Source organism: Massilia sp. ZL223 (genome assembly GCF_018119395.1).
Classification (GTDB): Bacteria; Pseudomonadota; Gammaproteobacteria; order Burkholderiales; family Burkholderiaceae_D; genus Telluria.
This window is the reverse complement of the sequence record NZ_JAGPWD010000044.1, coordinates 1-46,281: the sequence shown is the minus strand read 5'-3', so window position 1 is coordinate 46,281 and position 46,281 is coordinate 1. Positions and strand designations below refer to the sequence as shown.

At 65.8% G+C, this 46,281-nt stretch carries 40 protein-coding genes, 2 tRNA genes and 2 pseudogenes; 34 read left to right on the top strand and 10 right to left on the bottom strand.

Features of this window, described 5'->3' with window-relative positions:
• From KBW95_RS21450 to KBW95_RS21440, 3 genes and pseudogenes are all read right to left on the bottom strand, one after another.
• Positions 1-617 (bottom strand): annotated as a pseudogene (locus KBW95_RS21450) (TIGR04348 family glycosyltransferase); the annotation flags it as partial.
• 103 nt (positions 618-720) lie between these two features.
• Positions 721-2,376: a DEAD/DEAH box helicase gene (locus KBW95_RS21445; protein ID WP_211529302.1), complete on the bottom strand. Its 1,656-nt coding sequence runs from the start codon at positions 2,374-2,376 to the stop codon at positions 721-723.
• 371 nt (positions 2,377-2,747) lie between these two features.
• Complete coding sequence (locus KBW95_RS21440; protein WP_229429933.1) at positions 2,748-4,091, bottom strand: transglycosylase SLT domain-containing protein; 1,344 nt, start codon at positions 4,089-4,091, stop codon at positions 2,748-2,750.
• A 369-nt stretch (positions 4,092-4,460) separates the two neighbouring features.
• Here KBW95_RS21440 and KBW95_RS21435 point away from each other — a divergent pair, with 369 nt between their 5' ends.
• Together KBW95_RS21435 and KBW95_RS21430 are read left to right on the top strand one after the other, a co-directional pair.
• Entirely contained in the window at positions 4,461-5,030 is a 570-nt protein-coding gene (locus KBW95_RS21435) for a DUF1415 domain-containing protein (protein ID WP_211525427.1), read from the top strand.
• On the top strand, positions 5,011-5,223 hold the full coding sequence (locus tag KBW95_RS21430; RefSeq protein WP_211525426.1) for a DUF1289 domain-containing protein: 213 nt from the start codon (positions 5,011-5,013) through the stop codon (positions 5,221-5,223). Before KBW95_RS21435 ends, KBW95_RS21430 begins: the two co-directional genes overlap by 20 nt.
• Before the next feature lie 4 nt (positions 5,224-5,227).
• Here KBW95_RS21430 and KBW95_RS21425 read toward each other — a convergent pair whose 3' ends face one another.
• The gene (locus KBW95_RS21425) at positions 5,228-5,740 is read right to left on the bottom strand and encodes a DUF1993 family protein (protein WP_211529301.1); all 513 of its coding nucleotides are present in this window, start codon (positions 5,738-5,740) and stop codon (positions 5,228-5,230) included.
• 205 nt (positions 5,741-5,945) lie between these two features.
• Between KBW95_RS21425 and KBW95_RS21420 the strand changes: the two genes are divergently transcribed.
• Entirely contained in the window at positions 5,946-9,116 is a 3,171-nt protein-coding gene (locus KBW95_RS21420; RefSeq protein WP_211529300.1) for an EAL domain-containing protein, read from the top strand.
• Positions 9,073-11,394, top strand: coding sequence for a molybdopterin cofactor-binding domain-containing protein (locus KBW95_RS21415; RefSeq protein WP_211529299.1), 2,322 nt, complete (start codon positions 9,073-9,075; stop codon positions 11,392-11,394). Before KBW95_RS21420 ends, KBW95_RS21415 begins: the two co-directional genes overlap by 44 nt.
• A gap of 104 nt (positions 11,395-11,498) precedes the next feature.
• On the opposite strand, the gene KBW95_RS21410 is transcribed toward KBW95_RS21415, so the two are convergent.
• Positions 11,499-11,915, bottom strand: coding sequence for a thioredoxin family protein (locus KBW95_RS21410; RefSeq protein ID WP_211525422.1), 417 nt, complete (start codon positions 11,913-11,915; stop codon positions 11,499-11,501).
• 107 nt (positions 11,916-12,022) lie between these two features.
• On the opposite strand from KBW95_RS21410, the gene tsaB reads away from it, so the two are divergent.
• The 4 genes from tsaB to KBW95_RS21390 are packed head-to-tail and all read left to right on the top strand — an operon-like array spanning position 12,023 to position 15,003.
• Positions 12,023-12,742: a tRNA (adenosine(37)-N6)-threonylcarbamoyltransferase complex dimerization subunit type 1 TsaB gene (tsaB, locus tag KBW95_RS21405; protein ID WP_211529298.1), complete on the top strand. Its 720-nt coding sequence runs from the start codon at positions 12,023-12,025 to the stop codon at positions 12,740-12,742.
• A complete protein-coding gene (gene rimI / locus KBW95_RS21400) occupies positions 12,739-13,209 on the top strand; it encodes a ribosomal protein S18-alanine N-acetyltransferase (RefSeq protein ID WP_211529297.1) in 471 nt (156 codons plus the stop codon). Before tsaB ends, rimI begins: the two co-directional genes overlap by 4 nt.
• Positions 13,206-14,063, top strand: coding sequence for a uracil-DNA glycosylase family protein (locus KBW95_RS21395; protein WP_211525419.1), 858 nt, complete (start codon positions 13,206-13,208; stop codon positions 14,061-14,063). Before rimI ends, KBW95_RS21395 begins: the two co-directional genes overlap by 4 nt.
• The gene (locus tag KBW95_RS21390) at positions 14,047-15,003 is read left to right on the top strand and encodes a DUF1853 family protein (RefSeq protein ID WP_211529296.1); all 957 of its coding nucleotides are present in this window, start codon (positions 14,047-14,049) and stop codon (positions 15,001-15,003) included. The genes KBW95_RS21395 and KBW95_RS21390 overlap by 17 nt, the downstream gene beginning before the upstream one ends.
• A 15-nt stretch (positions 15,004-15,018) precedes the next feature.
• On the opposite strand, the gene KBW95_RS21385 is transcribed toward KBW95_RS21390, so the two are convergent.
• Complete coding sequence (locus KBW95_RS21385; RefSeq protein WP_211529295.1) at positions 15,019-15,687, bottom strand: hypothetical protein; 669 nt, start codon at positions 15,685-15,687, stop codon at positions 15,019-15,021.
• Between the two features lie 27 nt (positions 15,688-15,714).
• The gene (lplT, locus tag KBW95_RS21380) at positions 15,715-16,977 is read right to left on the bottom strand and encodes a lysophospholipid transporter LplT (protein WP_211525416.1); all 1,263 of its coding nucleotides are present in this window, start codon (positions 16,975-16,977) and stop codon (positions 15,715-15,717) included.
• Between the two features lie 137 nt (positions 16,978-17,114).
• On the opposite strand from lplT, the gene alr reads away from it, so the two are divergent.
• From alr to KBW95_RS21300, 16 genes are all read left to right on the top strand, one after another.
• A complete protein-coding gene (alr, locus tag KBW95_RS21375; protein WP_211525415.1) occupies positions 17,115-18,221 on the top strand; it encodes an alanine racemase in 1,107 nt (368 codons plus the stop codon).
• Positions 18,214-19,590, top strand: coding sequence for a DNA repair protein RadA (gene radA, locus KBW95_RS21370; protein ID WP_211525414.1), 1,377 nt, complete (start codon positions 18,214-18,216; stop codon positions 19,588-19,590). Before alr ends, radA begins: the two co-directional genes overlap by 8 nt.
• 62 nt (positions 19,591-19,652) lie before the next feature.
• Entirely contained in the window at positions 19,653-19,973 is a 321-nt protein-coding gene (locus KBW95_RS21365; RefSeq protein ID WP_211525413.1) for a PilZ domain-containing protein, read from the top strand.
• Positions 19,974-20,463: 490 nt separating this feature from the next.
• Positions 20,464-21,501 carry a phosphate ABC transporter substrate-binding protein PstS gene (gene pstS, locus KBW95_RS21360; protein ID WP_211525412.1) on the top strand — a complete coding sequence of 346 codons (1,038 nt, stop codon included), beginning with the start codon at positions 20,464-20,466 and terminating at the stop codon, positions 21,499-21,501.
• Between the two features lie 162 nt (positions 21,502-21,663).
• Positions 21,664-22,596, top strand: coding sequence for a phosphate ABC transporter permease subunit PstC (gene pstC, locus KBW95_RS21355; protein WP_373888839.1), 933 nt, complete (start codon positions 21,664-21,666; stop codon positions 22,594-22,596).
• Positions 22,596-23,456 (top strand): phosphate ABC transporter permease PstA, encoded by an 861-nt coding sequence (gene pstA / locus KBW95_RS21350; RefSeq protein WP_211525410.1) that lies wholly within the window; start codon positions 22,596-22,598, stop codon positions 23,454-23,456. Before pstC ends, pstA begins: the two co-directional genes overlap by 1 nt.
• Positions 23,457-23,474: 18 nt before the next feature.
• Positions 23,475-24,269, top strand: a complete 795-nt coding sequence (pstB, locus tag KBW95_RS21345) for a phosphate ABC transporter ATP-binding protein PstB (protein ID WP_229429931.1) — start codon at positions 23,475-23,477, stop codon at positions 24,267-24,269.
• A gap of 48 nt (positions 24,270-24,317) precedes the next feature.
• A complete protein-coding gene (gene phoU / locus KBW95_RS21340; protein ID WP_211525409.1) occupies positions 24,318-25,019 on the top strand; it encodes a phosphate signaling complex protein PhoU in 702 nt (233 codons plus the stop codon).
• A gap of 2 nt (positions 25,020-25,021) precedes the next feature.
• Entirely contained in the window at positions 25,022-25,708 is a 687-nt protein-coding gene (locus tag KBW95_RS21335) for a response regulator (protein ID WP_211525465.1), read from the top strand.
• Positions 25,709-25,929: 221 nt separating this feature from the next.
• Positions 25,930-27,222 carry a phosphate regulon sensor histidine kinase PhoR gene (phoR, locus tag KBW95_RS21330; RefSeq protein ID WP_211525408.1) on the top strand — a complete coding sequence of 431 codons (1,293 nt, stop codon included), beginning with the start codon at positions 25,930-25,932 and terminating at the stop codon, positions 27,220-27,222.
• A gap of 442 nt (positions 27,223-27,664) precedes the next feature.
• Positions 27,665-28,582, top strand: coding sequence for a patatin-like phospholipase family protein (locus KBW95_RS21325; RefSeq protein ID WP_211525407.1), 918 nt, complete (start codon positions 27,665-27,667; stop codon positions 28,580-28,582).
• Between the two features lie 14 nt (positions 28,583-28,596).
• Positions 28,597-29,004 (top strand): heme-binding protein, encoded by a 408-nt coding sequence (locus KBW95_RS21320; RefSeq protein WP_211525406.1) that lies wholly within the window; start codon positions 28,597-28,599, stop codon positions 29,002-29,004.
• A 329-nt stretch (positions 29,005-29,333) separates the two neighbouring features.
• Positions 29,334-30,524 carry a glutamine-hydrolyzing carbamoyl-phosphate synthase small subunit gene (carA, locus tag KBW95_RS21315; RefSeq protein ID WP_211525405.1) on the top strand — a complete coding sequence of 397 codons (1,191 nt, stop codon included), beginning with the start codon at positions 29,334-29,336 and terminating at the stop codon, positions 30,522-30,524.
• Positions 30,517-33,747, top strand: coding sequence for a carbamoyl-phosphate synthase large subunit (carB, locus tag KBW95_RS21310; protein WP_211529294.1), 3,231 nt, complete (start codon positions 30,517-30,519; stop codon positions 33,745-33,747). The genes carA and carB overlap by 8 nt, the downstream gene beginning before the upstream one ends.
• Positions 33,748-33,868: 121 nt before the next feature.
• A complete protein-coding gene (gene greA, locus KBW95_RS21305; protein ID WP_211525403.1) occupies positions 33,869-34,342 on the top strand; it encodes a transcription elongation factor GreA in 474 nt (157 codons plus the stop codon).
• Positions 34,342-34,827, top strand: a complete 486-nt coding sequence (locus tag KBW95_RS21300; protein ID WP_211529293.1) for a DUF4149 domain-containing protein — start codon at positions 34,342-34,344, stop codon at positions 34,825-34,827. The genes greA and KBW95_RS21300 overlap by 1 nt, the downstream gene beginning before the upstream one ends.
• Before the next feature lie 235 nt (positions 34,828-35,062).
• On the opposite strand, the gene yhbY is transcribed toward KBW95_RS21300, so the two are convergent.
• Positions 35,063-35,533, bottom strand: a complete 471-nt coding sequence (gene yhbY / locus KBW95_RS21295; protein WP_211525401.1) for a ribosome assembly RNA-binding protein YhbY — start codon at positions 35,531-35,533, stop codon at positions 35,063-35,065.
• A 42-nt stretch (positions 35,534-35,575) separates the two neighbouring features.
• Between yhbY and KBW95_RS21290 the strand changes: the two genes are divergently transcribed.
• The 6 genes from KBW95_RS21290 to KBW95_RS21265 all read left to right on the top strand — a co-directional run bounded on the left by KBW95_RS21290 (position 35,576) and on the right by KBW95_RS21265 (position 40,994).
• Positions 35,576-36,256 (top strand): RlmE family RNA methyltransferase, encoded by a 681-nt coding sequence (locus tag KBW95_RS21290; RefSeq protein WP_211529292.1) that lies wholly within the window; start codon positions 35,576-35,578, stop codon positions 36,254-36,256.
• 189 nt (positions 36,257-36,445) lie between these two features.
• On the top strand, positions 36,446-38,332 hold the full coding sequence (ftsH, locus tag KBW95_RS21285) for an ATP-dependent zinc metalloprotease FtsH (protein ID WP_211525399.1): 1,887 nt from the start codon (positions 36,446-36,448) through the stop codon (positions 38,330-38,332).
• 71 nt (positions 38,333-38,403) lie between these two features.
• Positions 38,404-39,252 (top strand): dihydropteroate synthase, encoded by an 849-nt coding sequence (gene folP / locus KBW95_RS21280; RefSeq protein ID WP_211529291.1) that lies wholly within the window; start codon positions 38,404-38,406, stop codon positions 39,250-39,252.
• Positions 39,253-39,276: 24 nt separating this feature from the next.
• Positions 39,277-40,617 carry a phosphoglucosamine mutase gene (glmM, locus tag KBW95_RS21275; protein WP_211525397.1) on the top strand — a complete coding sequence of 447 codons (1,341 nt, stop codon included), beginning with the start codon at positions 39,277-39,279 and terminating at the stop codon, positions 40,615-40,617.
• 89 nt (positions 40,618-40,706) lie between these two features.
• Positions 40,707-40,783, top strand: a tRNA-Pro gene (locus KBW95_RS21270).
• 134 nt (positions 40,784-40,917) lie between these two features.
• A tRNA-Arg gene (locus tag KBW95_RS21265) sits at positions 40,918-40,994 on the top strand.
• A gap of 33 nt (positions 40,995-41,027) precedes the next feature.
• Here the strand turns inward: KBW95_RS21265 and KBW95_RS21260 are convergent.
• Positions 41,028-42,014, bottom strand: coding sequence for a TerC family protein (locus KBW95_RS21260; RefSeq protein ID WP_211525396.1), 987 nt, complete (start codon positions 42,012-42,014; stop codon positions 41,028-41,030).
• Between the two features lie 18 nt (positions 42,015-42,032).
• Complete coding sequence (locus tag KBW95_RS21255; protein ID WP_211525395.1) at positions 42,033-42,449, bottom strand: TerB family tellurite resistance protein; 417 nt, start codon at positions 42,447-42,449, stop codon at positions 42,033-42,035.
• 109 nt (positions 42,450-42,558) lie between these two features.
• On the opposite strand from KBW95_RS21255, the gene KBW95_RS21250 reads away from it, so the two are divergent.
• The 4 genes and pseudogenes from KBW95_RS21250 to KBW95_RS21235 form a co-directional block, all read left to right on the top strand.
• Positions 42,559-43,458, top strand: a complete 900-nt coding sequence (locus KBW95_RS21250) for a LysR family transcriptional regulator (RefSeq protein WP_211525394.1) — start codon at positions 42,559-42,561, stop codon at positions 43,456-43,458.
• A gap of 36 nt (positions 43,459-43,494) precedes the next feature.
• A complete protein-coding gene (locus KBW95_RS21245; protein ID WP_229429929.1) occupies positions 43,495-43,905 on the top strand; it encodes a DUF5710 domain-containing protein in 411 nt (136 codons plus the stop codon).
• Positions 43,906-43,993: 88 nt separating this feature from the next.
• The gene (locus tag KBW95_RS21240; RefSeq protein ID WP_229429928.1) at positions 43,994-44,989 is read left to right on the top strand and encodes an MBL fold metallo-hydrolase; all 996 of its coding nucleotides are present in this window, start codon (positions 43,994-43,996) and stop codon (positions 44,987-44,989) included.
• 190 nt (positions 44,990-45,179) lie between these two features.
• Positions 45,180-46,281 (top strand): annotated as a pseudogene (locus tag KBW95_RS21235) (hypothetical protein); the annotation flags it as partial.

Genomic DNA, 46,281 nt, shown 5'->3' with positions numbered 1-46,281 from the left:
GGCAGGGGGCCGAGCCAGCGGTAGCGCGGGCGAGGCTGCATTGCCGCCTCGCCCAGCGCCGGGTCGAGTGCGCCGCCGATGTGCAGCAGGCGCGCCGCCGGGTGGCTGAGGTGCCCGGCGGCGCGGATGAAGGTCAGCGGGTCTTTTTCGTCGCGCAGGTGGCCGATCATGCACACGTCGATATAGCGGCGTCGTGCCGGCGGGTGCCAGGGACGCAGGGCTGGCGCCGACTGGTAGATGACGTGGGTCCGGGTGCGCAGCGCGGCGGGGAGCTGGTTGACGGCGTCGTCTTGCAGGACGACCAGTGCGGTGGCGCGCTGCAGCGAGGCCTGGGCCTCCTGCGACTCGTGGATGTCGCGGTACACGTCGGTGCCGGTCAGGACCAGGAGCGCGGGCTTGTCCGGGTGCTTGTCGGTGAACGCCGCCAATGCCGCAGCAGAGCGGCGGGCGTGCAACGCGATCAGCAGGTCGGGGGCGGGATCGCCAGGTTGCCAGGTGTCGGTCACCTCGACTTCATGGACACTGCGCAAGAAACGCGCCCAGCGGCTGGCCGTTTGCCAATTGCCGTTGTTTGCCCGCGCCAGGGCGGGGCTGACGATGAGGATGCGCTTTCTCAATGCTCGTGTCTCCGTGTCGGAACCCAAGTTTATAAGAGCAGCCAGAAATAAAAAACGGCCACCCGCAGGCAGCCGTTCTTCACTACAGGCTTTTCAGCCCAGCTTATTCACCAAACGAACGACGCGAGCCGTCCATCGAGCGCGGGTGCGAGCCCTTGTAGCCGCCTTCGCGGCGCTGGCCGTCGCGCTGGCCGCCGAAGCGGTTGCCCTCACGCGGAGCAGGGGCGGCAGCGCCGGCCGGGCGGCGCTGGTCGCCGTAGCGCGGCGCGCCTTCGCGCGGAGCGCGTTCCGCGTACTGCGGACGCTCGCCCTGGCCTTCACGCGGACCACGGTCGGCGTAGCGGCTTTCGTACTGCGGACGCTCGTAGCCGCCGGTGCGCGGAGCGCGGTCGTACTGCGGACGCTCGGCCTGGCCTTCACGCGGCGCGCGGTCGTACTGCGGACGCTCGTAGCCGCCCTGGCGCGGACCCGAAGGCTTGCCGAAGCTGCGCTGGCCCGGCTTGCCGTTGCGGCCGTCGCCCGGCTTCCAGCCCGGACGGGCGGTCGGGGTGGCGCGCTTCGGCTCGAAGCCTTCCACCACGTCGACCGGGATCGGCTGCTTGGTGAAACGCTCGATGCGGCGCACGTTCATGCTTTCGGCGTGGTTCACCAGCGAGATCGCGATGCCGTTGCGGCCGGCGCGGCCGGTACGGCCGATACGGTGCACGTAGTCCTCGGGGAACTTCGGCAGGTCGTAGTTCACCACGTGGGTGATGTTAGGCACGTCGATGCCGCGAGCGGCGACGTCGGTCGCCACCAGCACCTTGATGCTGCCGCGGCGCAGGCTGTCCAGGGTGCGGTTGCGCGCGCCCTGGTGCATGTCGCCGTGCAGGGCGGCGGCAGCGAAGCCGCCGATGTTCAGGCGGTCGGCGATCATGTCGGCGTCGCGCTTGGTCGCGGTGAACACCACGGCCTGGTCCAGCGTCTCGTCGCGCAGCAGGTGGTCGAGCAGGCGGTTCTTGTGCGACAGGTCGTCGACGAAGTGCACCTTCTGCACGATGTTCTCGTGGCGCTTGGTGGCGCTGGCGATCTGGATCACCAGCGGATCGTTGGTGATGCGGCGCGCCATGTTGCCCACCACGCCGTCCAGGGTCGCCGAGAACAGCATGGTCTGGCGGGTCGACGGGGTGGCTTCGACGATCTTCTCGATGTCTTCGATGAAGCCCATGTCCAGCATGCGGTCGGCTTCGTCCAGCACCAGGATCTTCAGTTCCGAGAAGTCGATCTTGCCCGACTCCATGTGGTCGATCAGGCGGCCTGGGGTCGCGACCAGGATCTCAGGATTCTTGGACAACAGCTGCATCTGCTTCGGATACGGCATGCCGCCCAGGATCGACACGGCGCGGATGCGGCGCATGTCGGTGGTGTATTGCTCGGTCGCGTTGGTGACCTGCAGGGCCAGCTCGCGGGTCGGGGTCAGGACCAGCATCTTCGGCTGGGCCGGTTTAAAACGGACGCGCTCGCCGCGCGCTCGGGCCGACTGCGCTTCTTGCGCAGGAGTGCGGCTCATCGGGGCGGACTCGATGCCGGCCAGCTGGTGCAGGGCCGGCAGCATGAATGCCGCGGTCTTGCCCGAGCCGGTCTGCGAAGAGACGAGCATGTCGCGGCCAGCGATGCCGGCAGGGATCGCCTGCTCCTGCACCGGGGTCGGAGCGGTATAGCCGGCAGCGGTAACTGCCTTGACGAGGGACGCGTGTAAGCCTAGTGCTTCAAAACTCATTGTATTCTTTACTCTTTCGGATAATTCATGCGCATTCGCGGCACAAACACTGCGAACGCAAAATAGCAACGCGAACCGACAAACGAAATGACTCAGAATGAAAGAAATTTCGGCACAAAAGCTTTGCGCCGGGACGGTGTCTGACAACGACACGCAGGGCGGGAGGGCTTTATGGGAGGCGCTCGAAAGAGCCGCCTGGGTTTGCGTAGCTGCTAAAAGTGCTGCTGCTGTGGGCTGTCGCCGGCGACGATGGTCGCGGATTTTTGCAGCGCACAAACCGTACTATACAGGAGTTTCGCAAAGCGTGCACGCACACGGCATAGCCGTGTGCACCTTGTGCCTTGCGGAAACGACTGGAAAGCGCTGCCGGATCAGCGGCGCTTGCGGGTCGAGCTGGTGTTGCGCGACTTCTTGGTGCTGGAGACGCCGGCCTTGGCCTTGAAGCGCTGGGCCTTGCCGGCCTTGGCGCGCTTGACGGCGCTGCGCTCGGCCTCGAAAGCGACCACGGCGTTGTCGATGATGTTCTCGGCGATGTCGGTGTGGGCCATGGCCGAGGTCTTCGGCACCAGGATGGTCGAGCCGGCCTTGAGGCGGGTGCGGTCCGGGATGTTGTTGGCCTGGCGGATCACTTCCGGCGTGGTGCCGAACTTCGAGGCCAGCGATGCGATGCTTTCCTTGGCGCTGGTGATCTTGTGGGTGGTCCAGGACGACAGCGCCTTGCCGAACGAGGCCAGGTTGACGTGGAACTTCTCCGCGTTTTCCTTCGGCAGCAGGATCTTGGTCTTTTCGCCGCCGGTGATGACCGGCTTCTTGAACTGCGGGTTCAGGGCCTTGAATTCGTCGACCGACATCTCGGCCAGCTGGGCGGCGACGGCCAGGTCGATGTCGCTGGTCTTGTCGATCGCGGTGAAGTAGGGCTGGTTCTCGATCGCCGGCAGGGTCACGTTGAACTGGTTCGGGGCGGCGACGATGTTCTTCACCGCCTGCAGCTTGGGCACGTAGTTGCGGGTCTCGGCCGGCATCAGCTCGGCCAGGCTTTCGAAATCGGTCGGCTTGCCCAGCGCCTGGTTCTTCTTGATGGCGCGCTGAACATTGCCTTCGCCCCAGTTATACGCCGCCAGGGCCAGGTGCCAGTCGCCGAACATGGTGTACAGGCGCTGCAGGTAGGTCAGGGCCGCATCGGTCGAGGCGACCACGCCGCGGCGCTCGTCCTTGAACATGTTCTGCTTGAGGTCGTAGTCCTTGCCGGTGCCCGGCATGAACTGCCAGATGCCGACTGCGTTGGCGGTCGACAGGGCCTGCGGATTGAAGGCGGATTCGATTACCGGCAGCAGGGCCAGCTCGGTCGGCATGCCGCGCTTTTCCAGTTCCTGCACCACGTGGTACAGGTAGAGCGAGGCGCGGCCGGAGATGCGCGCCAGGTAGTCCGGGCGGCTGCTGTACCACTGGGCGTGGCGGTTGACCAGGGTGTTGTCGACGTCCGGAATCGCGTAGCCGCTGCGGATGCGCGCCCACAGGTCGGTTTCGCGGTACTCGTCGGCCTTGAAGTCGGTCTTGGCGGGGGCCAGTGCCTGCGGCAGAGCCGGACGGGCGTTTGCGGCGGCTGCCGCCAGCGAGGCGGGAGCGGACGGCGTGTCCATCGCGTGGGTCAGCGGTGCTGCGGCCAGGAGGCCCAGCGCGGCCAGCGCGAGGGTGGAGCGGGTCGTGTCGTGCATAGCGAGTCCAGTGTTGCGTTCAGGAACTAATCACATGGTTCAAGGGGCCAGTGTACGAATGAAGCGCTGAGCCAGTCAAGAAATAATCGGCCTCGGTTACAAAAAACTTTACTCAAGTCATTTTTGCAAGTTGGCATCATGAAAACTGAAGATGCCGGGAGTATCACACTTTTTGCCGCTAATTAAGGGCTGGGACGCCGGCATTTTCCGGATACCCGGCGGGGTATGTTTCCCTTGGGTGGTGGAGCGGTGCACCGGCCTGAGCCTTGTTGGAACCTTAGCCTTGCCAGCCTGTCAACCTATGAGGCCGCGCAAAGAGTGCGTACAATCCGGTCTTCGCAGAATGCTTTTTCTTATCGAGATTCCATCATGAGTACCCCCAACCTGAATGTGGACGATGACGCCGTCATCGCCGCGACTCGCCGCTGGCTGGAGCGGGCCGTCATCGGCCTGAACCTGTGCCCCTTCGCCAAATCGGTCTACGTCAAGGAGCAGGTGCGCTATGTCGTCTCGAACGCCACCACCCCGGAGGCGCTGCTCGAGACCCTGATGGACGAGCTGCAGCACCTGTCGGACACCGATCCGGAGCAGGTCGACACGACCCTGCTGATCCATCCCTTCGTGCTGAACGATTTCGAGGATTACAACGAATTCCTGGACGTGGCCGACGCCGCCGTCGAGGACATGCAGCTCGAGGGCGAGCTGCAGGTGGCAAGCTTCCACCCGCAGTACCAGTTCGCCGACACCGACGTGAACGACATCGCGAACTACACCAACCGCGCGCCGTATCCGATCCTGCACCTGCTGCGCGAGGACAGCATCGCGCGCGCCGTGGAAGCCTTCCCGGACGCCGCCGAGATCTTCGAGAAGAATATCGACACCATGGAACAGCTCGGCCATGAAGGCTGGGACAAGCTCGATGTCGGCCCCGCGCGCTGACCAGGCGGGCGGAGCGCCCGCGCGTCCGGATACGCCCTGCGTGGCGGTCTGCTCGACCACCTTCGACGAAGTCTGCCGCGGCTGCGGCCGCACGGTCGCCGAAGTGGCGAACTGGGTCGCGATGAGCGCCGAGGACAAGGAAAGGGTGTGGGTGCGGATCCTGTCCCAGGGCTACCCGCGCCGCAACACCTGATTGATTACTCGTACTCGCCGATAAAGTCTTTTTTACCGATCGGCACCCCGTTATGGCGCAGGATCGCGTAGGCGGTCGTCACGTGGAAGAAGAAGTTCGGCAGCGCGAAGCGGGTCACATAGGCTTCGCCGCTCGGGAAGTGGCGCGCCCGTTCGCCGGCGCCGTGGGTGATGGCGCGCTGGGCGCCCGCGTCGACTTCCGCCTGCGCCACGCTGTCGACGAAGCCCAGGGTCTTGGTGATGCGCTGCTGCAGTTCGGAGAAGCTCTGTTCGTTGTCGTCGTAGCGCGGCACCTCGACCCCGGCCAGGCGCGCGGTGGTGCCCTTGGCAAAGTCGGCGGCGATCTGCACCTGGCGCACCAGCGGGAACATGTCCGGGAACAGGCGCGCCTGCAGCAGGGCGGCGGGCTCGATCTTGTTGTCCTGCGCGTGCCGTTCCGCCTTTTCCAGCACATCGGCCAGAGCGCCGAGGATCTGGCGGAACACCGGCACGGTGGCCGTATACATGGTCATGCTCATGCGTCTCTCCTTGAAAAGAATTCAATCATAGCAATTCCTGTCGCGCGGCGCAGACACCAGCGCGGCCGCAGGTGCATGCCGTCTGCATATTTAGTGACGCATGGCAAGCTTCTGTGCATAATCTGACAATGGCATTGCAAGTGCAATACCGCTGCGTCCGTCGGGCGCCCGGCTCTTCGGCGCCGCCACGTTCCATGTCCCGCTCATGTCCAAGTCCCGCATCGATCTCCGCGCCTTGCCGTCCCGCCTGATGCGGCTGTACGGCCGTTCCCTGTATGGGGCGCTGCTGCTGGTGGTGTTCGCCAGCCTGGCGGTGCCGGCCGCGGTGGGCGGCTATCTGCTGCTCGGCGTGAAGGAGCGCGAGGAGACCATCGCCTCCCTCAACGAAGCCGTGGAGCGCAAGGCCGAGGTGCTGGCCCTCGGCATGCAGGAATCGCTGTGGGACATGAACGTCGAGGCGGCGCGCTCGCTGGCCGATTCCTTCATGCGCGACCCGGCGGTGGTGCGGGTCGAGGTGCGCGGCCTGTCCGACGCCGACTTCATCGACGTGCACGCCCAGGGCGATCCGCTCGGACGCCTCTACCGCGCCGAGCGCGGCATCGTGGTGCGCGGCCAGCAGATCGGCCGCGTGGCCATCGAGATGGACGATTACCGCAGCCAGCAGGAGCTGAGCGCCAAGCAGCGCAACTACGCGCTGGTGCTGGCGCTGCAGGTGGGCGTGTCGCTGCTCCTGATCGCGCTGCTGCTCAAGCGCCGCCTGCTGTCGCCGCTGCGCACCCTGACCGGGTTTTCCGACCGCCTCGCGCGCGGCGACTTCGAGACCCCGCTGGCGCTGTCGGCCGGCGACGAACTGGGGCGCCTGGGCAACCAGATGGAGCGCATGCGCATGGCGATCCGCGACCTGTTCGCCGACATCGGCCGCCGCGAAGAACAGTTCCGCACCATCGTCACCCAGGTGCCGGGCGCGGTTTTCCGCGTGCGTCCGGGCGGACCGATCGATTTCGTCAGCGACGCCATCGAAGCCATTTCGGGCTATCCGGCCGAGCGCTTCATGCTGGCCACCACCGACAACTGGGAAGACATCATCCATCCCGAGGACCGGCGCATGCACCGCCAGCTGGTCAAGGATGCGGTGCTCGCCGGCCGCGCCTACGAGATCGAATACCGTATCCTCGATGCCGGCGGCATCGAGCGCTGGGTGCTGGAAAACGGCCAGCCTTTCGGGCGGCCGGACGGCGAGGCGTTCCGCGTGGACGGGATCATTTCCGATATCAGCGAGCGCAAGCACAACGAGATGCGCATCGAGGCCCTGCTGACCGAGCAGGGCGCGATCCTGGACAATGTGATGTTCGGCGTGCTGTTCGTGCGCCAGCGCCGCATCGTGTCGGCCAACCGCCGCTGCGAAGAGCTGTTCGGCTACGGCGACGGCGAGCTGGCCGGCGGTTCGACGGCGCTGCTGTTCGCCGGGGAGGCTGATTATGCGCGCGCCCTGAGCGAACACCACGAAGCCATGCGCCAGGGCGCGGACCATGGCGAGGAGCGCCAGTTCCAGCGCCGCGACGGCAGCACCTTCTGGTGCCTGGTGAGCGGCTGCGCGCTCGATCCGGCGCGCCCGGACGAGGGCAGCATCTGGGTGTTCGCCGACATCACCGAGCGCAAGCAGGCCGAGGAAAAGCTGCGCCTGTCCGCCACCGTGCTGGAACACATCGCGGACGGCGTCATGGTGCTCGACGTGGATGGCAGGATCGCCGCCACCAACCCCGCCTTTACCCAGATTACGGGGTATACCGAAGCGGAAGCCCTGGGGCGGCATTCGAACCTGACCCATGGCGCCTGCAGGGACGAGCAGTTCTGCCGCGACCTTTGGCGCGACCTGGCCGAGACCGGTTTCTGGCGCGGCGAACTGTGGGATACGCGCAAGAACGGCGAGGTCTACCTGGAATGGCTCACGGTGTCCGCGGTGCGCGACGACCACGATGCGGTGACCCATTATGTATGCGTGTTCAGCGATATCACCAAGGTCAAGGAATCGCAGGAAAAGCTCGACCACCTGGCCCACCACGACCCGCTGACCGCGCTGCCCAACCGCCTGCTGGTGCACGACCGCCTGCAGCACGCCATGGCCCGCGCGTCGCGCGACGGCGAGCAGCTGGCGGTGCTGTTCATCGACCTGGACCGCTTCAAGAACGTCAACGACACGCTCGGCCACCATGTGGGCGACGAACTGCTCAAGCAGGTGGCGAGCCAGCTGGCCGGCTGCCTGCGCGAAGGCGACACCCTGGCGCGCCTGGGCGGCGACGAGTTCCTGGTGCTGCTGGAAGGCGTGGACGGCGCGCTGGGCGCGGCCAAGGTGGCGGAAAAGCTGATGCGCATGTTCGAGCGTTCGTTCACGGTCTCGGGCTACGAGCTGTTCGTCACCGGCAGCGTCGGCATCAGCCTGTTCCCTCAGGACGCCGCCGACCTGAATATGCTGATCCGTAACGCCGACGTCGCCATGTACCAGGCCAAGGCGCGCGGGCGCAACGGCTATGCCTTCTACGCGCCGACCATGAGCGGCGAGGGCGTCGAGCGCCTGCGCCTGGAAGCCCTGCTGCGCCGCGCGGTGGACAAGAACGAGATCTTCCTGACTTACCAGCCGCAGGTGGAAATCGACAGCGGCCGCCTGATCGGCGTCGAGGCCCTGGTGCGCTGGCAAAGCCCGGAACTGGGCCTGGTGACCCCGGACCGCTTCATCCCGCTGGCCGAGGACACCGGCTTCATCGCCCACCTTGGGCAGTGGGTGCTGGCCGAAGCCTGCCGCCAGATGGTGGCCTGGGATGCGAAAGGCCTGCGCGTGCCCAAGATGGCGGTCAACCTGTCGGTGCGCCAGTTCGAGCGCGGCGGCATGGCCGGCATCGTGGCCGGCGTGCTTGCCGACACCGGCCTGGAGGCCGCCCGCCTGCAGCTCGAAGTGACCGAGTCGGTGATCATGAACACCGGCGACGCGCTCCAGTTCATCAACGACCTGCATGCGGTCGGCGTGGGGCTGGCGATCGACGACTTCGGCACCGGCTATTCTTCGCTGGCCTACCTGAAGCAGATGCCGGTGCAGACGCTCAAGATCGACCGTTCATTCATCAAGGATATTTCGACCGACGCCAACGACGAAGCCATCGCAATTGCTATCATTCAGCTCGGCAAGAGCCTGAACCTGTCCGTAATCGCCGAAGGCGTGGAGCGCGAGGAGCAGGCCGCCTTCCTCCTGCGCCACGGCTGCAACCGGGCGCAGGGCTACCTGTACAGCAAGCCGGTACCCGCGCACGAGGTGCTGGCACGATGGGGACACGATCGCAATGAGGAATTTGAAGTTGGTGCCGCCTCCGGCGCCGCAGACTGACCCGGCCTTACCCGCGCGGCGCGGCCGCCGGCGCTTTTTGATCGGCGGCGTGCTGGCGACCGGCGCGCTGCTGGTCGGCTGGGGCGTGCAGCCCCCGCGCCAGCGCCTGCACACGGCCGATCCGCTGCCGGTGACCGATGGCGCGGTGGCGCTCAACGGCTGGGTCGCGATCGCGCCGGACGGCACGGTGTCGGTGGTGGTGCCGCGCAGCGAAATGGGGCAGGGCGTGCACACCGCGCTGCCGATGCTGCTGGCCGAGGAGCTCGATGTGCCGCTGGCCGCCGTGCGCGTGGCCAGGGCCCCGATCGACAAGATCTTCGCCAACGTCGCCGTGATGCGCGAGAACCTGCCTTTCCATCCGGACGACGAGGGCGGCGTTAGCCAGGGCGCGAACTGGCTGCTGGCCAAGGTCGGGCGCGAGCTGGGCATCATGTTCACCGGCGGATCAAGCAGCGTGCGCGACGCCTGGACGCCGATGCGCGAAGCGGGCGCCGTGGCGCGCGCCATGCTGCTGCGCGCCGCCGCCGCACAATGGAAGGCGGACCTGGCCGACTGCCGCACCGAAGACGGTTTCGTGATCCATGCGGACGGCCGCCGCGCCGGCTATGGCTCGCTTGCCGCGCGGGCGGCCGAGCTGGGCGCCGAGGTCGATCCGGAAGACGTGCGCCTGAAGGAGCCGGGCGCCTTCCGCCTGATCGGCAAGCCGGTGCCGCGCGTGGACAGCCGCATCAAGACCGATGGAAGCGCGCGCTTCGGCATCGACGCGCGCCCGCCCGGGATGGTGTACGCGGCGCTCAAGATGTCGCCCGTGGTGGGCGGCAAGGTGGGCGGTTTCGATGCCGCGCAGATCAAGGGCATGCCCGGCGTGATCGCGGTGACCGATTTCTCGTCGGCGCTGGGCGAGCGCACCGGCGCTGGCGCCGGCGTGGCCGTGGTGGCGTCCAACTGGTGGCAGGCGCGCCAGGCGGTGAATGCGCTGACGGTGAACTGGCACGAGGGCGAGCATGCCGCGTTGTCGAGCGAGGGCGTGTTCGAGCAGCTGGCGCGCGCCCTCGACGAGGAGAGCGGCTACGTGTACCACGACAGCGGCGCCCAGGAGGTGAAGACCGCCCGGCGCATCGATGCCGAGTACCGCGCGCCTTACCTGGCGCACGCCACGATGGAGCCGATCAACTGCACCGCCCAGGTGGCGGACGGCAAGGTCAGGCTGTGGGCCTCGACCCAGGTGCCGAGCATCGCGGTCGACGTGGCCGCGCGCGTGGCCGGCGTGGGGCGCGAGCAGGTCCAAATCGAGGTCATGCTGCTGGGCGGCGGCTTCGGCCGGCGCCTGGAAGTGGACATGGTGGCCCAGGCGGTGGCGGTGGCCGCCGCCCCGGCCGTGCGCGGCCAGCCGGTGCAGCTGATCTGGACCCGCGAGGACGACACCACCCACGACGTCTATCGGCCGGCGGCGCTGGCGCGCTTCCGCGCCCACCTCGACGCCGAAGGGAACATCGTCGCCTGGAACAACAAATCGGCCAGCGCTGCCATCGGCCACCAGTACTTCCCGCGCAACCTGGGCTTGCCCGCCGTGGGGCCGGACAAGACCACGGCCGAGGGGGAATTCGACCAGCAGTATGCGATCGAGAACCTGCGCGTGGAGCACGTGACCGTCGACAGCGCGGTGCCGATCGGCTACTGGCGCTCGGTCGGGCATTCGCACAACGCCTTCTTCAAGGAGAGCTTCCTGGAGGAGCTGGCGCATGAAGCCCGCCAGGACAGCGTGGCTTACCGGCGCGCGCTGCTGGCGGGTCAACCCGCCGCGCTCGCGGTGCTGGACGCGGCGGTGAAGCAGGCCGGCGAGCCGGCGCCAGGCCGCGCGCATGGCGTGGCGCTGCACCGCTCTTTCGGCACCACGGTGGCCCAGGTGGCCGAGGTGTCGGTCGAGGGCAAGGATATCCGCGTGCACCGCGTGGTGTGCGCGATCGACTGCGGGATCGTGGTCAACCCGAACATCGTGGCCCAGCAGGTGGAATCGGCGGTGGTGTTCGGGCTGTCGGCGGCGCTGGGCGGCGAAATCACCCTGCGCGACGGGCGCGTGCAGCAGTCGAACTTCGGCGATTACCCGGTGGTCCGGATGGACCGGGCGCCGCATGTCGAGACCATCATCATGCCGAGCGCGGCGCATCCGGAAGGCGTGGGCGAACCGGCCGTGCCGCCGGTGGCGCCGGCCGTGGCGGCGGCGCTGTTCAAGCTGACGGGGCAGCGGCTGAGAAGTTTGCCGCTACGGCTGGCGTAGGGTGGACGGCTCTGCCGTCCACGCGGTGATAGTTGGCAGCTAGGTCATCGAGCCTGGAATCGGAGCCGTTAGCGATCACCGCGTGGGCGGCGGAGCCGCCCACCCTACGTCAGCAAGTTCCGCAGGTTGCAGTCCCGCTGCCACCCGCGCCGCTCCTCGCTCGACTGGGCCAGCCTTGCCAGTTCGTCATCGCTGAGTTCCGCCTGCGCCTGCACCAGGCGGTCGGCCACGGCGCCGTCCGGCAGCATGGTGCCGAAGAAGGCCACCGTATCGCCGTGCTGGAGCAGCAGGGTGGGGAAGTTTTCCACGTCCAGGTCGCCGACCAGGTCGGCCTGGTCTTCGATGTCGATCCAGACGAAATGCTTGTCGGGGTGGCGCGCGGCCACCTGCTCGAAGGTGGCGCGGTAGGACGAGCAGGTGCCGCACCAGGCCGCGCACAGGCAGGCGACCGTCCAGCCGTCGCCGTCGAGGGCGGCGGCGATGGTGTCGCGGGTGGTGGAATCGAGGGTCAGGCTATGCATGAGCGGCATTCTAACGCGAGTCGGCGGGTGCGTCGCAAGTGCGTCGCAATCGCGCCGCGGACCGGCCCCGCCATGGTTGCCGCGCGGCCGAGCGGTTAAAATACGGCATGCCTAACATCCTCGCTATCGAAACCTCGTCCGAGCTCGCCTCTTGCGCCCTGCTGGCCGGGGACAACGTGTTCGTGCGCGCCTCCTCGGGCGTGCGCACCCATTCGCAATCGGTCCTGCCGATGGTCCAGGAACTCCTGCAGGAATCCGGCCTCGCGCTGGCGCAGCTCGATGCGGTCGCCTTCGGCGCCGGTCCCGGCTCCTTCACCGGCGTGCGCACCGCCTGCGGCGTCGCCCAGGGCCTCGCCTATGGCGCCGGCCTGCCGGTGCTGCCCATGGTAACCCTGGAAGCGATGGCCGAGGCCTGCCGCGCCCGCAGCGGCGCGCACGAGGTGCTGGCCGTGCTGGATGCGCGCATGGGCGAGGTGTACTGGGCGCAGTACCGTCATGAAAACGGCGCCTGGCGCGAAGTCGCCGCGCCCGCGCTGAGCGCGCCGCAGGACGTGGCGCCGGTGGCGGCCGCGGGACTGCAAGCCTGCGGCAACGGATTCTCGGCCTATCCTGAGGCCTTCGCGGACCAGCCCTATGCGGCCGGTGCGCTGGCGGACATCGTGCCGCATGCCCGGGAACTGGCCGTGCTGGCCCCCGGCGCGCTGGCGAGCGGGCAGGGCGTGCCCGCCGCCCAGGCCCAGCCGATCTACCTGCGCAACAAGGTGGCCTATACCAGCGCCGAGCGCCAGGCCATCAACGCCGCCAAGGCCGCCGGGAACGACAAATGACCGGGATGCCAGCATTTTCCCAATTGGCCTATGCGCCGATGACGGCCGGTGACGTGGACGAGGTGTGGGCGCTCGAGCAGAGCGTTTTTCCCTATCCCTGGAGCCGCGCCAACTTCGCCGAGTCGCTCAGCAGCGGCTACGACGCCTGGACCGTGCGCGACCCGGCGGGCGCGCTGGCCGCCTACTATTTATTGATGTACGTGGTCGATGAAGCCCACCTGCTCGATGTGGCGGTGTCCGGCGCCCGCCAGCGCCAGGGACTGGGCCGCCACCTGCTGGACCGGATCGCCGCGCGCGCCCGCGACCAGGGCATGGCCTCGGTGCTGCTGGAAGTGCGCCCGTCCAACGAACGCGCGCTGGAGGTCTACCGCCGCCACGGCTACGCCGAAATCGGCCGCCGCAAGGGCTATTATCCCGCCGGACCGGGCGGACGCGAGGATGCCATCGTGATGAGGCTCGAGTTATGAAGAAGATCAGCGAACGCGACGCCGTATTCCTGACGGAGATGGGAATCGGCCCGCTGTGGCAGCTGCGCAGCGCGCCCGAGGCTGTTGACGTGCCGGAAGCGGAAGAGGCGTCGGTCGTGGCCGAGCTGGCGGAACCGCCTGCCGAGACACCGGCAGAAACGCCCGCCGAAGCTGCGCCCGCGCCGGTCGCCAAACCGGCGCCTGCCCCCGCCGGAGACGCATTCGAAGCGGCGTGGGACGATGCCGCGGTGCCGGAAGAAACGGTCACCGACATCGCCCGCATGGACTGGGCCGCGCTGCGCCTGGCGGTGGCCAACTGCCGCCGCTGCGGCGCCTGCAGCGAAGGCCGCAAGCCGATGTTCGGTTCCGGCCCGCGCCAGGCGCGCTGGATGGTGGTGGCCGGCACGCCGGGCGCCCAGGACGAGCAGGCTGGCCAGCCGGTCAGCGGCGATGCCGGCAAGCTGCTGGAGAACATGCTGCACGCCGTCGGCCTGTCGCGCGAGCGCGATGCCTATGTCACGCCGCTGGTGAAGTGCCGCCCGGTCAGCCCCAAGGGCGGCGACCGCGCGCCGACGCTTGAGGAAGTGGAAGCCTGCCGCCCCTACCTGGAGCGCGAACTCGCATTGAGCGGCGCATCGACCGTGCTCACCCTGGGCCAGGTCGCGGCCAACGGCCTGCTCGGCCGTCCGCTGAGCGAACCGCTGGCGGGCGCGCGCGGCGCCGTGCACCGGCTGGGTGAGGTTCCGCTGGTGGCGACCCTGCATCCGGGCGAACTGCTGCGGCGCGGCCAGGACAAGGCGCTCGCATGGGCCGATTTGTGCCGGGCGAGGGCGCTCGATGCCGGCGGCCGCTGAGAGCTACCAGGAATCCTTCCATCGCCGCTGGGGCCACCTGCGGCGCGCCCGGGTCCGGGCGCTTGCCTGGCTGCTCGACGCGCCCGACCTGCTCGACATTCACGATCCGGCCTGGATTGGGCGTGTCGCCACCCTCGGCCCGGTGGCGCCCGAAGTCGCGGCCTGGCTGGCGCGGGTCGACCACGACCCTTCGGAGCTCGACGCCGCCCTTGGCGCGAAAATGTACACCCGTCTTGGCCTGTATGCCGAAAAGCTGATGGCCTTCTACTTCGAGCAGCAGGGCCGGCTGGTGGCGCATGGCCTGCAGGTGCGGGCCAGCCGCAACGACACCATCGGTGAATTCGACTTCCTGCTGGACGCCGGCCCGGACGCGGTCGAGCACATCGAGTTCGCCACCAAGTTCTACCTGCTGGACGGGGCCGGCGGCCAGGAATTCGACGCCCTGGTCGGCCCCAACCTGGCCGACAGCCTGGGCAAGAAGATGCGCAAGGTGTTCGACCGCCAGCTGACCCTGGGCGCGCACCCGGCCGCGCAGGAAGTGCTGCCGCGCCCCGTGACGCAGGCGCGCGCGCTGGTCAAGGGCTGGCTGTTCTATCCGCGCGGGAGCTGGCCGCTGATGCAAGGCATCGCGGCCGGCCATTGCCGCGGTTTCTGGTGCGCACTCGATGAACTCGACGAGATCGAAGGCGACGACTTCCTGATCCTGCCGCGACTGCAATGGCTCGCGCCGTTCCGCGCCGCGTCGGCGGTGTGGATGCTGAGCCGCGGCCAGCTGTTCCAGGAGCTGTCCTACCAGTTCGAGAACGCCAGCAAGCCGGTGCTGGTGTCGGTGGTGCGCCAGCGTCCCGGCTGCATCGAGGAGGTCGAGCGCGGGTTCATCGTGCCCAACGACTGGCGCGAGCGCGCCAGCGAAGTGAGGATGGTGAAGCCGGTCGGGTAGGACGCGCTAGGCCGATCAGCGCTTCAGGGACCTGCCGCCTTTGATGAAGGCGGCGATCTTTTCATGCTCCACGAGCAGGGCTTCAGGATTGCTTTCATCGAATTCGTGGAAACCGAACACTTCCACGCTGCCGTCCGGCGCCTTGGCCGACTGCAGCATGTTCTTCAAGGCGGCGCCATTGTCGGGCACCACAAACGGGATCGCCACCATCTTGTAGCCCTTCAGCTCCAGGTCGTGGGAGCGCAGCATCTTCTGGGGCCAGTTGACGTGATTGCCGAAGGCCTGGTTCATCCATGCGGGAGCGACCCACGCGTATCCTGGACCCTTGCCCAGGGACGTCAGCAGACTCTTGTTGGTCATCGCAATCGAGGCGAACATGGCGATCCACGCCGTGGTGCCTTTGGCATTGATGAGATACTGAGGTTCGATTGCCGCGCCCGTATAAATCGCGGAGCGGGCATTGACCGAAGACAGCAGGCCGCTCATCAGCTCCTGCGACAGGTCGATGTCGCTGGGCTTCTTGTTAGTGACGGCGACGAAGTACATCCACTTCCATGCCGTCGCGGACGCGAAATTCGTCGCCGGGGCACGTTCTCCCTGAGGATTGGCGTTCTTCACATCGGCAGCATTGCCGATACAAGCCAGGAACATCGCGGCGAAGAGCAAAGCGAAACGTTTGGTCATGGGGTGTCCCGTCGCGAGTGGGTGAACTTAGTGCTTGCCCTCGCCAATCAGCCCGAGCGAATCGTGCTCGCGCTGGTTGAGCGCATGGCGGCGCTGAATCAGGAACATGATGCCCGCCACCGACAGGCCGAACACCACGATGATGACGTCCAGGTCCAGGTTCAGGGTGATCATGATCGCGTAGGCCGCGAGCATGGTCAGGATCGACAGGTTCTCGTTGAAGTTCTGCACCGCGATCGAGTGGCCCGCGCTCATCAGGACGTGGCCGCGGTGCTGCAGCAGCGCGTTCATTGGCACCACGAAGAAGCCCGACAGGAAACCGATCAGGGCCAGCAGTGGGTAGGCCAGGTTCACCGAGGTCACGAAGATCATGCTGGTCACGACCAGGCCCATGATGATCCCGAGCGGGATCACGGTCAGCGATTTGCGCAGCGGGATCATGCGCGCCGCCATCACGGCGCCCAGGGCGACGCCAATGGCCACCACGCCGATCAGGTTGGTCGCTTTATCCAGCGGCATGTGCAGCGAACGCTCGGCCCACTTCAGCACGATGAATTGCAGGGTCGCGCCGGCGCCCCAGAACAGGGTGGTCACGGCCAGCGAGATCTGGCCCAGCTTGTCGCGCCACAGGGTGGCCGAGCAGTTGGCGAAATCGACGATCAGCTTGGCCGGATTGCGTTCCTGGTGCTCGTAGCGGGCGCCGGTGTCCGGAATGCGCAGGTTGAACAGGGCGGCCAGCACATAGATGCCGACCACGACCGCCATCGCGGCTTCGGCGCCCGTATCGATCCCGGTGGCCATGCCCGGCAGGTCGAAGCCGAGCAGGAAGGCGCCGCCGCGTTCGCTCACCAGGGTGCCGCCGAGGACGGTGCCGAGGATGATGGACATCACGGTCAGGCCCTCGATCCAGCCGTTGGCCGGTACGAGCTTTTCAGGCGGCAGGAGTTCGGTCAGGATCCCGTACTTGGCGGGGGAATACACGGCCGCGCCGAAGCCGACGACGGCATAGGCGAGCAGCGGATGGACGGTGAAGAACATCAGCGCGCAGCCGGCGATCTTGATCAGGTTCGCGATGAACATCACGCGGCCCTTGGGCAGCGAATCGGCGAACGCGCCCACGAAGGCGGCCAGCAGCACATAGAACAGAACGAATGACAGCTTCAGCAGCGGGGTCAGCGAAGCCGGGGCGTTCATCGACGTCAGCAGACTGATAGCAACAAACAAAAGCGCATTGTCTGCCAGCGACGAGAAAAACTGCGCCGCCATGATGGTATAAAAACCACGGTTCATTCGAAAAGTCTAAAATCTTGTCCGAGTTGCTTTATACCATGAAAGGTCTCCGTTCCAAAGAAACAAAAGTTGGCTGGCGCACGGCTCAGCCTGGGCTAAGGTAAAATAGACCCTTTCGCGAAGACACCATTTTCACCATGCCACGTCCGCTTTGCGCCACCATCCACCTCGACTCCATGCAGCACAACCTGAACCGTGCGCGCAGCTGCGCGCCGCTGGCCAAGCTGTGGGCGGTGGTCAAGGCCAACGCCTACGGGCATGGCCTGGAACGCGGCATGCGCGGCTTCGCCCAGGCCGACGGCCTGGCCCTGGTCGAGACCGAGAGCGCGGTGCGCCTGCGCGAGAGCGGCTGGATCAAGCCGATCCTGCTTCTCGAGGGCATTTTCGACGCCTCCGACGTGCCGCTGCTGGCCGAGCACAATATTAATAGTGCGGTGCACTGCATCGAGCAGATCAAGATGCTGGAGTACACCCAGCTGTACCGCCCGATCGACGTCCACCTGAAGATGAACACGGGGATGAACCGCCTGGGCTTCCGCCCGGAGGATTATGCGGCGGCCTACAAGCGCCTGCGCGCCATCCCCGGCATCCGCAACATCACCCACATGACCCACTTCGCCAATGCGGACGAACTGGAGCATCCGCTGCTGGCCATCGGCGAGCAGGTCCGGCGCTTCCGCGCAGGCGCGGACGGCTTGCCGGGCGAGCGCAGCCTGTCGAATTCTGGCGGGGTGCTGCACCAGCCCCAGCTGGCGGACGAACTCTCCAGCGACTGGGTCCGCCCAGGCATCATGCTCTACGGCGGCACGCCGGGCGGACGCAGCGCCCAGGACTACGGGCTGCGCCCGACCATGACCCTGCGCTCGGAGATCATCGGCATCCAGCAGCTCCAGCCCGGCGACACGGTGGGCTACGGCAGCCGCTTCGTGGCCGAGAAGGCCATGACGATCGGCGTGGTCGCCTGCGGCTACGCGGACGGCTACCCGCGCCATGCGCCGCACGGCACCCCGGTAGTGGTGGACGGCGTGCGCACCACGCTGGTGGGACGGGTGTCGATGGACATGATGACGGTCGACCTGACGCCCATCGCCAATGCGCGCGTGGGCAGCAAGGTCACCCTGTGGGGCGACGGGCTGCCGATCGACGAGGTGGCGCAGGCCGCCGGCACCATCGGCTACGAGCTGATGTGCGCCCTGGCGCAGCGCGTGCGCGTCACTGAAGGAAGAATGGGAACAGATGGCTAAGGCAAAGACGAATTACACCTGCAGCGAGTGCGGCGCGATCGCCAGCCGCTGGACCGGCCAGTGCGGCGATTGCAAGGCCTGGAACACGATGGTCGAGACGGTGGTGGAAGGCCCCGGCCTGAACCGCATGTCGCAGACCCAGCATAAATCCCTGGCGCAGACCGCGCCGGTGCTGTCCCTCGCGGATATCGAGGCGATCGACGTGCCGCGCTTCGGGACCGGCATCGAGGAATTCGACCGCGTGCTGGGCGGCGGCCTGGTGGCCGGCGGCGTGGTGCTGATCGGCGGCGATCCCGGCATCGGCAAGTCGACCCTGCTGCTGCAGGCGCTGTCGAACCTGGCCGCGACCCGCAACACTTTATATGTGAGCGGCGAGGAATCCGGCGCCCAGATCGCGCTGCGCGCGCGCCGCCTGGCGGTCGACGCCAAGGACCTCAAATTGCAGGCCGAGATCCAGCTCGAGAAGATCCTCGGCACCCTGGCCGACCTCAAGCCGGAAGTGGCGGTGATCGACTCGATCCAGACGCTGTACTCCGACGCGCTGACCTCGGCGCCGGGTTCGGTGGCCCAGGTGCGCGAATGCGCGGCCCAGCTTACCCGCGTGGCCAAGCAGACCGGCATCACCATCATCCTGGTGGGCCACGTCACGAAAGAGGGCGCGCTGGCCGGCCCGCGCGTGCTTGAGCACATCGTCGACACCGTGCTGTACTTCGAAGGCGACACCCAGTCCAGCTTCCGCCTGGTGCGGGCGATCAAGAACCGCTTCGGCGCCGTCAACGAGCTGGGCGTGTTCGCGATGACCGAGAAGGGCCTGAAGGGCGTCTCGAACCCCTCGGCGCTGTTCCTGTCGCAGCACGACAGCCAGGTGCCGGGCTCTTGCGTGATGGTAACCCAGGAGGGCACGCGCCCGCTGCTGGTCGAGATCCAGGCCCTGGTCGACGCCAGCCACCTGCCGAATGCGCGCCGCCTGTCGGTGGGCCTGGAACAGAACCGCCTGGCGATGCTGCTGGCGGTGCTGCACCGCCATGCCGGCATCGCCGCCTTCGACCAGGACGTGTTCATCAACGCGGTGGGCGGGGTCAAGATCACCGAGCCGGCGGCCGACCTGGCCGTGCTGCTGGCGATTAACTCGTCGATGCGCAACAAGCCGCTGCCGCGCGGCCTGGTGGTATTCGGCGAAGTCGGCCTGGCCGGCGAGATCCGCCCGGCGCCGCGCGGGCAGGAGCGCCTGCGCGAGGCGGCCAAGCTGGGCTTTTCGGTGGCCGTCATCCCCAAGGCCAACGCGCCCAAGCAGAAGGTGGAAGGCATGACGATCGTGGCCGTCGAGCGCATCGACGAAGCGTTCACGAAATTGCGGGAACTGGACTGACCGGCTTCATGCTCGTCCGTTTTTTCCTATAATGCTGCCTGACTCATCTCTTCCGGAACAGTATGTTTGGAGATCAAAGGAAATCCGCCCGCAAGGTCCTGAAAACCAAGGCCATGGTTGCCATGGAAGGCGATGCGCCCATCCTGGGGCGCACCTCGGACGTGGGGGGCAATGGCGTCAGCGTCGGCGTGCCGAATCCGCTGCTCGTCGGGCAGACGGGACAGGTGAGTTTCGACATCCTGGTGGACGGCAAGTTCGTTACCATCAGCGCCCGCGCCAAGGTGATGTATTGCATTATCAGCAATAACGAATTCAAGGTTGGCTTCCAGTTCCTGAATCTGGAACTGGCGGCGATGACCTCGCTGGCGCGCTTCATGCGCTGAGCCCCTCTCCCTGAAACGACCAACGGCGAGCGCCTGAGGCCTCGCCGTTGTCGTTTGCAGCCCGCTGAGCGGGCTGATCCACTATGCTTTATTCGTGATAGTGGTCGTACAGGCCGTCCGAGCCGCTGCGTGCTGCTTCGATAGCCTGGAGGGCTATGATACCGACGAGCCCGGACAAAATACCAAATACCAGTATATTAAACATAACAGCCGAACACCTTTCGGCATCCCCTCCTTATCAAGCAACTGCGGATTACCCGATTTCAGCTTAGCACTGTGTGCAGGAATTACAAGGATTGGTGCCGCAGTTCATGTCATATTTCAGCGGGAAATTTTTGCTGGACAAGCGCTCCTCCATAGGGGAAACAGCCGCTTGCCCGGCTGTCATCTTCGTGTCACATTGGCGAAAGATGTCATGAAGTTGTCATATTCGGCCGGTAGACTGCGCAGCAGTTCACCGGGGTTTCCCCTTACTTCAAGAGGATCTGATATGCGCATGAAGCATCTGTTCGTTTCCATCGCCGTTGCCGCCGCCTCGCTGGCTTCCAGCGTCCAGGCCGCCAACATCACCGGCGCCGGCGCGACTTTCCCGTACCCGATCTACGCGAAATGGGCCACCATGTACAAGGCCGCCTCCGGTAACGGCCTGAACTACCAGTCGGTCGGCTCGGGCGCCGGCATCAAGCAGATCAAGGCCAAGACCGTCGACTTCGGCGCCTCGGACATGCCGCTGCCGGCCAATGAACTCAACGCCGCCGGCCTGTTCCAGTTCCCGGCCGTGATGGGCGGCGTGGTGCCGGTCGTGAACCTGCCGGGCGTCGCCCCGGGCCAGCTCAAGCTCACCGGCGCCGTCGTCGGCGATATCTTCCTGGGCAAGATCACCAAGTGGAACGCGCCGCAGATCGCCGCGCTGAACCCGGGCGTCAAGCTCCCTGGCGACGACATCACCGTCGTGCACCGCGCCGACAGCTCGGGCACGTCCTTCCTGTGGACCGACTACCTGAGCAAGACCAATCCGGAATGGAAGGCCAAGGTCGGCGCCGGCACCACCGTCAAGTGGGCGGTGGGCGTGGGCGGCAAGGGCAACGAAGGCGTGGCCGCCAACGTGCAGCGCATCAAGGGCGGCATCGGCTACGTCGAGTGGGCCTACGCCAAGAAGAACCGCATGTCGCACACCCAGCTGCAGAACGCCGACGGCGCTTTCCTCCAGCCTGACGACTCCGCCTTCGCCGCGGCCGCCGCCAGCGCCGACTGGGCCAAGGCCCCGGGCTTCGCCGTGGTGCTGACCAACCAGCCGGGCAAGGCCAGCTGGCCCGTCACCGGCGCCTCCTACATCCTGGTGCACAAGGCCCAGGCTGACGCCGCCAAAGGCAAGGAAGTGCTGAAGTTCTTCGACTGGGCCTACAAGAACGGCGACGCCGCCGCGGCCGAGCTGGACTACGTGCCGATGCCGGACGCCGTCACCAAGCTGGTGCAGGACGCCTGGCGTGCCAACGTCAAGGACGCGGCCGGCAAGGCGCTCTGGTAATCATCTTCGCAGCGCAGGGGCCGGCCTTCCAGCCGGCCTTTCGCTCACCAGCAATATTGATAAAAACATATGAGCGTTCACTCCCCAGCCGTCCTGCGCGACCTGCCTGATCAGGCGTCCAGCGAAGCCGAGGCGCGCCAGGCGGCCGCGCTGCGCAGCACCATGCGCAAGCAGCGCATCCAGGACTTCTTCTTCCATAAAATCACGCTGCTGTTCGCGTTCTCGGTGCTGCTGGTGCTGGTCGGGATCATTGTCTCGCTGGCGATCGGCGCGGCCCCGGCCTTCAAGGAATTCGGCGCCGCTTTCGTCACCCGCGTCGAGTGGGATCCGGTGGGCGACCAGTTCGGCGCCCTGATCGCGATCTGGGGCACCCTGGCCACCTCCTTCATCGCGCTGGCGATCGCCTTCCCGATCAGCTTCGGCATCGCCCTGTTCCTGACCGAGATCTGCCCGGCGTGGCTGCGCCGCCCGATGGGCACCGCGGTCGAGCTGCTGGCCGGCGTGCCTTCGATCATCTACGGCATGTGGGGCCTGTTCGTGTTCGCGCCGCTGTTCGCCGACCACGTGCAACCGCTGCTGAAGGAAACCATCGGCCAGGTGCCGGTGATCGGCCAGCTGTTCCAGGGCCCGACCATGGGCATCGGCATCCTGACCGCCGGCATCATCCTGGCCGTGATGATCATTCCCTTCATCTCCTCGGTGATGCGCGACGTGTTCGAGATCGTCCCGACCGTGCTCAAGGAATCGGCCTACGGCCTGGGCTGCACCAAGTGGGAAGTGGTGCGCAAGGTGGTGCTGCCTTACACCCGCAACGGGGTGGTCGGCGGCGTCATGCTGGGCCTGGGGCGCGCCCTCGGCGAGACCATGGCTGTCACCTTCGTGATCGGCAATGCCCACGACCTGTCCTGGTCGCTGTTCGCGGCCGGTAACTCGATTTCCTCGACCCTGGCCAACGAATTCGCCGAGGCGGCAAGCACCTTGCACTCGTCCTCGCTGTTCGCCCTGGCACTGATCCTGTTCGCGATCACCTTCATCGTCCTGTCGGCTGCCAAGCTGATGCTGGTCGGTATGTCGCGCAAGGAAGGCGCTAAATAATGCAAACCATCGCCAAGAACCCCGTCTACCGCAAGCGCCTGCTGGCGCACCGCGTCGGCATCGTCCTGTCCGTGATCGCCATGGCGATCGGCCTCGGCTTCCTGTTCTGGATCCTGGCCACGCTCCTGATCAACGGCTTCGGCGCCGTCTCCAGCCTGCTGTTCACGGCCGATACGCCGGCCCCGGGCAGCGAAGGCGGCGGCCTGCGCAACGCCATCATGGGCAGCCTGATGATGGTCGGCCTGTCGACCCTGGTCTCGACCCCGATCGGCATCCTGGCCGGCATCTACCTGGCCGAGTACGGCGACAACAACAAGTTCGCCAGCGTGACCCGCTTCGTCACCGACATCATGCTGTCGGCGCCGTCGATCGTGATCGGCCTGTTCGTGTATGCGATCTACGTTGCCAACGTGCAGCACTTCTCGGGCTATGCCGGTACCATCGCGCTGTCGCTGATCGCGGTGCCGGTGGTGGTGCGCACCACCGACAACATGCTGCGCCTGGTGCCGAACTCGCTGCTCGAAGCCGCCTACGCCCTCGGCGCGCCGCACTGGAAAGTGGCCATGACCGTGCGCCTGCGCGCCGTCAAGGCCGGCGTCGTGACCGGCGTGCTGCTGGCCCTGGCCCGCATCTCGGGCGAGACCGCGCCGCTGCTGTTCACCGCCCTGAACAACCAGTTCTACAGCACCGACATGAACGCCCCGATGGCCAACCTGCCGGTGGTGATCTTCCAGTTCGCCATGAGCCCCTACGACGACTGGCGCTCGCTGGCCTGGGGCGGCGCGCTGCTGGTGACCTTTACCGTGCTGCTGCTGAACATCCTGTCCCGGACCCTGTTCAGCCAGAAGACCCCGCGTTAATCTATCCTGACATTTGTGATGACCCAACCTATGCCCACTTCGGCCCCGGCCTCCGCCAAGACCAAGACGATCGAGATCTCCGGCCTGGACTTCTTCTACGGGAAGACGCAGAGCCTCAAGAACGTCAGCCTGGACATCCACGACAAGCAGGTGACGGCCTTCATCGGCCCCTCGGGCTGCGGCAAGTCGACCCTGCTGCGCACCCTGAACCGCATGTACGACCTGTACCCGGGCCAGCGCGCCGAAGGTTCGATCCTCTACCGCGGCCGCAACATCCTGGAGCCGGGTGTCGACGTCAACATGCTGCGCGCCAAGGTCGGCATGGTGTTCCAGAAGCCGACCCCGTTCCCGATGTCGATCTACGACAACATCGCCTTCGGCGTGCGCCTGTACGAGAACCTGTCCAAGGGCGAGATGGACGAGCGCGTCGAGTGGGCGCTGAAGAAGGCGGCCCTGTGGGAAGAAGCCAAGGACAAGCTGAGCAAGAGCGGCCTGTCGCTGTCGGGCGGCCAGCAGCAGCGCCTGTGCATCGCGCGCGGCGTGGCGGTCAAGCCGGACGTGCTGCTGCTCGACGAGCCGACCTCGGCGCTGGACCCGATTTCGACCGCCAAGATCGAGGAACTGATCAGCGAGCTCAAGCAGGACTACACGATCGCTATCGTGACCCACAACATGCAGCAGGCCGCGCGCTGTTCCGATTACACTGCCTACATGTACCTGGGCGAGCTGGTGGAGTTCGGCGAGACCGACCAGCTGTTCATGAACCCGGCGCGCAAGGAAACGCAAGACTACATCACCGGCCGCTTCGGTTGATCGGCCGGCGCTTTTACTGAACAATACGAACACTGACGGAGAGTTGTAATGACAGGCGAGCATTCATCCAAGCAGTACGACCAGGAGCTGGAGGCGATTCGTTCCAAGGTCCTGCTGATGGGCGGCATGGTGGAAACCCAGTTCGACGCGGCGCTGGAGTGCTTCCGCGTCGGCGATACCGAGCGCGCCGAGCGCGTGATCGCCGAGGACCAGGCCGTCAACCAGCTGGAAGTCTCGCTGGACGACGCCTGCAGCCACCTGATCGTGCGCCGCCAGCCGACCGCCAACGACCTGCGCACCGTGATGGCGACCATCAAGGTGATCACCGACCTGGAGCGCATCGGCGACGAGGCGACCAAGGTGGCGCGCATCGCCAAGGGCCTGCACGAGCGCGGCCCATCGTCCTTCAACCACTACGACATGATCCGCACCATCTCCAAGGCCACTTGCGACCTGCTGCACGACGCGCTCGACGCCTTCGCCCGCCTGGACGGCAAGCAGGCCTTGCAGCTGATCGCGGCGGACGAAGTGGTGGACCATGAATTCCGCACCATCATGCGCACCCTGGTGACTTTCATGATGGAAGACCCGCGCACGATCTCGAACGCGCTGGATACGCTGTGGGTGGCCAAGGCCATCGAGCGCATCGGCGACCATGCCAAGAACATCGCCGAGTACGTGATCTACGTGGTGGAAGGGCGCGACATCCGCCACAGCAAGCCGGCGGCGCTCGAGCAGCCGGGCGCGTGACGATGGCGGACAATACCAATGTGCTGGTGGTGGAGGACGAGCCCGCGATCGTCGAGCTGGTGAGCTACTCGCTGCGCGAGGCGGGCTGGGACATCCGCAGCGCCGACACGGCGCAGGGGGCCTGGGAAAGCATCAGCCGCGGCAAGCCGGACCTGGTGCTGCTGGACTGGATGCTGCCCGACCAGAGCGGCCTGCGCCTGCTGGCGCGGCTGCGCGCGGACCGCGACTTCCAGGACATCCCGGTCATCATGCTGACCGCCAAGAGCATGGAAGAGGACAAGATCGCGGGGCTGAACAACGGCGCCGACGATTACGTCACCAAGCCGTTCTCGCCACGCGAACTGCTGGCCCGTTCGCGCGCGCTGCTTCGCCGCAAGAGCCCACACCTGGCCGAGGCGCCGCTGCGCGCCGGCGCCGTGACCCTGGATCCGAACAGCTGCACGGTGGTGGTGGAGGGGCAGCAGATCGAGATCGGGAATGCGGAGTACAAGCTGCTCAAGTTCCTGATGGCGCACCGCGAGCGCGTGTTTTCGCGCGCGCAGCTGCTCGACAAGGTGTGGGGGGACCATGCGGTGATCGAGGAGCGGACGGTGGACGTGCATGTGCTGCGGCTGCGCAAGGCCTTGAAGAGTGCGGATGGCTTGATTCGTACGGTACGCAGTGTTGGATATATGCTGTCCGAGAAATAAGGTGCTGCAAGGCGGGGTGCGCAATCTGCTCATAGAACTAAGGTTCCGGCCTTCGCCGGAACGACGTTCCAACGTAGCGAGCTGACGGCAAATGGGGTGGCACGCAGCTTACGCACGTCATCCCGGCGAAGGCCGGGACCCAAGTTTGCGTGATCGCCGCATCGTCCCTTGCAACACAACCCCTCAACATCGCCCACAATAACGATTTTCCGAACCCCGCGATGAACCCCAAAATCCTGTTCTGGGTCCCGGCGCTCCTGCGCCTCAGCCTCGTATTCGCCGCCGCCGGCATGTGCTGGTGGTGGTTTGGCCCCGTCCCCGGCCTGGCCGTGGCGCTGGCCGGCGTCGTGGTCGCATTCTTCGTCCAGCTCTCCTACCTGTACGAGCTGGGCGAGTGGCTGAACGAACCCCACAGCTCCCGCCTCCCTGACGGCTGGGGCGCCTGGACCGACGTCTTCGCCCGCCTGTACCGCCTGCGCCGCGAGGACGAGCGCAACCAGGCCGAACTCTCGGAATGGCTGGCGCGCTTCCGCCAGGCCATGCAGCTGCTGCCGGAAGGCGTGGCGATCATGGACGACGTCCTGTTCCTCGAATGGTGCAACGGCGCCGCCGAGCGCCACCTGGGCCTGACCATGGAGCGCGACAAGGGCCTGCGCGTGACCAACCTGGTGCGCCATCCGGACTTCATCGACTACATCGTCCTGGGCCGCTACGAGCAGCCGTTGACCCTGTCCTTCCGCGGCCGCAAGCTCGAATGCCGCATCATCCCCTTCGAAAACCGGCGCCAGATCCTGGTGACGCACGACGCCACCGACACCGAGCGCATCGAAGCGATGCGGCGCGACTTCATCGCCAACGCCTCGCACGAGCTGCGTACGCCGCTGACGGTGATCGTCGGCTTCCTCGAGATCGCGATGTCCGACCCCGGCCTGGACGTGGCCACGCGCACCACGCACCTGAAGCTGATGACCGAGCAGGCCCAGCGCATGCAGCGCCTGATCCAGGACATGCTGACCCTGTCGCGCCTGGAATCCGACGAATTCCCGCTGCGGCGCGAGCGCGTCGACATGAAGGCGATGGTCGAATCGGTGGCGGAGGAGGCGCGCGCCTTGTCGAATGGCCGGCACGAGATCGAGGTGAGGGTGGACGGCCCCGACGTGATGGGCAGCCCGGAAGAGCTGCGCAGCGCCTTCGCCAACCTGGCCTCGAACGCGGTGCGCTACTCGCCGGGCGGCGGCACGATCCGCCTGCGCTGGATGCGCGGCGAGGACGACCTTCGCTTCCAGGTGACCGATTGCGGCATCGGGATCGAGCCTTCGCACATCCCGCGCCTGACCGAGCGCTTCTACCGTGTCGACAAGAGCCGCTCGCGCGATACCCAGGGCACCGGCCTGGGGCTGGCCATCGTCAAGCATGTCCTGCTGCGCCACGGTGGGCGCTTGTCGATCGCCTCGGAGCCGGGACGAGGCAGCACCTTCACCGCCGCGCTCCCCAATACCACGCTCCCTGGCTAACACCCTTAATTAGGGTCAGAGTCGAATTATCGGGAAAGATTGTTAAATTTCCCAACAAGTCGACTCTGACCCTCATTGTGAAGGCTGCGTTTTTCGGCAGGCTTGCTGCTCGAGTCCGGCACCCAGAGCTTGCACACGGCTGCGCAGCCGCCCAATCCATTGCCCACTTGCACAACTGCCTATGAAGCAGGCAAAAACTAATTAGGGTCAGAGTCAAATTGTTGGGAAATTTTCCAAAGTTGCCAAACAATTCGACTCTGACCCCAATTTGTCGTGGGGGCTAGATCTATCTGGCAAATGGGGTCAGAGTCGAATTGCAGGAAATATTTGAGAATTTCCCAGCAATTCGACTCTGACCCTCATTGTTGGGGAAGGGGAGTGGGGGCGTGCCCTTGGGGACTGGTCGGGGTACAATCTGGCCTCGTTCTTTTCGGCACCGTTTATGTTCTCTCGTCGTACTTCCCTCATCGCCTGCGCCGCATTGCTGCTCGCCGCTTGCGGCAGCACTCCGACCACGCCACCGACCGCGCCCGCAGCGCCGGTCGCCCAGGCGGCGCCGCTGCCTCCCAAGAAGATCAAGATCGGCCTCGCCCTCGGCGGCGGCGCCGCACGCGGCTTCGCCCACATCGGCGTCATCAAGGCCCTCGAAGCCCAGGGCATCGTGCCCGAGATCGTGGTCGGCACCTCGGCCGGCTCGGTGGTCGGCGCACTCTACGCCTCCGGCCTGAACGGCTTCGCGCTGCAGAAGACCGCCCTCCAGATGGACGAGGCGACGATCTCCGACTGGGCCCTGCCGTTCTTCAACCGCTCGTCGGGCGTCCTGAAGGGCGAAGCGCTGCAGAGCTACGTGAACAAGGCGGTGAGCAACGTGCCGATGGAGAAGCTGAAGATCCGCTTCGGCGCCGTGGCGACCGACCTCAAGTCCGGCCAGCCGATCCTGTTCAATCGCGGCAATACCGGCATGGCGGTGCGCGCCTCGAGCGCCGTGCCGAGCGTGTTCCAGCCGGTGAGCATCGGCGGCAAGACCTACGTCGACGGCGGCCTGGTGGCGCCGGTGCCGGTGCGTTTCGTGCGCGAGATGGGCGCCGACTTCATCATCGCGGTCAACATCTCCAGCCAGACCGAGGGCGCGGCCACCGCCAGCTCGCTCGACGTCCTGATGCAGACCTTCAGCATCATGGGCCAGCGCCTGAACCACTACGAGCTGAAGGAAGCCGACATCGTCATCACGCCGGCCCTCGGCAACATGGGCTCGGCCGACTTCAACAGCCGCAACCTCGCCATCCTGGCGGGCGAGCAGGCCGCGGCCAGCGTCATGTCGCAACTCAAGGCCAAGCTCAAGGCCAAGCAGCAGCCATAACAACAAGGACCCTCATGAACACCAAACCTTACCTGACCCTCGCCGACGTCAAGACCATCGCGGCCGCGGCCGAAGCGGAAGCCCTGCGCAACAACTGGGCGGTGACCATTTCCATCGTCGACGACGGCGGCCACCTGCTGTGGCTGCAGCGCCTGGATGGCGCGCCGCCGATCTCCTCGCATATTTCCCCGGCCAAGGCGCACACCGCCGCGCTGGGCCGCCGCGAATCGAAGATCTATGAAGACCTGATCAACAACGGCCGCATCTCCTTCCTGAGCGCTCCGGCCATCGAGGGCATGCTCGAGGGCGGCGTGCCCGTCATCGTGGATGGCCACGTGATCGGCGCCGTCGGCGTGTCGGGCGTGAAGTCGACCGAGGATGTCCTGATCGCCAAGGCAGGCATCGCGGCGCTGGGCGTCTGAGCCGAGCTCGCCGGCAATCGAAAGGCGCCTGCGGGCGCCTTTTTCGTTTTAGCGTGTTTATTGCGCGCAGGCAGCAAATGCAGCGTTTCTGGACGGTTTCGGCCACCGCGGCGTCGAATTCGGCCGCATTTTTATAAAATTGCTGCATTGCCGAAGAGGGCGATTCGCGCTATAATTTGGAAGTTTAACCATTCACACATCAGCCGTAGCGACTACCCACCATCCCTCATTCAACTTGGCCTCCAAGCCCTGGCGACACACACCTGCCCAGGACCATTGGATGTCGGTCTGACGTGGCGCAGCTACGGTAACTTTATTGGGAGTTACCCTTGCCGCCATTTTTTTCTGGCCCAGCCGTCCCAGCCGTCCTGGCTCTCGCAGACGGAACGATTTTCAAAGGATATTCCATTGGCGCAGTCGGCCATACGACCGGCGAAGTGGTGTTTAACACCGCGATCACCGGCTACCAGGAAATCCTCACCGACCCCAGCTATTCGCGTCAGATCGTCACCCTGACGTATCCGCACATCGGCAACTACGGCGTCAACCCTGCCGACGTGGAAGCCTCCAAAGTCCACGCCGCCGGCCTGATCATCCGCGACCTGCCGCTGCTGGCCTCGAATTTCCGTTCCACCCAATCGCTGTCGGACTACCTGAAGCAGGAAAACGTCGTGGCCATCGCCGGCATCGACACCCGCAAGCTGACCCGCATCCTGCGCGAAAAGGGCGCGCAAGCGGGCGCCATCCTGACCGGCAGCGCAGGCGCGGAGCCGTCCACCGCCCAGGCGCTGGAACTGGCGCGCTCCTTCCCGGGCCTGGCGGGCATGGACCTGGCCAAGGTGGTCTCGGTGAAAGAGCCGTACGAATTCCTTGAGACCGAGTGGAAGCTGGGCCAGGGCTTCGGCAAGCAAGAGAATCCCCAATACCACGTGGTCGCCTTCGACTACGGCGTCAAGCGCAACATCCTGCGCATGCTGGCCGAGCGCGGCTGCAAGGTTACCGTGCTGCCGGCGCAAGCCACCGCCGAAGACGCGCTGGCGCTGAACCCGGACGGCATCTTCCTGGCCAACGGCCCCGGCGACCCGGAACCCTGCGACTACGCCATCAAGGCTTCGCGCGAACTGATCGAGAAGGGCATCCCGACCTTCGGCATCTGCCTGGGCCACCAGATCATGGCCCTGGCCTCGGGCGCCAAGACGATGAAGATGAAGTTCGGCCACCACGGCGCGAACCACCCGGTGCAGGACCTCGATTCGAAGAAGGTCCTGATCACCTCGCAGAACCACGGCTTCGCCGTCGACCCGGAAACCCTCCCGGCCAACTGCCGCGTGACCCACGTGTCGCTGTTCGACGGCTCGCTGCAGGGCTTCGAGCGCCTAGATAAGCCGGCCTTCTGCTTCCAGGGCCACCCGGAAGCCTCGCCCGGCCCGACCGACGTCGCCTATCTGTTTGACCGCTTCATCAGCCTGATGCAAGCCCGTGGAGAAGAAATAAATGCAGAGGAAAAAGTAAATGCCTAAGCGTAGTGATATCAAAAGCATCCTGATTATCGGCGCGGGCCCGATCGTCATCGGCCAGGCGGTCGAATTCGACTACTCGGGCGCCCAGGCCTGCAAGGCCCTGCGCGAAGAAGGCTACAAGGTCATCCTGGTCAACTCGAACCCGGCGACCATCATGACCGACCCGGAAACGGCCGACGTGACCTACATCGAGCCGATCACCTGGAAGGTCGTCGAGCGCATCATCGAAAAAGAGCGTCCGGACGCGATCCTGCCGACCATGGGCGGCCAGACCGCGCTGAACTGCGCGCTCGACCTGCACCGCAACGGCGTGCTGGACAAGTACAAGGTGGAACTGATCGGCGCCACGCCGGAAGCCATCGACAAGGCCGAGGACCGCGCCAAGTTCAAGGACGCGATGACCAAGATCGGCCTGGGTTCGGCCCGTTCGGGCGTCGCCCACTCGATGGAAGAATCGTGGGCCGTGCAGCGCGAGCTGGGCTTCCCGACCATCATCCGTCCGTCCTTCACCATGGGCGGCAGCGGCGGCGGCATCGCCTACAACGAAGAAGAATTCGAAGCGATCTGCAAGCGGGGCCTGGAAGCCTCGCCGACCAACGAGCTGCTGATCGAAGAATCGCTGCTCGGCTGGAAAGAGTACGAGATGGAAGTGGTCCGCGACAAGAAGGACAACTGCATCATCATCTGCTCGATCGAAAACCTGGACCCGATGGGCGTGCACACCGGCGACTCGATCACCGTGGCGCCGGCGCAGACCCTGACGGACAAGGAATACCAGATCATGCGCAATGCGTCGATCAACGTCCTGCGCGAGATCGGCGTCGACACCGGCGGCTCGAACGTGCAGTTCGCGATCAACCCGAAGGACGGCCGCATGATCGTCATCGAGATGAACCCGCGTGTCTCGCGTTCCTCGGCGCTGGCCTCGAAGGCCACCGGCTTCCCGATCGCTAAGGTCGCGGCCAAGCTGGCCGTCGGCTTCACCCTCGATGAGCTGCGCAACGAGATCACCGGCGGCGCGACCCCGGCCTCGTTCGAACCTTCGATCGACTACGTGGTCACCAAGATCCCGCGCTTCACTTTCGAGAAATTCCCGACCGCCGACAAGCACCTGACCACCCAGATGAAATCGGTGGGCGAGGTGATGGCGATGGGCCGCACCTTCCAGGAATCCTTCCAGAAGGCCCTGCGCGGCCTGGAAGTGGGCGTGGACGGCCTGAACGAAAAGACCCGCGACCGCGAAAAGATCGAAGAGGAGCTCGGCGAGCCGGGTCCGGACCGCATCTGGTACGTGGGCGACGCATTCGCCCAGGGCTTCACCCTGGAAGAAGTGCACAACCTGACCAAGATCGACATGTGGTTCCTGGTGCAGATCAAGGAGATCGTGGACATCGAGCTGTGGCTCGAGACCCAGACCCTGGAAGCCCTGGACAAGCCGCTGCTCTATAAACTGAAGCAGAAGGGCTTCTCGGACCGCCGCATGGCCTTCCTGCTGAAGACCACGCCGGCAAGCGTGCGCGCGCGCCGTCACGCCCTGGGCATCCGCCCGGTGTACAAGCGCGTCGACACCTGCGCCGCGGAGTTCGCGACCAACACCGCCTACATGTACTCGACCTACGACGAGGAGTGCGAGTCCAACCCGACCGACAAGAAGAAGATCATGGTGCTGGGCGGCGGTCCCAACCGCATCGGCCAGGGCATCGAGTTCGACTACTGCTGCGTGCACGCGGCCCTCGCCATGCGCGAAGACGGCTACGAGACCATCATGGTCAACTGCAACCCGGAGACCGTGTCGACCGACTACGATACCTCGGACCGCCTGTACTTCGAGTCGCTGACCCTGGAAGACGTGCTGGAAATCGTGGAGCTGGAAAAGCCGGTGGGCGTGATCGTCCAGTACGGCGGCCAGACCCCGCTGAAGCTGGCGCTCGACCTGGAAGCCAACGGCGTGCCGATCGTCGGCACCTCGCCGGACATGATCGACGCCGCCGAAGACCGCGAGCGCTTCCAGCAGCTGCTGCAAAAGCTCGGCCTGCGCCAGCCGCCGAACCGCACCGCGCGCACCGAAGCCGAGGCGCTCGAACTGGCCCAGGAAATCGGCTACCCGCTGGTGGTGCGCCCGTCCTACGTGCTGGGCGGCCGCGCGATGGAAATCGTCCACGAGCAGCGCGACCTGGAGCGCTACATGCGCGAAGCGGTCAAGGTCTCGAACGATTCTCCGGTGCTGCTGGACCGCTTCCTGAACGACGCCATCGAAGTCGACGTCGACTGCATCTCGGACGGCGAAGCCACCTTCATCGGCGGCGTGATGGAACACATCGAACAGGCCGGCGTGCACTCGGGCGACTCGGCCTGCTCGCTGCCGCCGTACTCGCTGTCGCAGTCGACCATCGATGAACTGAAGCACCAGACCTCGCTGATGGCCAAGGCCCTGAACGTGGTCGGCCTGATGAACGTGCAGTTCGCGATCCAGCAGACCGAAGTCGAGGGCAAGACCGTCGATACCGTCTACGTCCTGGAGGTGAACCCGCGCGCCTCGCGTACCGTGCCTTTCGTGTCGAAGGCGACGGGGCTGCAGCTTGCAAAAATAGCGGCGCGCTGCATGGTGGGCCAGACCCTGGCCCAGCAAGGCATCACCACCGAAGTCGTGCCGCCGTTCTACAGCGTCAAGGAAGTCGTGTTCCCGTTCGTGAAATTCCCGGGCGTGGACACCATCCTGGGACCGGAGATGAAGTCGACCGGCGAAGTGATGGGCGTGGGCCAGACCTTCGGCGAAGCCTTCGTGAAGTCTCAGCTGGCGGCCGGCATCATCCTGCCGAAGAGCGGTGTGGTGTTCCTGTCGGTGAAGGCCTCCGACAAGCCGCGCGCCGTCGGCGTGGCGCGCGAGCTGGTCAAGCTGGGCTTCTCGCTGGTGGCGACCAAGGGCACGGCGGCCGTGATCGCGGCGGCCGGCATCCCGGTGCGTCCGGTGAACAAGGTCCTGGAAGGCCGCCCGCACGTGGTCGACATGATCAAGAACCGCGAGATCGTCATGGTCGTGAATACGGTGGAAGAAAAGCGTTCGGCGATCACCGACTCGCGCACCATCCGTACCTCGGCCCTGCAATCGCGCGTGGTGACCTATACCACCATCGCGGGCGCGGAAGCGGCGATCGAGGGCATGTCCCACATCGACGAACTGCGTGTGTACGATTTACAAGGCCTCCATAACACCTTAAACTAAGCGGCAAGTAGTACCCGCTTCAGAATAAAACCACAGAGCTCGCGCGGCCGTGCGCCGTGTGCCTCTGTGGTTTTCACTTTGAGTGGCGGGTATGGGCCTCTAACGATTGAAACAGAAGACCATGAACACTCCATTGACCAAATACGGCGCTGAACTTCTCAAGGAAGAACTGCACCAGCTTAAGACCAAGGAGCGCCGCATCGTGATCGACGCGATCGCCGAGGCGCGTTCGCATGGCGACCTGTCCGAAAACGCCGAGTACGATGCCGCCAAGGAGCGCCAGGCTTTCGTCGAAGGCCGCATCGCCGAGCTCGAAGGCAAGCTGAGCACTGCCCAGATCATCGACCCGGCCACCCTGGACGCGGAAGGCCGCGTGGTGTTCGCCTCGACCGTCGACCTGGAAGACCTGGACAGCGGCCAGAAAGTCAGCTACCAGATCGTCGGCATCGATGAAGCCGACCTGAAGATGAACAAGGTGTCGGTGACTTCGCCGATCGCCCGTGCGCTGATCGGTAAATACGCCGGCGACGTGGTCGAAGTGCAGGCCCCGTCGGGTCCGCGCGAGTACGAGATTCTGGAAGTCCGCTACGTCTGATGGCTGCCGACGCCGCGCCTGTCCAGGTAGTCCGTTCAGGCGGACGCCTGGCCGGCGCGCGCCTGTTGCTGGCCTGCCTGTGGGCGGGCGGCCTGTGGGCGCTGGGCTATATCGCGGCGCCGGCGGCGTTTGCTGTCCTGCCGAGCAAGCTGGCGGGCGATGTCGTGTCGGTGCTCCTGAGCCGCCAGGCCTGGCTGTCGATTGCCTGCGCCATGCTGTTGCTGGTGCTGCTGAAGTTTTCGGCTGATCTGCCGCCTGCCAGGCGGCGTTTCCTGGGCTGGCTGGTGCTGGCGATGCTGGCGTGTACGCTGGTGATCTTTGTCGGGCTGCAGCCCGCCATGGCCCACCTGCGCGAGCTGGCGGGAGCGGGCGGGGTGAGGGCGTCTCCGTACTGGACCCAGTTCGCGGTGATGCATGGGGTGTCGCAGCTGTTCCATCTGGTGGAGAGCTTGCTGGGGGCTTGGCTGATTCTGAAGAGCCGTTGAGCCTCTATTTGACCCGCTGCCCCGGCACGTCGTTCCGGCGAAGGCTGGAACCCAATTCCCTTGAATACTGAGATTATCGGCTTGCACCGGTCAGGGTGAAAGCGAAAGAAAGTGGTTTGCAGCGAACTTGGGTTCCGGCCTGCGCCGGAACGACGGATTAACGGTTGCGTGTCGAAACGATAAGCTCGGCCATTCTGACGACAGACGAAAAAAAACCGGGTCACCCCGGTTTTCATCACTTGTTCAGCGAATTTTTCTTGGTACTGGTCTGACGCGGCTTGGCGCGCTTGATGTTGCCGCCCGCCGTCACGCGTTCATTCCCCTTGAGCATGACCTTGGTGACGCTCGGCTTCTTGGTGCCGCTGGCGCTGGCCTTGACGATGGTGACTTCGCGCATGCCGGGGCCCGACTTGCCGCTGCGTTCCTTGACGGCTTCCTTCTTCGGGCGGTACAGCACCAGCAGCTTGCCGATGTGCTGGACCGGCGCCGCGCCCAGTTCCTCGCAAATCTGTTCGTACATGGCGACACGTTCCTCGCGCTCGTCGCCGAACACGCGGACCTTGATCAGGCCGTGGGCGTCCAGGCTCGAGGAGATTTCTTTCATGACGGCTTCGGTCAGGCCCTCGCCGCCGATCATGACGACAGGATTGAGTCCATGGGCTTCCGCGCGCAGTGCGCTGCGCTCGGCCGGAGTGAGTTTAAGCATAATATTTTTTGGAAGTACCTTTAAAAGCAGTATTCTACGCGAATGGCCAAGAACAAATTAAACAAAAACTGGTTGCACGACCACATTAACGATCCGTACGTCAAATTGGCGCAAAAAGAGGGCTACCGCGCCCGCGCCGCCTACAAGCTCAAGGAAATCGACGAAAGCGAAAAGCTGATCAAGCCGGGCCAGGTCATCGTCGACCTCGGCTGCACCCCCGGCAGCTGGGCCCAGTACACCCGCCGCAAGCTGGCGGGCAAGGAGGGCGGCGGCATCCACGGCACCATCATCGGCCTCGACATCCTGCCGATGGAGCCGGTGGCCGACGTGCATTTCATCCAGGGCGACTTCCGCGAAGAGGAACTCCTCGACCATCTCGACGAAGTCCTGGGCGGCCGCAAGGCCGACCTGGTGCTGTCCGACATGGCGCCCAACCTGTCCGGCATTCCGCACGCGGACGCGGCGCGCATGGAGCATTTGATCGACCTGGCTATTGAGTTTTCTCAATTGCACCTGAAGCCGAGTGGCGCATTACTGGTAAAGTGCTTTAAAGACATGGGCTTCACCCAGATCCTGGAAAAGTTTCGGGAGGAATTCCGCACCGTCAAACAGGTCAAACCCAAGGCCAGCCGCGACAAATCGTCCGAAATTTTCCTGCTGGGCCGTGGATTGAAACATCCGGCCGGGCCGAAATCGGGCGATGACGATAGTGAAGACTCTTGATTTTTCGCGAGCAAGCCACACATCAGCCGCGTGAGGCTGGCAGGACGCAAACGCTTGCGTATGCATGTCGAACTTAAAATTATGGCATTTCAGCACTATTGCTTGCGTTGCGTGGCGGCGTCGGCTTATTGCGGTTAAAATCGTCGTACTGTAATCGGTAGAGATGCAGAACGCATCGGAGGAGTTCTCGTGAATAATATGTTTTCCAAATCCGCCATCTGGGTGGTGGTCGCACTGCTGCTGTTCATGCTGTTCAAGCAGTTCGACACCCATAGCGTGGCTGGCGGCAGCAAGACCATCGCTTATTCCGAGCTGCTCGACGATGTGAAGGCACGCCGCATCAAGGACGTCGTGATCGAGGGCTCGAACATCACCGCGACCCGCACCGACGATTCCAAGGTGCGCGCGACCGCGACCATCCTCGACCGCGGCCTGATCGGCGACCTGCGCGAGAACGGCGTGCGCTTCGACGTCAAGCCGCCCGAGGAACCGTCCTTCCTGCAGCAGGTCTTCATCTCCTGGTTCCCGATGCTGCTCCTGATCGGCGTGTGGGTCTTCTTCATGCGCCAGATGCAGGGCGGCGGCAAGGGCGGCGCTTTCTCCTTCGGCAAGTCGAAGGCGCGCATGCTCGATGAAACCAACAACACCGTGACCTTCTCCGACGTCGCCGGCTGCGACGAGGCGAAGGAAGAAGTGGGCGAGATCGTCGACTTCCTGAAGGACCCGACCAAGTTCCAGAAACTGGGCGGCCGCATCCCGCGCGGCGTGCTGATGGTTGGTCCTCCGGGTACCGGCAAGACCCTGCTGGCGCGCGCCATCGCCGGCGAAGCGAAAGTGCCGTTCTTCTCGATCTCGGGTTCCGACTTCGTCGAGATGTTCGTCGGCGTGGGTGCGTCCCGCGTGCGCGACATGTTCGAGAACGCCAAGAAGCACTCGCCCTGCATCATCTTCATCGACGAGATCGACGCGGTCGGCCGTCACCGCGGCGCCGGCATGGGCGGCGGCAACGACGAGCGCGAACAGACCCTGAACCAGCTGCTGGTCGAGATGGACGGCTTCGAAGCCTCCTCGGGCGTGATCGTGATCGCCGCGACCAACCGCGCCGACGTGCTGGACAAGGCGCTGCTGCGTCCGGGCCGTTTCGACCGCCAGGTGATGGTCGGCCTGCCGGACATCCGCGGCCGCGAGCAGATCCTCAACGTGCATATGCGCAAGGTCCCGATCGGCACCGACGTCAAGGCCGACATCCTGGCGCGCGGCACCCCGGGCTTCTCGGGCGCCGACCTGGCCAACCTGGTCAACGAGGCCGCGCTGTTCGCCGCGCGCCGCAGCAAGCGCCTGGTCGAGATGATCGACTTCGAGGACGCCAAGGACAAGATCTTCATGGGCCCGGAACGCAAGTCCATGGTCATGCGCGAGGAAGAGCGCCGCAACACGGCCTACCACGAGTCGGGCCACGCGGTGGTCGCCAAGCTGTTGCCGAAGGCCGATCCGGTGCACAAGGTCACCATCATGCCGCGCGGCTATGCCCTGGGCCTGACCTGGCAGCTGCCTGAGCACGACAACCTGTCCGGCTACAAGGACAAGATGCTGGAAGAGATTTCGATCCTGTTCGGCGGCCGCATCGCCGAAGAGATCTTCGTCGGCCAGATGTCGACCGGCGCCTCGAACGACTTCGCCCGCGCCACCAAGCTGGCCCGCTCGATGGTGACCCGCTTCGGCATGTCCGAGAGCATGGGCGTGATGGTCTACGAAGACAGCGAGAACGACGGCTTCTTCGGCGGCAGCACCAAGACCATCTCGGAGGCGACCCAGCAAAAGGTGGACGCCGAGATCCGCGCCATCCTCGACACGCAGTACGCCCTGGCGCGCCGCCTGCTCGAAGAAAACCGCGAGAAGGTCGAGATGATGACCAAGGCGCTGCTCGACTGGGAAACCATCGACGCCGAGCAGATCAACGACATCATGGCCGGCCGCGAGCCGCGCCAGCCGAAGGCCGGCCTGCTGACCAAGCGTACGCCGCCGGGCGACAGCGGCCCGGGTGGCGTGGCGCCGAACGCCACCGCACCGGCCTGATGCGCTGATCCGTTTCTCCAAGAGGCATCCGACAGGATGCCTCTTGTACGTTAACGCCACTTACTCCCTGTATGTCCAAGAACCTGCACTGCGGCCGTTTCAGCTTCCCGCTGGAAGGCCCGGACGCCGGGATGCCCGTCGTGATGGGCATCCTGAACGTCACTCCCGATTCCTTTTCCGATGGCGGCCGCTACCAGGGGCTGGAATTCGCCATGTCGCACGCCGAGGAGATGATCCGCGACGGCGCCACCATGATCGACATCGGCGGCGAGTCGACCCGCCCCGGTTCGCCCAGCGTGCCGCTGGATGAGGAACTGCGCCGCGTGATGCCCGCGCTGTACGCGCTCAAGACCCTGGATGTGGCCCTGTCCGTCGATACCTGCAAGCCGGAGGTCATGCGCGAAGCCCTGATCGCGGGCGCCGACATGATCAACGACATCAACGGCTTCCGGGCGCCCGGGGCGATCGAGGCGGTGCAGGACAGCGATTGCGGCCTGTGCATCATGCACATGCAGGCCACGCCCCAGACCATGCAGCAGGCGCCGCAGTACAACGATGTCGTGGCCGAGGTGATCGCATTCCTGGGCGAGCGGGTGAAGGCAATGACGGCCGCCGGGATCGCGCGCGAACGCCTCTGCCTCGACCCCGGTTTCGGCTTCGGCAAGACCGTCGAGCATAATTACGCCTTGCTGCGCCACCTGGCGCGCATCCGCGACGAGCTCGGCCTGCCCGTACTGGCAGGGATGTCGCGCAAGTCCATGATCGGGGCCGTCACCGGGCGCCCGGTCGAGCAGCGTGTCGCCGGCAGCATTGGGGCGGCATTGGCTGCGGTAGCGCATGGCGCTAGAATTGTGCGTGTGCATGATGTAGCAGACACCGTCGATGCCCTGAAAGTGTGGCATGCGGCGACCATCGATTAATCAAGGAAAGAAAAGAAGACAAGAATGGCACGCAAATATTTCGGTACGGACGGCGTCCGTGGACTCGTGGGCGTTGCGCCGATTACCCCGGATTTCGTCATGCGCCTCGGCTATGCCGCCGGCACGGTGCTGGTGAAAGGCGCCAAGTCGAGCAGCGGCCGTCCGGTCGTGCTGATCGGTAAAGACACCCGTATTTCCGGCTACATGCTGGAAGCCGCGCTGGAAGCGGGCTTCTCGGCCGCCGGCGTGGACGTGATGCTGGCCGGCCCGATGCCGACCCCGGCGATCGCCTACCTGACCCGCGCGCTGCGCCTGCAGGCCGGCGTCGTGATCTCGGCCTCGCACAACCCCTTCCAGGACAACGGCATCAAGTTCTTCTCGGAACACGGCACCAAGCTGCCGGACGCCGTCGAACTCGAGATCGAAGCGGCGATCGACCAGCCGATGGGCTGCGTGCCCTCGGACAAACTCGGCCGGGCGACCCGCCTGCGCGACGCCCAGGGCCGCTACATCGAATTCTGCAAGAGCACCTTCCCGAACGAACTGGACCTGCGCGGCCTGAAGATCGTGGTCGACAGCGCCAACGGCGCCGCCTACAACATCGCCCCGCACGTGTTCCACGAACTCGGCGCCGAGGTGATCTCGATCGGCGCCCAGCCGGACGGCTTCAACATCAATGACGGCGTCGGCGCCACCGCGCCCAAGGCGCTGTCGGAAGCGGTCGTGAGCAACAAGGCCGACCTCGGCATCGCCCTGGACGGCGACGCCGACCGCCTGATCATGGTCGACGCCAACGGCCGCATCTACAACGGCGACGAACTGCTATACGTGATGGTGCGCGACCGCATGGCGACCGGCCCGGTGGCCGGCGCCGTCGGCACCCTGATGACCAATATGGCGCTGGAAGTGGCCTTCAAGCAGATGGGCGTCGGCTTCGCGCGCGCCAAGGTCGGCGACCGCTACGTGCTGGAAGTGATGAAGGAACGCGGATGGCTGCTGGGCGGCGAGGGCTCGGGCCACCTGCTGGCCCTGGACAAGCACACCACCGGCGACGGTATCGTCTCGGCACTGCAGGTGCTGTCGGCGCTCAAGCGCGACAACAAGGGGCTGGCCGAGTGCTGCGCCGAGCTCAAGCTCTATCCGCAGACCCTGATCAACAAGAAAGTGCCGGCCGGTTTCGACTGGACCAAGGACGCGGCCCTGGTGGCGGAAAAGGAAGCCGTCGAGCGCGAATTGGGCGACGGCGGCCGCGTGCTGATCCGCGCCTCGGGCACCGAGCCCCTGATCCGCGTCATGGTGGAAGCCAAGGAAGCGGACGTCGCGGAAAGCATGGCGCGCCGCATCGCCGACAAGCTGGCGGCTTGACAGGCGTCAAGCACGATTGAAGGCCGTCACCGGCTTCAATCGTGTCCGGGTTGGCGCGGCGCTCCTTCGGGAGTATCATGAAATCGCGTCGGAGTGTAGCGCAGCCCGGTAGCGCACCTGCTTTGGGAGCAGGGGGTCCAAGGTTCGAATCCTTGTACTCCGACCAGCCGGACAAACAAACAGGCCGTCCACGACGGCCTGTTTTTCGTGCGTCTCCAGCATGCCCACCAAGTTTGCACACTGAGTAGTGCCGTGTTGCAAGCCCCCGCTTGGCGCGCTATAGTAGCGCCTCTCTTCATTCCGCCCTTAGCTCAGTTGGATAGAGCAACAGCCTTCTAAGCTGTGGGTCGGGGGTTCGATTCCCTCAGGGCGGGCCAGTTTCCTTCGCCGACCCGCCCGTCGGATCTTCATCACGCAGCGCGGTCGTCCAGGCCGGAGCGCGTGCGCCACAGCGAATAGCCGATACCCGCCGCGATCAGCACCGCCGTCACCGCCAGCGACAGGCTGGCCGGCACCTTGCCGTCGAACACGAAGTCCCCCAGGAAGATCTTGGAACCGATGAACACCAGCACCGCCGCCAGCGAGTATTTCAGGTAGGTGAAGCGTTCCACCATGGCCGCCAGCGCGAAGTACAGGGCGCGCAGGCCGAGCACCGCAAAGATATTCGAGGTGTAGACGATGAAGGGATCGCTGGTGATGGCGAAGATCGCCGGCACGCTGTCGACCGCGAAGATCACGTCCGTTATCTCGACCATGCACAGCGCCAGGAACAGCGGCGTGGCCAGCAGCAGCGTATGTCCCGGGCGGGCCGGATCCGGCTCGCGCACCAGGAAGGCGTTGCCGCGCATGCCCTCGGTCATGCGCAGGCGGCCTTTCAGCCATTTCAGCACGGCGCTGTCGCGGATCTGGTCCGGATTGTCGGAAGCGAAGAACATCTTGATGCCGGTGATCACCAGGATCGCGCCGAAGATGTACAGCACCCAGTAGTAGCTGGCCACCAGCGCCGAGCCCGCACCGATCATGATGCCGCGGGTCAGGATCACGCCCAGGATGCCCCAGAACAGCACCCGGTGCTGGTAGGCCGCCGGGATCGCCAGGGTCGCGAAGATCAGCGATATCACGAAGATATTGTCCAGCGACAGGCTCTTCTCGATCAGGAAGCCCGTGTAGAAGTGCAGGGCCTTTTCGCTGCCGAAGGCGTGCCAGACCCATAGGCCGAAGGCCAGGCCGGCCGCGATGTAGAGGGCCGACAGCTTGAGGCTTTCACGCACGCCGATGACGTGGTCATCCTTGTTGAGCACGCCCAGATCGAAGGCGAGCAGCGCCACCACGATGGCGACGAAGCTCGCCCACATCCAGACGGGTGCGCCGAGCCAGACGGTATAGAGCAGATCCATGATGTCCTCCTGGCGTCGTCAGCTGTCGGCGGGTTCGAGGGCCGGCATCCACGCGTGGGTCGCTCGGCGCAGCAGCCGGCGTTCGCGGTGGTCGATCACCTTGTCGGCGCGCACGATGTCGAGCATGCCCTGCAGTACCAGCACGCGCAGCAGGGGTGCGTCGACCTCGGCCAGCAGGCGGTCGATGGTCTCGGGATCGAGTTCCACCTCGCCGCCGCTCGCGCCCGCCTGGCGCGCGCTCGCCGCCGCCAGCAGGTCCTGGCAGAGTTCGCCGGCAGTCTCGTCGAAGATGTCCTCGCTGACCTCCAGCCGGCGCAGCAGGCCGCTGTGGTGCAGCGCCTTGAGTTCCTGCGGCGCCAGCCGTCCGTCGATGATCATCGCCAGCGCGAGCAGGCGCGAAATGGCTTTATGGCTGTTGGGGGCATAGGTTCTCATGGCAATCCTCTCGGGTGGTGAACTGGAACACCCACTATACGAAGCGACAATGCGAAAGTAAAATCGAATAAACTTTCGCAATCATCAAATTTTTTGGATGGATTCGCCGGTGATCAATTACAAGCACCTGCAGTACTTTCACGTGGTCGCCACCACCGGCACCGTGGTGCGGGCCGCCCAGCAGCTGCATGTCTCGGCGCAAGCCATCAGTACCCAGCTGCAGGTGCTCGAGGCCCAGCTGGGCGAGGAACTGTTCCGCAAGAAGGGGCGCCTGCTGGAGCTGACCGAGGCAGGCAAGACCGTGCTGCAGTATGCCGAGCAGATTTTCAGCATCGGCAACGAACTCGAGCAGGCGATCCGGCGCGGCGTCTTCACCGGGGCCGAAACCCTGCGCGTCGGCATCTGCGACGTGATACCCAAGACCATGGCTTTCCGCCTGCTGCAGCCTGCCCGCGACGCCGGCCTGGCCATGCGCCTGGTGTGCCGCGAGGGCCGCTTCGCCGACCTGGTCCAGGAATTGAGCGCGCACCGGCTCGACCTGGTCATCTCCGACCAGGGGCTGCCCCCCGGCGGCACCGTGCGCGGCCATACCCATCTGCTCGGGTCCAGTGCTGTGGCGGTCGTCGGCCATCCGGACTTGTGCCGGGCCCGGCCGGGGGCGTTTCCCCAGCGCCTGAAAGAGGCGCCGTTCCTGATGCCGGGCCAGGACGCCACCCTGCACAGCCGGCTCAAGGCCTGGCTCGAAGCGCAGCGCCTGCGTCCCATCGTGGTCGGCGAATTCGACGACGGCGCGCTGCTCATGTCCTTCGCCGGCGCCGGGGCAGGCTTCATGGCGGTGCCCGCCGTGCTGGCGGCCGGCGTGTGCGGGCAATACGGCCTGGAACAGGTGGGCATCGTCGACACCATCGTCGAGCAGTTCTACGCCGTGACCGTGGAAAGGCGGGTCCATCACCCTGCGCTGCAGCGCATCCTGGACCGGGCGGGCCAGCTGTTCGAGCACGGCGGCTAGGCGCGGATTTGGGGAGGAGGGCGGCGCCGGGTTATCATGCGTGCTGCAAGCCACTGCCGCCGCCGCGGCTGCCGTCCCGCGCGCCGCCGGGACGATTCGATCGATCTTTACCTGTCACACACCATGCAGTTTCTCGATGTCCCATACGCCGACAAGGACGGCGCCAAAGCACTCGGCGCCAGATGGAATCCGACCCGCAAGCGCTGGTACGTGCCAGACGGCGTGGCGCTCGACGCCTTCGAAAAATGGCTGCCCAAGGGCGGCGCCGTCTCGCCCACGGGAAGAGTCGACGCCTACGCCGCCAAGATCGTGATCGGCGCCAACTGCATCGATTACACGCACGACTGCAATCCCTTCGAGCCTTGCGCGACCTGCGAAGCGGCGCTGGCCGGCACCGACTGGGCGGCCGCACGGCGCCGCATCGCCGAGCTCAAGCCCGGGGCCTGAACCTTCGAAGCGTACGCCTGCCCGCGCGCACGCGTGCTACTGTGCGTCAGCGCGAACCAGCCGGTTCGCCCTGACCGGAGGAACACGCATGACCCTTGCCCGACCGCTGCACCGCCTGGCCCTGGCGACGCTCTTCACATGCGCCGCAGCGCTCGCGCATGCCCAGGAGCAGGCTGAGGCCCAGGCTGAAACCCAGGCTCGGAGCCGGGCGCAGACGCAGGCCGAGGTCCCGCAAGGAGACATGTTCACCCTGCAGCTCGCGCCTGCGGCGGCGGCTTCGGGCGAGGGCAGCGTGCAGTTCATCGGCACCGCGACCGTGCTGATCCGCTTCCAGGGCTTCACCATCCTCACCGATCCGAATTTCCTGCACAAGGGCGACCATGTGCACCTGGGCTATGGCCTCAAGTCCCAGCGCCTGACCAATCCCGCCATCGCCTTCGAGAACCTGCCGCCGATCGACCTGGTCGTGCTGTCGCACCTGCACGGCGACCACTTCGACCAGCTGGTGCAGGAAAAACTGGGCCGCGCCACGCCGATCGTCACCACCAAGGAGGGCGGGGAAGGACTCAAGCGCATGGGGTTTACGCGCGTCTATGGACTGTCGGTGTGGGACCGCCTGGAAGTGCGGCGCGGGGAGGCGCGCCTGCGCGTGACGGCCACGCCGGGCCGCCATGGACCGGCCGGCGTGGCGGCCCTGCTGCCCAGGGTGATGGGGGCGGTGCTCGATTTCGGCCCGGATCCACAGGCGCCGGCCTACCGCATGTACATCAGCGGCGACACCCTCGTCTACGACGACATCAAGGCCATTCCGACCTACTTTCCGGGCATCGACCTGGCCCTGCTGCACCTGGGCGGCACCCGCATCCTCGGCGTCGTCAAGGTCACCATGGACGGCAAGGACGGGGTGCGCATGATGCAGCTGGTGCGGCCGAAGAAAACGGTGCCGATCCATTACAACGACTACGACGTGTTCAAGTCCCCGCTCGCGGAATTCGCCCGCGAAGTCCAGGCGGCCGGCCTGGAAAAGGACGTCATTTACCTGAAACACGGCGAAACCTACCAGTTCGCGCCCGCCCGGCCCTGAGCGCCGCCCCTTGTTGACACGCCGCGCAGGCGGCGCGATTCCTATCGTGCACGTCTCGCACAACGGCTGAGTAAACGCTAAGATGCCTGCTTGACAATATCGCAAGCAGAAGGGCATGCCGACAGCGAACGCACGCAGCCGACACCAGCAGCAAAGCCGCGCCGACCGGCGCCTCGCGACTGGCGTGGCGGTGTCGGTTCTGCTTCATGCGCTGCTGCTCTCGCTGCAGTTCGGCGTGCCCGGACTCGATCTCGGCAGTGGCGGGCCGATCACCGTGAGCCTGGCGCCATCCGTCCCGCCCGCGCCCTTGTCGGAGCCGCTTCCTCCGACGCCCAAGCCGGATCCTGCGCCACTGCCGGCGCCGGCGCTTGCACCTGCACCACTGGCTGCGCCGCGTCCTGCCGTCCCCGCTCCCCAGGCGCCCGTCGCCGGACTGCGCCTGGTCGATCCAGTTCCGCCCGCGCCCGCGCAAACGGCGCCTGCGCCCAAGCCCAAGGTCAAGGCCAAGGCCAAGGCCAACCCCACCAAGCGCGTGCGGCCCGTCACGCCGCGGCGGCGGGTAGCGTCAGTGACGACACCCCTGATCGCCGCCGAGGCGCGTATCGAGTCGGAGTTCGTCGTTCCGCTGCCGGAGGTCGCACCCGCGCCTGAAGCCTTGCTGGCGGATGCGGCGCCGGAGCCTGAAGCAGCGGGCGAGCCGCCTGAGCCGATCGCTCCGGACATGCCCGAAGCGGCGACCGCGCAGCGAGCGGATACCGCGGTGGAAGAACAGAGCGACCCGAACGCGCAGGCGGAGGCGGAAGCCTTGCGGCTGGCCGCCGAGGACGAAGCGCGGCGCGTTCGCGAAGAAGAAAGGGAGCGCCTGGCTGCGGCCGAACGGGAGAACGAGGCGCGCCGTGCGCGCCTGCTCGCCGAACGCCAGCGCGCCGCCGAGGAAGACGCGCGCCTCGCGCAAGAGGCCGCTGCGCAATTACGCCAGCGCGAACAGGAGGAAGTGGCGCGCCAGGTCCAGCAGCGCATGGCGGAGGAAGCGGCGGCGCGCGAGGCCCAGGTCGCGGCGCAGCGCCGCGCGCAGGAGGAACAGCGCCGGCTAGCGGAGCAGCTGGCCCAGCGCCAGCGCGAGGAAGCCCAGCGGCTGGCGCAGGAGCAGGCGGAACGCCACCGCATCGAGGAAGCGCAGCGCCGGCTGGCGGAGGAGCGCGCCCAGCAGGAGGCCGCGGAGCGCGCCCGCGCCGAGCGCCTGGCCCGGCAGCTTGCCGAGGAATCGGCGCGGCGCGCCGCCGAGGCATCGT

Coding starts and splice junctions, on each gene's coding strand:
- KBW95_RS21445 (WP_211529302.1), bottom strand. CDS start 2,376: ATGAGTTTTGAAGCACTAGGCTTACACGCGTCCCTCGTCAAGGCAGTT.
- KBW95_RS21440 (WP_229429933.1), bottom strand. CDS start 4,091: ATGCACGACACGACCCGCTCCACCCTCGCGCTGGCCGCGCTGGGCCTC.
- KBW95_RS21435 (WP_211525427.1), top strand. CDS start 4,461: ATGAGTACCCCCAACCTGAATGTGGACGATGACGCCGTCATCGCCGCG.
- KBW95_RS21430 (WP_211525426.1), top strand. CDS start 5,011: ATGTCGGCCCCGCGCGCTGACCAGGCGGGCGGAGCGCCCGCGCGTCCG.
- KBW95_RS21425 (WP_211529301.1), bottom strand. CDS start 5,740: ATGAGCATGACCATGTATACGGCCACCGTGCCGGTGTTCCGCCAGATC.
- KBW95_RS21420 (WP_211529300.1), top strand. CDS start 5,946: ATGTCCAAGTCCCGCATCGATCTCCGCGCCTTGCCGTCCCGCCTGATG.
- KBW95_RS21415 (WP_211529299.1), top strand. CDS start 9,073: ATGAGGAATTTGAAGTTGGTGCCGCCTCCGGCGCCGCAGACTGACCCG.
- KBW95_RS21410 (WP_211525422.1), bottom strand. CDS start 11,915: ATGCATAGCCTGACCCTCGATTCCACCACCCGCGACACCATCGCCGCC.
- tsaB (WP_211529298.1), top strand. CDS start 12,023: ATGCCTAACATCCTCGCTATCGAAACCTCGTCCGAGCTCGCCTCTTGC.
- rimI (WP_211529297.1), top strand. CDS start 12,739: ATGACCGGGATGCCAGCATTTTCCCAATTGGCCTATGCGCCGATGACG.
- KBW95_RS21395 (WP_211525419.1), top strand. CDS start 13,206: ATGAAGAAGATCAGCGAACGCGACGCCGTATTCCTGACGGAGATGGGA.
- KBW95_RS21390 (WP_211529296.1), top strand. CDS start 14,047: ATGCCGGCGGCCGCTGAGAGCTACCAGGAATCCTTCCATCGCCGCTGG.
- KBW95_RS21385 (WP_211529295.1), bottom strand. CDS start 15,687: ATGACCAAACGTTTCGCTTTGCTCTTCGCCGCGATGTTCCTGGCTTGT.
- lplT (WP_211525416.1), bottom strand. CDS start 16,977: ATGAACCGTGGTTTTTATACCATCATGGCGGCGCAGTTTTTCTCGTCG.
- alr (WP_211525415.1), top strand. CDS start 17,115: ATGCCACGTCCGCTTTGCGCCACCATCCACCTCGACTCCATGCAGCAC.
- radA (WP_211525414.1), top strand. CDS start 18,214: ATGGCTAAGGCAAAGACGAATTACACCTGCAGCGAGTGCGGCGCGATC.
- KBW95_RS21365 (WP_211525413.1), top strand. CDS start 19,653: ATGTTTGGAGATCAAAGGAAATCCGCCCGCAAGGTCCTGAAAACCAAG.
- pstS (WP_211525412.1), top strand. CDS start 20,464: ATGCGCATGAAGCATCTGTTCGTTTCCATCGCCGTTGCCGCCGCCTCG.
- pstC (WP_373888839.1), top strand. CDS start 21,664: ATGCGCAAGCAGCGCATCCAGGACTTCTTCTTCCATAAAATCACGCTG.
- pstA (WP_211525410.1), top strand. CDS start 22,596: ATGCAAACCATCGCCAAGAACCCCGTCTACCGCAAGCGCCTGCTGGCG.
- pstB (WP_229429931.1), top strand. CDS start 23,475: ATGACCCAACCTATGCCCACTTCGGCCCCGGCCTCCGCCAAGACCAAG.
- phoU (WP_211525409.1), top strand. CDS start 24,318: ATGACAGGCGAGCATTCATCCAAGCAGTACGACCAGGAGCTGGAGGCG.
- KBW95_RS21335 (WP_211525465.1), top strand. CDS start 25,022: ATGGCGGACAATACCAATGTGCTGGTGGTGGAGGACGAGCCCGCGATC.
- phoR (WP_211525408.1), top strand. CDS start 25,930: ATGAACCCCAAAATCCTGTTCTGGGTCCCGGCGCTCCTGCGCCTCAGC.
- KBW95_RS21325 (WP_211525407.1), top strand. CDS start 27,665: ATGTTCTCTCGTCGTACTTCCCTCATCGCCTGCGCCGCATTGCTGCTC.
- KBW95_RS21320 (WP_211525406.1), top strand. CDS start 28,597: ATGAACACCAAACCTTACCTGACCCTCGCCGACGTCAAGACCATCGCG.
- carB (WP_211529294.1), top strand. CDS start 30,517: ATGCCTAAGCGTAGTGATATCAAAAGCATCCTGATTATCGGCGCGGGC.
- greA (WP_211525403.1), top strand. CDS start 33,869: ATGAACACTCCATTGACCAAATACGGCGCTGAACTTCTCAAGGAAGAA.
- KBW95_RS21300 (WP_211529293.1), top strand. CDS start 34,342: ATGGCTGCCGACGCCGCGCCTGTCCAGGTAGTCCGTTCAGGCGGACGC.
- yhbY (WP_211525401.1), bottom strand. CDS start 35,533: ATGCTTAAACTCACTCCGGCCGAGCGCAGCGCACTGCGCGCGGAAGCC.
- KBW95_RS21290 (WP_211529292.1), top strand. CDS start 35,576: ATGGCCAAGAACAAATTAAACAAAAACTGGTTGCACGACCACATTAAC.
- folP (WP_211529291.1), top strand. CDS start 38,404: ATGTCCAAGAACCTGCACTGCGGCCGTTTCAGCTTCCCGCTGGAAGGC.
- glmM (WP_211525397.1), top strand. CDS start 39,277: ATGGCACGCAAATATTTCGGTACGGACGGCGTCCGTGGACTCGTGGGC.
- KBW95_RS21260 (WP_211525396.1), bottom strand. CDS start 42,014: ATGGATCTGCTCTATACCGTCTGGCTCGGCGCACCCGTCTGGATGTGG.
- KBW95_RS21255 (WP_211525395.1), bottom strand. CDS start 42,449: ATGAGAACCTATGCCCCCAACAGCCATAAAGCCATTTCGCGCCTGCTC.
- KBW95_RS21245 (WP_229429929.1), top strand. CDS start 43,495: ATGCGTGCTGCAAGCCACTGCCGCCGCCGCGGCTGCCGTCCCGCGCGC.
- KBW95_RS21240 (WP_229429928.1), top strand. CDS start 43,994: ATGACCCTTGCCCGACCGCTGCACCGCCTGGCCCTGGCGACGCTCTTC.